This is a genomic window from Canibacter oris (genome assembly GCF_014197205.1).
Classification (GTDB): Bacteria; Actinomycetota; Actinomycetes; order Actinomycetales; family Microbacteriaceae; genus Canibacter; species Canibacter oris.
Map to the genome: position 1 here is coordinate 1 of NZ_JACIFD010000004.1, position 56,555 is coordinate 56,555.

Genomic DNA, 56,555 nt, shown 5'->3' on the forward strand with positions numbered 1-56,555 from the left:
TCAGCAGCGCCCCGCCGCGATGGTGGCCGCTGTGCTCGCAGCCCTGGTGTGTTTCTTCATGGTTTTCTCCTTTTGTAATCTGCCCTGAGGAGGCGGAAAACTTGGTTTTGCGGCGGCTGATCCGCACAAAAGCTGGAATCGTGAAGCGCAAATAGAGCGCCCAAGCCAGCACTGCGAGCCAGCTCATCTGCGGCACAAACCCGATTGTGCCCTGCAGCAGTGCGGCTAGCGGAGTGCCCGGAGCAATCACGTGTTCGACATTAAATGCCCAACCAAACGGGAACGCTGCGCCCCAGAAAGGGCCCTCGAAGCCGGTCAGCACATCGCCGGTGCGGAAATTTGTCGGGGTAATCGGGTGTCCCGAGAATGGGCCCGGCAAGATTGCTGCTTCTTGCAGGTCGTGGATGCCGTACGCCAGCACGCCGGCGCTCACCAGTAGCAGGAAAGCGCCAGTCCAGGTAAAGAACGCCCGGAGGTTTGCCCGCACCGCGCCGCGGTTAATTAAAATCCCAAAGCCGGTGGCGACGATGATGCCCGCGACCGCGGCGCCGAGCGCGACGGCGGAGTTGATCCACCCCCACAGCAAAATAGTGGTTTCAAGGCCCTCTCTGGCAACTGTCACAAAAGCCAGCCAGAAAATTGCGGTGCCGCTGCCCAGCAGTAGCGCGCGATTCATGCCCTGCTCCAGTTCTGCGCGCAGTCGGGAGCCGGTTTTGAGCATCCAGAAAACCATCCAGGTGATCATTGCGACCGCCAACAGTGACATGGTGCCGCCGATTAGTTCTTGCTGAAAAAAGGTGAGTTGGGTGCGCCCGAAAGTGAAAAAAGCGCCGGCGGCAAGCGATGCCAGAACCGCAGCTGCTACGCCGTACCAGATTTTGCGTTTCACATCGTGGCGCTGCAGTTTCGTGGCGTAGGCGAGCAAAATGCCAATCACCAGGGCGGCTTCCAGGCCTTCCCGGAAGCCAATTAAAAATCCAGCTAGCGTCATCGAAGTTAAACCGTTCTTGTATTTTACCTAATCAGCAGGACTTGGTTGCCTGATAAGAGTATCATCAGATGAATTATATCGGCTAGCATCTCGCAAAACTTTATGAAGTTGCGTCAGTCGCGGCTGTGATTTGTTGCACGTCTCTAATTTGAAGGCGCTAGGCTAGTAGATATGAACCTTGTAATTGACCCAAAATACAATCCTGTTCCATCCCTGACGCAGTCACCGGAGATTGCAGTTGCCGCAACCGCGGCAGCAACCGGCGCAGTTGCGGTCTGGGTAACTAGCGAGGGTGAGCTCCCGCAGACGGTAGAGCTCAGCCGTGAAGAACTAAAACTTGCCGGTTTTACCGGCGCGAAAGGTCAAACCTACGTGCTGCCTGGCGAGCCAGTAACCGTGCTCGTGGGTATCGGCAAAGGCGTTAAAAACGCTGCCGAGGCGCGCAACGCGGTTGCCGCTTTTGTGCGTGCGGCAAACAAAGAGGCCGAGATTAGCTTCGAGCTGGAAACCCTGCACCGCGGTGACACCTGCGCCCGTGGTGCGGCACGCGCCGCGGTAGAGGGCGCACTGCTCGCGCGCTACGCATACGAAGAGCTGAAAACTGAGCGGAAGCTCGTGCCACTCACCAAAATCACCGTGGTGGCAACCGCAGACACCGAGCTGGCGCAGGAGGGCATCGCCCAGGGAGTGGCGCTGTCGCGTGCTGCGCGCCTGTCTCGCGACCTCGCTAACACCCCACCACGCCACCTCACCGCGACAAAACTCGCAGAGGTTGTTGCCGAGGTTGGCCCACAGTTTGGGTTGGAAGTAGAAGTCTTTGACCTCGCTAAGATTCAGGAACTGCGCCTAGAGGGCATGCTGGGTGTAAACGCCGGCAGCGTTGAAGAACCACGGGTTATTAAACTCAGCTACAAGCCGGAAAATGCGCGAGCGCATGTTGGCTTGGTTGGTAAAGGCATCATGTATGACTCCGGCGGTATTAGCCTGAAGCCATCTGATCCATCACACTGCATCATGAAGATGGACATGATGGGCGCCGTTTCACTGTTTGGCGCGATGACCGCGCTGGCTGATCTCAAGGTGGATGTTGCGGTTACCGGTTTCATGATGTGCACCGACAATATGCCATCCGGCAGTGCCACCAAGCTCGGTGATGTGCTGACTTACCGCAACGGCAAAACCGCCGAGGTCAAAAACACTGACGCTGAGGGTCGCCTGGTGCTGGCTGACGGTCTGGTGCTGGCAACCGAACTGGAGCCGCGCCCAGATGCGCTGGTAGATATCGCAACTTTGACCGGTGCCGCTTTGATGGCATTCGGCACCGAAACCACTGCGGTTATGGGTAATAATCAGGATGTGGTGGATCAGCTCATCGCAGCTGGTGCTAAAGCAGACGATGTGGCATGGCAGATGCCGCTCGACCTGCGGCTGAAAGAAACCATGAAATCAAACGTGGCTGATTTCGCAAACATTGGTGCCCGTGAGGGCGGTGCAATCACCGCGGCGCTGTTCCTCAACGAGTTCGTTGACGGCACCCCATGGGGTCACCTCGATATTGCCGGCACCATGGAGGCTACCTCCGATAAGCTGTGGCGTTCAGCCGGCGCAACCGGTGTGGGTGCACGCACCCTGGCGCACTTCCTGGCCGCCTTTAATCAGCCAAGCGGTGACATTATCGGCACCGAACTAGACTAAGTTTCGAGATGCAAAAACAGCGGGCGTGGTCAAATGGCCACGCCCGCTGTTGCTTTTGCTTTGGTGTTTGTGGCGCGTACTCCCCAGTGCCAGCGGGGAACTCTGGCACAGTTGAAGTATGACTTTCGAAGCAGAATTTCCGCACCGTTCGACGGGTGACACCACCCATGCACAGCAACTGTCTACAGCTTTAGCGTCACAAGCAGCCTATGTGGAGGCAATCGCGCAGTACGTGACGGAGTCGCCTACCTCGCACCACGCGGTGGCTGCGGCAGCGCGGCTGCTCGCAGAGCAGGGTTTTCAGTATCACGCCGAAACCACGGCGTGGCCACAGCTCGCGGCGGGCGCGACCGGTTATACGGTGCGAGACGGCGCGTTTATCGCCTGGAAAGTGGGCGGTGAGCACGGCGCAGCAGCGCCGCAGCCGGGATTTGCGGTGCGGATCTTTGGGGCGCACACTGACTCTCCCGGCTTTATGGTGAAGCCGGTTGCCGCCGGCGGCGCGCACGGTTGGCAGCAGCTGAACGTGGAGGTTTACGGCGGCCCGCTGCTAAACAGCTGGCTTGATCGCGATCTCGCTATCGCGGGCAAGGTGCAGCTGCGCGATGGCTCCTCGCGGCTGTTGTGCACAGCTGCTGTGGCGCGGATCCCGCAGCTTGCGATCCACCTCGAAAGCCGCGATAAAACCGCGCTTGAGTTAGACCGGCAGCAGCACACGCAACCGGTTTTAAGCCTTAACGGCCCCGCCGCAGAGCAGTTGATTGCGGAGGCCGCGGGCGTTTCAGCTCAGGACATCTGCGGCTGGGAGCTGCAGCTTGCTGACACGCAGCGCCCAGAGCTGATCGGTGCCCAGCAGGATTTGTTTGCGAGCGGCCGCATGGATAACCTCAGCAGTGTGTTTGCGGGGCTTGCGGGGCTTGCGGCGGCCACTGTGCCGGCGGGACAGGTTGCGGTGTTGGTCGCTAATGACCATGAAGAAGTGGGGTCACTGACCTACTCTGGCGCGATGGGTACCTTCCTGAACGATGTTTTGCTGCGCCTGAATGCGGGGGTTGGTGGATCAGCCACCGACTTACTGCTGACCAAAGCGCATGGCTGGATGATGTCGGCTGATGCCGGCCACGGAGTGCACCCGAACTATCCGGAGAAGCACGACCCGGTGGTGCGGCCGCAGCTGGGCAGTGGGCCAATGCGGAAGGTGAATGCAAACCAGCACTACGCGACCGACGCGGTCGGCGGCTATATTTGGGACAGTGCGCTGCGTGCCGCAGGGGTGCAGGGGCAGGTTTTTGTGTCGAAGAATACGACTCCGTGCGGCACCACAATTGGGCCGATTAGCACCGCGGCGGTGGGGATCCGCACTCTCGATGTGGGGGTGCCGCTATTGTCGATGCACTCCGCTCGGGAGCTGGCGCACGCTGCGGATTTGCACGCACTCGGGAAGCTCGCAGCTGCATTCTTCACGCTGTAAGGGCCGTTTGGATATGATTTATTATGTAGCTAGGTACTGTTAGGTCGGGGAGGGCAGATGAGTAACAGCGGTCAGGTAGAGCCTATTTTCGCAACTGAAATGTTGGTGCCGCAGGTGCAGCGGATCGGCAACCGTGACATTGAGGTGACCTATTTAGGTACGAACACCTTCGGAGAGTCCACTTGGATTCTATGGAATGCGCAGGAACCTACCCTGATTGGGATGCTGCGACAGGCAGACGGGAAGTTCACCTTTGAGCAGCGCACAAGCGTCGGTGCGATGCAGCACAGCGATTTGACCCGGGAAAAAGTGCAGCTGATGCTCGGTTCGTAGCCTTTTAGGGTGGCACAGTCGGAGAATTAGACACGCCGGTAAAACCTTGATTTTATGCGGTTTTTCGGGGATTCTGTGGGTGTGATTTGCGCTGAGTGGGGCGAATGCCGTAATCTTATTCATGGCGAAAAGATGGCGTGAAACGCGATCCGGCCCCATCGTCTAGAGGCCTAGGACGTCGCCCTTTCACGGCGGTAACACGGGTTCGAATCCCGTTGGGGTCACCACTCGCCAAATTTATAATTGAATATGGCCCTGTGGCGCAGTTGGTTAGCGCGCCGCCCTGTCACGGCGGAGGTCGCGGGTTCAAGCCCCGTCAGGGTCGCAAGATAAGAGCCCTTCAAGTTTTGAAGGGTTTCTTCATCTGATGCGGTGCAAGCCGCACCCGAGTGGCAAAACACTCAGGCTCTGTAGCTCAGTTGGTAGAGCGTTCGACTGAAAATCGAAAGGTCACCGGATCGATGCCGGTCGGAGCCACAACAGCCCGGTTCTTAAGAGCCGGGCTTTTGCTTTGCCTGTCGCGTTTGCGTGAGCTGGAGCCGGCGCACTATTTCTGCTGTTGCAGTTGGAGCATGATTTGCGTGCTTTGCTCCTGTAGTTCGGCGCGCACCGCTTGGATTGCCGGATGACTGGCAGCACCGCGGCGGGTTGCAGTGAAGATGTGGCGGCGCGGATCGCCCGGCAGATCCACCAAGCGCATCTGGTGTGCTGCATTTACCCGCACCAGTCCCGGCAACAGTGCTACCGCGTTACCGGTTTCAATCAGTCGCACGTGTGCTTGCAGGTCGGCGGTTTCGAAGCGAATGTCGGGCTCGAAGCCCGCGATACGGCAAGCCTGCTCGGCCCAGTGGCGGCTCGCCGCGCCACGCGGCTCCATCACCCAGGGTAGTTCCGCGGCGGCGGTGATTGCGGTGACGTGCGCAAACTCTGGCGTTAGCGGCAGTGCCAGGCGGATGCGGTCTTGCAGCAGTGAAACCCGGTCGAGGCCGCTGAAGTGTGCGGCGGCATGGCCCGGATACTGCTCCGCAACCACCAGATCGAAGGCGCGGGCAGCGGTTTCTGAGAGACCGGTTTCGGGTTCGTGCTGCACCACTTCAATGCGCAGCTTTGGGTGCTGTCGCTGCAGCCGCAACAGCGCTGCGGGCACCAGCGCCAGCAGCGCGGTCTGAAACACCGCGAGGCGGAGCGAACCGGTGAGCTCTTGCTGGGTCGCGTGCAGTGCGGCCTCGGCGGCCTCGAGGTCGTGCAGCATCTGCTCGGCGGCGCGCACCAGCTGTTTGGCTGGTTCTAGGAGGGTCAGGGTGCGACCTTGTTTGCGCAGCAGCAGTACGCCGGTTTCGCGCTCCAGTTGTGCCAGTTGTTGAGAGACCGCTGAGGGACTAAGGTCTAGGGCGCTAGCAACCGCCGCGATGGTGCCGCGGCGGCTGAGTTCTGCGAGCAAGCGCAGGCGTTTGATGTCGAGCATGATCCACCACCAAAAGATTAACTAAAACTTAATGATATTAAGAATATACAGTTAATTTTCTTCTTGATAGAGTTTGAATCAGAAGCGCGTGCGGGCACCTAAAGCAGGGGGCGCATGCATCCTTGGCAGAAAGGTATCAAGTGAACGAAAAAGTTGCAGCAACAGTGCGCCCGCAAGAGCTCGGTGACGCCGCGGTTGCGCTGGTAGAAAAATGGCTACGGGAAGCCGCAGAGGTGCCAGTGGATAAAGCTGGGCAGCGGCTCGCAGGCGTGCTGCGTGACCCTCGCGGGCTTGACTTCACGGTGGGCTTTGTTGACGGCGTGGTGCGCCCCGAAGATCTGGGCGCTGCGGCAAACAAACTGCAGGAGCTGGTACCACTGACGCCGAGCTTCCTGCCCGCGCCAATGCGGGGCGCAATTGGCGTCGGTGGAGCCCTCGCGAAGCCACTGCCGCAGGTTGTTGTGCCGGCCGCACGCAAAGTACTGCGTGAGATGGTAAGCCACTTGATTATCGATGCCACCCCGCAAAAACTCGGTCGCGCCATTAGCAAGATTAAAAAGCAGGGCGTGCGGCTGAACATGAACCTGCTCGGCGAAGCGATTCTCGGTGAGGCAGAAGCAGCGAAGCGACTAGCCGGCACTCACGAACTGCTGGCGCGAGATGATGTTGACTACGTCTCAATTAAGGTTTCTGCAACCGTCGCGCCGCACAACCACTGGGCCTTTGACGAGGCAGTTGAACACATCGTGAAGCAGCTGGTGCCGCTGTACCGCACCGCCAACGCGGCAAGCCCGAAGAAATTCATTAACCTCGATATGGAAGAGTACAAAGACCTCGACCTCACCATCGCGGTTTTCACTAAACTGCTGGAGCAGCCAGAGTTCATTAACCTCGAAGCCGGCATCGTGCTGCAGGCATATCTGCCGGACGCGCTCGGAGCGATGATGCGCCTGCAGGAGTGGGCAGCCGATCGCGTCGCAAACGGTGGCGCCCCAATCAAGGTGCGCGTGGTGAAGGGCGCCAACCTGCCAATGGAAATCGTTGACGCTACAATCCACGGCTGGCCAGTAGCTACCTGGGACACCAAGCAGCAGTCAGACACCAGCTACAAAGCGGTGCTCGATTACGCTCTGCACCCGGAGCGTGTAAAGCATGTGCGGATCGGCGTGGCGGGCCACAACCTCTTCGATGTGGCGCTCGCCTGGCTGCTCGCAAAGGCCCGGGGCGCCCAGCACGGCATCGAGTTTGAGATGCTGCTCGGCATGGCTACCGGCCAAGCGGAGGTTGTAAAGCGCGAAGTTGGCAACCTGTTGCTGTACGTGCCGGTTGTGAAGCCAGCAGAGTTTGACGTGGCAATCGCATACCTGATTCGCCGTCTTGAAGAGGGTGCCAGCCAGGAAAACTTCATGAGTGCGGTGTTCGAGCTGCACAGCAACACGGAGCTGTTCAAACGCGAGAAGCAGCGCTTCTTGGCATCGCTGGCAGATCTTGAGGCAATCACCGCGGACGGTGATCCACAAAACTATCAGGTGCCAGCCGCAAAACGGCAGCAGAACCGGCAGCACTTTGACGCAGCCGGTGTGGAGCAGCGGGTTGCGGATCGCGTTGCCGCCGGGGCTCGCGGCGAGTTTGCAAATACCCCTGACACCGATCCTGATTTGCCAGGTAACCGCGCATGGGGGCGTGAAATTGCACAGCGGATGGCTGCGTCACAGCTCGGTGTCGACCTGGTAGCTGCGGCTCAAGTTGCAAAGCAGACAGAGCTGGAAGAAATCATCACCCGCGGTATTGCAGCGCAGCAGGGCTGGGAATCGCTGGGAGCTGCGGGCCGCGCCGAGGTGCTGCACCGCGCAGGCGAAATGTTAGAGCAGCGGCGTGCCGAGCTGCTGGAGGTGATGGGTTCCGAGTGTGGTAAGACCCTTGACCAGGCAGATCCGGAAATTTCTGAAGCGATTGACTTTGCGCACTACTACGCGATGCTGGGGCAGCAGCTGGAGCAGGTTGTTGGCGCTAAGCCAGCACCACAAAAGCTGATTGCGGTGATCCCGCCATGGAACTTCCCGGTTGCGATTTCTGCTGGTGGCACTCTCGCAGCGTTAGCTTCCGGTGCGGCGGTGATTGTGAAACCAGCCACCAACGCAGCCCGCTCTGGCGCGCTGATGGTGCAAGCGCTGTGGGATGCTGGCGTGCCGCGCGAGGTGCTGCAGCTTGTGCAGTTCGCCGACCGGGAGCTCGGCTCTCAGCTGGTGGCCGATTCCCGTGTTGGGCGTGTTATTCTGACCGGCGCGTATGAGACTGCTGTGGCTTTCCGCGGATTGCGTCGAGACCTTCCGGTGCTGGCAGAAACCAGCGGTAAAAACGCTATCATCGTGACCCCGAACGCTGACCTTGACCTGGCCGCAAAAGACGTGGCGTTGAGCGCTTTCGGGCACGCGGGGCAGAAGTGTTCTGCGGCTTCGCTGGTGATTTTGGTCGGGTCTGTTGCGAAATCCAAGCGCTTTAAAAACCAGCTGCTGGACGCGGTGAAGTCGCTGAAGGTTGGCACTCCTGACGACTTGGAAAGCCAGATGGGCACCATCATTACCGCGCCTGACGGTAAGCTGCTGCGCGGTCTAACCGAGCTTGGTGCCGGTGAAAGCTGGCTGCTCAAGCCACAGCCGCTGGGCAGCCAAAGCCCGCTAGCGCTCGACAAGAACGGCAAAAACAAGCTGTGGAGCCCGGGTGTGCGGGACGGTGTGCAGCGCGGTAGCGAGTACCACATGACCGAGTATTTCGGCCCTATTCTCGGCATTATGACCGCTGCGACCCTGGCGGAAGCAATCGACATTGTTAATGACATTGAATACGGTCTGACCAGCGGTTTGCACTCGCTTGACCGGGACGAAATCGACCTCTGGCTGCGAACTGTGCAGGCGGGTAACCTTTACGTCAATCGCGGCATTACCGGTGCTATCGTGCAACGGCAGCCTTTCGGCGGCTGGAAGAAGAGCGCTATTGGTGCCGGTTGCAAAGCTGGCGGGCCAAATTACTTGCATGGCTTGGTTGATTGGGTGGATCAGCCCGCCGCTGTTGCCGCCACTGCGGGGGGAGAAGCAGCGGCTGAGTCTGCAGGCGCAGCGCCCCTGTCTGGACGCTCAGCGAAGTTGTTTGCCGCGGCACAGCAAGCGCAGCTCGGCGCCGGAGAGCTGCAGTGGTTGGAACAGGCGCTCGCCAATGACTCCGCAGCTTGGAATGCAGAGTTCGGAGTGAACCGTGATGCTTCCCAGCTTGGCATTGAGCGCAACGTGCTGCGTTACCTCCCGAGCGACGAGGTGACTGTGCGTGCCGTGCAGAGTGCGCCGCTGCAGCATCTGGTGCGGGTGCTGGGAGCTGCGCTGCAGACCGGCTCACGCCCAACTTTGAGCGTGGATTACGTGCTGCCGCAGCCGCTGGTGACGGTGCTGCAGCAGGCCGGTGTCAAGATTGAGTTCCAAGACGCCGCAGCGTGGCGTCAGACTGTGCAGCAGCTGGCTGCGCGCGAAGGCGCTGCGGCAAGCTGGCGGATTCGGTTGGTTGCGGGGGCGGATCGCGCCACCGAACTGGATGCCATCTACGAGGCTAGCGCGGGCAAGCCAGACATTGCCGTCTATGGCGGTGAAGTGGTTTCTGCTGGTCGGGTGGAGATGCTGCCGTTCCTGCAGGAGCAGGCGGTGTCTATCACGGCACACCGCTTCGGCACTCCGAACTTCCTCAGTGAGGGGCTGCTGTAACGCGTCGCTGTAAAGCAAGGTGGAACGGTGTGCTCGGGTTGTCGGGCACACCGTTTCTGTTAGCTGCCTGCATGGCGCGTATCAGGCAATGTTTACTGTCGGTTTACTCACCCCCGTTTTGAGGGATATGAAAACCCCCAGAAAACCTCGATTTTCCGGGGGTATTGGCGGTGGCGGCGGGATTTGAACCCGCGGTGCGGGGTTACCGCACACGACTTTTCGAGAGTCGCACCTTCGGCCGCTCGGACACGCCACCGCTATTTAGCTTACGCTGGCTGCTGGCAATAATGCAATTTTGTGCGGCAGCTTGTTCCGGCAAAAACTGCATTCAGCGGATTTAAGCAAAGTTGTCACCCCTCTGCAATAAAGTCTTAGTATGGCAAAGAACAAAACCGGTTACCGCTGTCGCAAGTGCGGGTGGGAGAGCTCGCGTTGGCTCAGTAAATGCGGGCAGTGCGAGACCTTTAACGCAATGCAGGAGGTACAGCTCGCACCTGCCGGGGCTGGGGTGCGTACCACAACCGTGACGGAGCCGCAGCAGCCAGCTTTGCCAATCACCCAGGTAGCTGCCGGTCTCAGTGTTTATCTGCCCACCGGTATCGCCGAGTTAGATCGGGTTTTGGGCGGTGGCTGCGTGCCGGGAGCAGCGATTTTGTTTTCTGGTGAGCCCGGGGTCGGTAAATCGACGCTATTGCTGCAGGCTGCGGCCAGGGTAGCTGCCCTGGGAGCTAAGGTTTTGTACATCAGCGGCGAAGAGTCTCTCGGGCAAATAAAGCTGCGGGCGGATCGCACCGGCGCCGTGCAAAACACCCTGTTTCTGGCAACGGAGACTGATGTGACCGCGGTGCTGGGACACATTGCTGCGGTTGATCCTGATTTCTTGATAGTTGATTCGGTGCAGACCATTGCCAGCCCAGACATTGAGGGTGTGGTGGGCGGGCCGGCGCAGGTACGTGAGGTGGCGCAAATATTGGTGCGCGCCGCGAAGCAGCGTAACACTCCTTTAATGCTGGTCGGGCACGTCACCAAAGAGGGCAATGTGGCAGGTCCTCGCACACTGGAGCACCTGGTTGATGTTGTGTGCCATTTTGAGGGCGATAGGCAGAGCTCGCTCAGGTTTTTACGTACCTTGAAAAATCGTTTCGGCGCCACCGATGAGGTGGGCTGTTTTGAGATGGTTGCTGCGGGGATTCGCGAGGTTGCAGACCCAAGTGAGCTGTTTGTTAGCGGCGCAGCCGCTGCTGCGAGCGGCACTTGTGTGACTTTTGCTTTGGAGGGGCGGCGGGTGCTGCCGGTGGAGGTACAGGCGCTGGTGGCGGCAAGTGCAGCTCCGCAGCCGCGGCGGGTGACCAGCGGGGTTGATGCTGCACGGGTCGCGATGATTCTCGCTGTGTTAGAGCGCCGCGCAGGGTTAAAACTGCATGATAAAGACGTTTATGTGTCTACCGTCGGCGGCATTAAACTGCAGGAGCCGGGGGCTGATTTAGCGATTGCGCTGGCGATTGCGAGTGCGGCGCAAGATAAGCCACTGCCGGCGGGGGTGGCGGCTGCCGCTGAGCTTAGCCTTTCCGGGGAGGTGCGTCCGGTGATTTCCAACGAGCAGCGCGCAAAGGAAGCGAAGCGGCTGGGTTATACAAAGTATCTTGATAGCGCGCAGGGTACCATAGCTGCTGCGTGCGCTACGGTGCTTTAGGCTACGGCCGTTAAAAATCGCGGTAAGATGTTGAGAGTGAACATGAAAGCAGTTGATGTAGCACTTATCGGCGGCGGTATTATGAGCGCAACCCTCGGGACGCTTCTCAAAAAATTAGAGCCGCAGTGGAGAATCGAGCTGTTCGAGACGCAGGATGAAGTTGCCACCGAGAGCAGCAACGGCTGGAATAACGCCGGCACAGGGCACGCTGCGCTGTGCGAGCTGAACTACATGCCGGAGGGTGCCGATGGCAGTCTGTCTGGCGCGAAAGCTATTGATATCAACGAGCAGTACCAAATGTCACGGGAGTGGTGGGCAAGTCAGGTCGAGCAGGGCGTGCTAAAAAACCCTGAAAGCTTTATTAACTCGGTGCCGCACCTGACCTTCGTGGAAGGCGAGGAAAACGTTGATTACCTGCGCCGTCGCTACGAGATTTTGAAAGACGAGCCGCTTTTTGCGGATATGGAATACACCGAAGATCCAGCGGTTATTGCTGAGTGGGCTCCGCTGCTGATTGATCGCCGCGACAAAAACCAGGTCATCGCTGCAACCCGCTCACGCAGCGGTAACGACGTTAATTTTGGCGAGGTTACGAAGCAGCTGGTGGAACACCTGGCCGAGTCTGGTGCCGGGGTGCACTTGAATTCCCGGGTCACTGATGTGCGGCGGGTCGAAGGTGCCTGGGAGCTTACTATCACTGACCGGCAGCGGTCACAGCGGCACACAGTGAAGGCTAAGTTCGTGTTTGTTGGTGCTGGCGGCGGTGCGCTGCATCTGCTGCAAGCATCCGGGATTCCCGAGATTGCCGGCTACGGCGGTTTCCCAATCAGCGGTAAGTTCCTGCGCTGCACTAATAAAGAAGTGATTGCCCAGCATCAGGCAAAGGTTTACGGCAAAGCAAAAGTTGGTGCGCCTCCAATGTCTGTGCCGCACCTCGATACCCGTTATATTGACGGGGAGCAGGGACTGCTGTTTGGCCCTTACGCCGGTTTCAGCCCGAACTTCCTGAAGAGCGGTTCGTGGTTTGATTTGTTTAAGTCGATTCGCGCCCATAACCTGGGGCCAATGATGAAAGTCGGCTTGACACAGTGGTCGCTGGAAAAATATCTGGCGCAAGAATTGTTGGCAAGCCGCGACAAGCAGATTGAGACGCTGCGGGAATACTACCCGGCTGCAGACGCTGATGACTGGGAGATGATCACCGCCGGTCAGCGTGTGCAGATTATGAAGAAAGACCCAGAAAAAGGCGGTGTGCTGCAGTTCGGCACCGAGATCGTGTCTAGTGCAGACGGCACTATCGCCGGGCTTTTGGGTGCTTCGCCAGGAGCTTCAACCGCGGTTTATGCGATGCTTAACGTTTTGAAGACCTGCTTCAAAGAGCAGTTTGAAAACAAGTGGCGGCAAGAAATCGCAAAAGAAGTGCCGGCATATTTTGAGCCACTCAACACCTCTTTGGAAGCCGCAAATGCTTCCTACGAGCGTACCGCACAGGTTTTGGGCCTCGAAAAATAATCCGCGATAAAGGTTTACCCTGCCGTAGGCGGTTATGAGCTTGCGTAATCCCAGCGGCAGGGCGTAACATAAATAGTGGTGTGTTCCACCTTGATCACGTCACGCGTGGCGAAAAGAGCGCACTTAGGGTCCCTGCCCAGACGGGCAAACCCCCACGGCATACCTGCACCAGTGTTTAATATCAAGCACGGCAGGTCGTTGCTAGCTAAGCAACAAGCTGAAAACACATTCAGTATCGCTGTCACCGTGCAGCACTAATAAGGAGAACAAGTTGCCTACAATTCAGCAGCTGGTTCGCAAAGGCCGCAAGTCTAAGGTCGCAAAGACCAAGGCACCTGCGCTGAAAGCGAATCCTCAGCAGCGTGGTGTGTGCACCCGTGTGTACACCACAACCCCAAAGAAGCCTAACTCAGCTATGCGTAAGGTAGCCCGTGTGAAGCTTTCTAACGGCACCGAGGTCACCGCCTACATTCCAGGCGAGGGCCACAACCTGCAGGAGCACTCAATGGTGCTCGTGCGTGGTGGTCGTGTGAAAGACTTGCCAGGTGTACGTTACCGTATCGTGCGCGGTGCGCTTGATACCCAGGCTGTGAAAGGCCGTCAGCAGGCTCGTAGCCACTACGGTGCGAAGAAGGAGAAGAAGTAATGCCACGTAAAGGCCCAGCTCCGAAACGCCCAGTTGTAGCGGATCCAGTATACGGTTCACCAGTGGTGAGCCAGCTTGTAAACAAAGTTCTGCTCGACGGCAAAAAAGGTCTTGCAGAGCGTATCGTTTACGGTGCGCTTGAGAAGGTAGCGGAAAAGAGCGGTCAGGACGCAGTAGTTGTGCTGAAGAAAGCTCTTGACAACATCCGCCCAACCCTCGAGGTGCGCTCACGTCGCGTTGGCGGTAGCACCTACCAGGTGCCGGTTGAGGTTAAACCACACCGTGCTAACACTCTTGCGCTGCGTTGGTTGACCGGTTATGCAAAAGCTCGCCGCGAGCACACCATGACTGATCGTCTGACCAATGAGATCCTCGATGCTTCAAACGGTCTTGGTGCCGCTGTGAAGCGTCGTGAAGACACTCACAAGATGGCTGAGTCGAACCGCGCGTTCGCTCACTACCGCTGGTAGTCAGTTCGCGGGCAGTGATTCGTCACTGCCCGCACTGCCGGCTTTAAGTTTTAACCACTTCATACTGAGGAGATCCCTGTGGCACAAGACGTGCTCACCGACCTGAATATGGTCCGCAACATCGGCATCATGGCGCACATTGATGCTGGTAAAACCACTACCACCGAGCGCATCCTGTTTTACACAGGTGTGAACCACAAGCTTGGCGAAACCCACGACGGTGCATCAACCACCGACTGGATGGAGCAGGAAAAAGAGCGTGGTATCACCATTACCAGCGCTGCGGTTACTTGCTTCTGGAACAAGAACCAGATCAACATCATTGACACCCCAGGTCACGTTGACTTCACTGTTGAGGTGGAGCGTTCACTGCGTGTGCTCGACGGTGCCGTAGCTGTTTTTGACGGCAAAGAGGGCGTGGAGCCACAGTCTGAGACCGTGTGGCGTCAGGCTGATAAGTACGAAGTTCCACGTATCTGCTTCGTTAACAAGATGGACAAGATGGGTGCTGACTTCTACTTCACCGTAGACACCATCGTAAGCCGTCTTGGCGCTAAGCCACTCGTAATGCAGCTGCCAATCGGTGCCGAAGCTGACTTTATCGGCGTTGTTGACCTGCTGAGCATGAAAGCATTCGTATGGCCAGGCGATGCAAAGGGTGACGTAACCCTCGGCGCTGAGTACGAGGTGCAGGACATCCCTGCAGATCTGCAGGCGAAAGCCGAAGAGTACCGTGCCCAGCTGGTAGAGACCGTTGCTGAGAGCGATGAAGCGCTGCTGGAGAAGTATTTCGCTGGCGAAGAGTTGACCATTGACGAAATCAAGGGTGCAATTCGCAAACTGGTAGTGAAGAACGAAATCTTCCCAGTGTTCTGTGGTTCAGCGTTTAAGAACCGCGGCATTCAGCCAATGCTTGACGCGGTTGTTGACTTCCTGCCAAACCCGCTGGATATTGGTGCTATCAAGGCACACGATCCTGCTGACGAAGAGAAAATCATCGAGCGCAAGCCAAGCTCTGATGAGCCATTCTCAGCGCTGGCGTTCAAGGTTGCGGTGCACCCATTCTTCGGTCGCCTAACCTACGTGCGCGTGTACTCAGGTGTGGCTCCTTCAGGCGCGCAGGTAGTTAACTCAACCAAGAGTAAGAAAGAGCGTATCGGTAAAGTATTCCAGATGCACGCCAACAAGGAGAACCCTGTTGACGAGCTGCGCGCCGGTAACATCTACGCAGTTATCGGTCTGAAAGACACCACCACCGGCGACACTCTGTGCGATCCAGCGAACCCAGTTGTGCTGGAGTCAATGACCTTCCCAGAGCCAGTGATCGAGGTTGCGGTAGAGCCAAAGACCAAGGGCGACCAGGAAAAGATGTCAACCGCGATTCAGAAGCTTGCGGAGGAGGATCCAACCTTCCGCGTGAGCCTGAACGCAGAAACCGGGCAGACTGTTATCGCCGGTATGGGTGAGTTGCACCTCGACATCATCGTGGACCGGATGAAGCGCGAGTTCAAGGTGGAAGCAAACGTTGGTAAGCCACAGGTTGCTTACCGCGAAACCATCCGCCGTGCAGTAGAGAAGCACGAATACACTCACAAGAAGCAGACCGGTGGTTCTGGTCAGTTCGCGAAGGTGCAGATTGCACTTGCTCCGCTTGAGGTTGAGGGCAGCGAAATCTACGAGTTCGAGGATAAAGTTACCGGTGGTCGTGTGCCACGCGAGTACATTCCATCAGTGGACGCGGGTATTCAGGATGCAATGCAGTACGGTATCCTCGCTGGCTTCCCAGTTGTGGGTGTGAAAGCAACCCTGCTTGACGGTCAATACCACGATGTTGACTCATCTGAAATGGCCTTCAAGATTGCAGGTTCAATGGCTTTCAAAGAGGCTGCGAAACTTGCAGCACCAGTGCTGCTAGAGCCAGTTATGGCTGTAGAAGTGCGTACTCCAGAAGAGTACATGGGTGATGTAATCGGTGACTTGAACTCTCGCCGTGGCCAGATCCAGTCAATGGAGGATGCATCCGGTGTGAAGGTTGTGCGTGCAAACGTGCCACTTTCAGAAATGTTTGGGTACATTGGCGACCTGCGGTCAAAGACCAGCGGTCGTGCGGTGTTCTCGATGGTCTTTGACTCCTATGCTGAGGTGCCGAAGGCTGTGGCCGATGAGATCATTCAGAAGGCTCAGGGCGCCTAAAACGCCCGATTGGGCGTCACTGCGAAACGATTTCAAGGTGACGCCCAGCAAACTCATCTGTTTTTCTGTAAGATGAGTAGGTAACATAAAACGAAAACTAGTTGTATTTAGCGCCGCTAATCCGGTGGTTGTTGAATACACAAGACGTCCTGAGGAGGACCAAGTGGCAAAGGCCAAGTTCGAGCGGACTAAGCCGCACGTAAACATCGGTACCATCGGTCACGTTGACCACGGTAAGACCACTCTTACCGCTGCTATCTCAAAGGTTCTGGCTGACAAGTTCCCGTCAGAGACCAACGTACAGCGTGACTTCAACACCATTGACTCAGCTCCGGAGGAGCGCGAGCGCGGTATTACCATCAACATCTCACACGTTGAGTACGAGACCGAGAAGCGTCACTACGCACACGTTGACGCTCCAGGCCACGCTGACTACATCAAGAACATGATCACCGGTGCAGCTCAGATGGACGGCGCTATCCTCGTGGTAGCAGCTACCGACGGTCTGATGGCTCAGTCAAAGGAGCACATCCTCCTGGCTAAGCAGGTTGGTGTTCCATACCTGCTCGTTGCGCTGAACAAGTGCGATCAGGTAGAAGACGAAGAGATGCTTGAGCTGGTTGAAATGGAAGTTCGTGAAGAGCTTTCAAAGAACGGCTTCGACGGTGACAACGCTCCAGTTGTGCGCGTATCAGGCTACCAGGCACTGCAGGGCGACGAGAAGTGGACTGAGTCAATCCTGGAGCTGATGGCTGCAGTTGACGAGTCAATTCCTGACCCAGTACGTGACAAAGACAAGCCATTCCTGATGCCAATTGAGGATGTTTTCACCATCACCGGTCGTGGCACCGTGGTTACCGGCCGTGCTGAGCGTGGTACCCTGAAGATCAACTCTGAGGTTGAAATCGTTGGTCTGCGGGACACTCAGAAGACCACCGTAACCGGTATCGAGATGTTCCACAAGCAGCTCGATGAGGCATGGGCAGGTGAGAACTGTGGTCTGCTGCTTCGCGGCACCAAGCGTGAAGACGTTGAGCGTGGCCAGGTTGTTGTAGCTCCAGGCTCAATCACCCCACACACCAAGTTCGAGGGCACCGCTTACATCCTGAAGAAGGAAGAGGGCGGCCGCCACAACCCATTCTTCACTAACTACCGTCCGCAGTTCTACTTCCGTACCACTGACGTGACCGGTGTTATCTCTCTGCCAGAGGGCACCGAGATGGTTATGCCAGGTGACACCACCGACATGACCGTTGAGCTGATTCAGCCAATCGCGATGGAGGAGTCACTCGGCTTCGCTATCCGCGAGGGTGGCCGCACCGTTGGTGCAGGCACCGTTACCAAAATTCTTGACTAAGAGTCTTTAAAAGTTCAGGGTCCGAGTATAGCGCTCGGGCCCTGAACTTTTTTACTGAGCAGTTTTCAAGAGACTAGAATTGTTTAACTTAGGTAAGCCAAAATTGACGGTTTATTGCAGTAGCTGATACGATACTCAGGCAGGTTAGTGAGAATTTTCTCACAAAAGCAAAAGAGAGAACAAATGGAAACTAAAACCGTAAAACGCGGTTCGAAGTTGAAGACGTTTGTTACCGGTTTTGCAGCGCTAACGCTGGCATTCGGTAACGCGTTGATTGCAACTTCTGCTGCACAGGCTGCAGATATTGGCAGCCAATTGACTCAGGAACGGGCTACTATTACTGGTCCGGATCTTGCAACTCTTTCATGGGGTGACTCCTTTGGCGCTGAGAACTATGCCTGTGTTCCGGACAGTGCGCAGCCAGGTGACACCTGGACTTGGAGCATGCCAAGTCAGATTACTTGGCAACGCAATGTAACTTTGGAGCACGATAACACTCCGGTGATTGACGTGGTAATCGAAAACGGTACCGCGACTTTCACTTTGCGCCCAGAAATTGCTGGTGTGTCTAACCGATGCTTGAACTTCAGCTTTGGGGGCACGTTAAATAATGATAGTAACCTACTAGGAAGCCAGACTCTCGAAATCCGAGGTGGGCAGGGCCAATTGCTGGGTTCTAAGCAGATTACAGTGCGGAAGCCACCTTTCCACGAGCTGCCTACATACCACTGGAAGCAGCTGTGGTTCAATCGTGAGGATCAGTGTCGTCAGGATGTTAACAGCTGCTTGACCACAGCTATTACTTTGAAGGCTGGCGATCAGGGCAGAATTACTGTTACAGATATCGCGCAGCCAAACTGGAAATTTAAGTGTGACGCGTTAACCTTCACTCTCCGTGATCACAATCTTGAAACCCAGTCTGATGCTAAAGGCGTGCTTGAGAACCTGAGCTGTTCGCCAACTGCACTTAGCTTTGAAGTTAACACTGCCGGTCTTGAGGCTCACAAGAGCTACCGCATGACGATTGAAGCTAACGCTGTTGTTCCTGGTGAAACAGGTCTTGTTAACTACAGTAACGTTGCAACTGTAACCGACAAAGCAGACTCTCAGGTTATTGAGACACAGAACCAGTCTTCTTACGTTGGTGGCTACGTTACTGGTGCTAGCCTGAAAATTCGTAAGACGGACGCTGCTGGTAACGACGCTAACACTCAGGGCCAGGGAGTGGAACTGCTTAACGGCAGCACTACCCTCAATTACGCTATCGTCAATAACGGTGACCAGCCGTTGACCAACATTCAAGTGAGCGATAACGTTACCACTGGTAACGCTAAAGTGACTAACTTGAGCTGTGTTTTCCCGGATAAAAAAACCGGAGTGCAGTGGGACGGTCCGTTCCAGCCGAAGGCCAGCTTCACCTGTACAGCTGAGCTTGCAGGCGTGGTAGGACACCACTCAAATGTCGGTGTTGTAACTGGTATCGGTGCCGGCGGTGAACCAGTTCGTGCTGAAGATCCATACTGGGCAAACAACAAGAAAAAGGTAAAGGTTGGCAACCAGGTTTGGTTTGACGCAAACGGTGACGGTCTCTTCCAAGAAGGTCAGGAAGAGGGAATTGACGGAGTAACTCTGACTATTTCTCGTACCGATGGCGCGCAGGTGACTGATTACGCTGGTGGTGCTTACAACACTGCGATTCAGTCTGCAAACGGTGGTAAGTATCTGTTTGAAAACTTGCCAGCATTGCCAGACGGCGTTAAATATGAAGTAACTATTTCAAATGTCCCAGCTGAATACACGCCTACCAAGGCTGATGTAGGCGGCGTAGAGGGCATTGATAACAACTCATCAACCACCAAAGCTACTTCAACCGATTTGACCACCAACGGTGCTCAGGATCTTACCCTCGACTTCGGCTTCGTAAAGAACAAGAAGGTGTCAATCGGTAACCAGGTATGGTTCGACGCTGACAAGAACGGTCTCTTCGACAACAACGAGCAGGGCATTGAAAATGTTAAGCTCACCGTTACCCGTACCGATGGTAACCCAGTAACTAATTACAAGGGTGAAGAGCTGACTGATAATCAGCGCTCGACACGCACCACCGCTGATGGGCAGTACCTGTTCGTGGATCTTGCTGCTTTGCCTGCGGACGTAAAGTACGTGGTTACTGTCTCTGAGGTTCCTGCGCAGTACGAGCCAACCAAGGCTGATGTAGGCGGCGCTGAAGGTGTTGACAACAACTCTTCAACTGGCACTGCTACATCTATTGCTCTGACCACTAATGGTGCTCAGGATCTTACCCTGGACTTCGGCTTCATTGAGAAGCCAAAGGTGTCAATCGGTAACCAGGTATGGTTCGACGCTGATAACAATGGTCTCTTCGATAATGGAGAGAAGGGTCTTGAGAACATTAAGCTCACCGTTACTCGTAGTGACAACAACCCTGTTACTAACTTTAAGGGTGAGGAGCTGACCGAGGATCAGCGGTCTACTAAGACCAATGCGCAGGGTCAGTACATGTTTGAGAACCTTGCTGTGCTGCCTGCTGGCACCAAGTACATTGTGACTGTTTCTGAGGTTCCTGCTCAGTACGAGCCAACCAAGGCTGATGTTGGTGGTGCAGAGGGTGTTGACAACAACTCTTCAACCGGTACCGCAACCTCAACCGACTTGACCACCGATGGTGCTCAGGATCTTACCCTGGACTTCGGCTTCATTGAGAAGCCAAAGGTGTCAATCGGTAACCAGGTATGGTTCGACGCTGATAACAACGGTCTCTTCGATAATGGAGAGAAGGGTCTTGAGAACATCAAGCTCACCGTTACCCGCAGTGACAACAACCCTGTTACTAACTTTAAGGGTGAGGAGCTGACCGAGGATCAGCGGTCTACTAAGACCAATGCGCAGGGTCAGTACATGTTTGAGAACCTTGCTGTGCTGCCTGCTGGCACCAAGTACATTGTGACTGTTTCTGAGGTTCCTGCTCAGTACGAGCCAACCAAGGCTGATGTTGGTGGTGCAGAGGGTGTTGACAACAACTCTTCAACCGGTACCGCAACCTCAACCGACTTGACCACCGATGGTGCTCAGGATCTTACCCTGGACTTCGGCTTCGTGTACAAGAAGGTATCAATCGGTAACCAGGTATGGTTCGACAAAGATAACGATGGTCTTTTCAACAACAACGAAAAGGGTATCGCTAACGCTGAGTTGACTGTTACCCGTACCGACGGTCAGCCTGTTGTTGACTTCAAGGGCCAGCCTTACAACGTAAAAACCACTACTAACGCTGACGGACAGTATCTGTTTGCTGATCTCTCGGTGCTTCCAGCAGACGTTAAGTACGTAGTTACTATTGCGGATATCCCAGGCTACCTGCCAACCAAGGCTGATGTTGGTGGTGTTGAGGGTGTTGACAACAACTCTTCAACCGGTACCGCAACCTCAACCGCTTTGGTTGACAACAACGCAGCAGACCTTACCTTGGACTTCGGCTTCGTAAAGAAGAAGGTTTCTGTAGGTGACTATGTCTGGTGGGATGTTAACCGTGATGGTCAGCAGAGTGACGATGAAAAACCAGTTTCAGATGTAACAGTTAAGCTGTTTAATGAAGCAGGGGAAGAAATCGGCACTACCGAGACTGATGAGAACGGATTCTACTCATTCGTTGACCTGGAAGCTGGCGATAAGTACACAGTGAAGTTCATTGCGCCTGAAGGTGCAAGCTTCACCACTCAAGAAGAGGGCGACGAGGCAACTGACTCTAACCCAAATCTTGAGGGTGTAGCAGAGTTCACCGCTCCACTGGACGGTCAGAACAAAGCTGATAAACCAGATCTGCCAACCATCGATGCTGGTATCGTGAAGCTGAACCTAGTACTGGTTAAGAAGCTCGAAACCACTGAGCTGGTTTACCCAGGTGATGAAGTAGTGTTCACCCTGACCCCTTCAAACGAAGGTCCAGTTGATGCACTGGCTGGTTGGTCAGTAACTGACGTGCTGCCTGCAGGGCTGACCCTGGTAGACATCAGCGGTGAAGGTTACACCTGTGATAAGGAAACCGCAACCTGCATCGCAGCAGATATTCTTGCTGCCGGCGAAACCGGTAATGCGATTACTGTGAAAGCCAAGGTTGATGCGGATGTTAAAGGCAGCCTGCACAACGTAGCATACGTTGCCCCAGCCCCAGAAGAGATCGTTGAGACCAACCCACTCGGTGACAAGCCAGTTACTGGCACTAACACCGATGAGACCTCAACCGATAACGATTCACAGGCGCTGGTGAAGGTTATTGAGGTTATCGTCCCAGAGAAGCCAGGCCTGGCAAAGACCGGTGGTGACATGCCACTGGTAGGTGCCGGTGTTGCTGCTATGCTGCTTGCAGCAGGCGGTGCCCTGGTTGCTGCACGACGCAGCAAGCGGGCGTAACAGCAATAGTTGCTAACTAACTAAGAGAGGGACGTGCGTCAGCGCGTCCCTCTCTGGTATTTATACGGCATTAGCGTGAGGTGCGAAAATAATTTTCGGCAAAATATTTGGGGCCACCCGAGCTGTGTCGGATGACCCCAAATTATAAAGCGGCTTATTCGTTGCCGATTTTACTGTCGAGGTTTTCACGCACCTCAGCAACCTTATCGGCAAATTTACCACCGGTTACTTTGTTAGCAAGGTTTGCGGCGCCATCCAGCACCTTGTCTGATACGCCTTCAGCTTGTTCGCTGCGAAGCGTCTCATCAACTTTGCCCTGGTTAGCATTTAGGGCTTCCTTACCCTTTGCAATCAGACCTTCTGCCTGCTGTTTGATGTTTTCTAGTGACATTGGAGCACCTTCCTTATTTGTACGTAGTTAAAATAACTACTTTATACGTAGTTAAAATAACTACGCTTGGATAAAATTATGCCGCTGTAAAATGTGTTTAAGCTCAGAATTTTGCGCAGTTTGAGAAAGAGAGTTTCGTGTCCCTCAAAATACTTGACGATCAGTATGCGACGTTTCTGCTTAATCGTAAAGTACAATCGCGCGCAGCGTACGAATGGAGCTATTACCTTGGTAAGAAGGTATTGATTACAGGGGCTGCCGGATCAATAGGGTCCCAGCTCGCAATGCAGCTGGCCGCTGCCGGCGCACAAGTGATTTTGCTTGACAGAGATGAGAACGCTCTGCAAGAAACTATGTTGCGGTTAGAAGCTAGCTACAGAGCAGAGTTGAGAACCGCAGCGGTTCAGTCTAATAGCGATGACTATGATTGTGTACTGCGAAATCTGCACACGGTGCTGGTGGATATTCGTGACCAGAAATCGTTGGTGAAGATGTTTAGAGAGTTTCGACCACAGATAGTCTTGCATGCTGCTGCCCTGAAACATGTCAACTTGCTGCAGCAATTTCCCGCAGAGGCTTGGCAGACAAATGTAATTGGAACTTACAATGTGTTGCGGGCCGCGATGCTGGTGGGGGTGGAAACGTTAGTTAACATTTCTACAGACAAAGCCGCAGCTCCAGTTAGTGTGCTGGGTAAAACCAAATTAATAGCTGAGCGGCTGGTAGCATGGGCGGCAAGCCGGAGCGAACATAAATATTTGTCGGTGCGTTTCGGGAATGTTTTGGGATCGCGTGGTTCACTGCTACCAACGTTGGAGCACCGGATTGCGTTGGGTTTGCCTTTGGTTTTGCGTGATCCGCATGCGACTAGATATTTTATGACAGTTTCAGAAGCCTGCGGTTTAGTGCTTGATTCTGTGCTGTTGGATATTGCGGGGAAGACCGCAGTTTTAGATATGGGGGAGCCTGTGCGCATTGCAGATCTGGTGCATCGCGTTACGCTATGGCATGGCATAAACCCGAAAATCATAACAACTGAATTATATGCAGGGGAGAAACTCCATGAACAGGTAGTCGGGCAAGCGGAAAAGCTGTATCCTACTTCCTGCCCTAAAATTTTTTATACGATTGTGGATCCGCTGGCGCCAAAAATGTTAGGCCAGTACCGTAGTGACCTGCTAAACTAGGGGAGAAGTGATCCACAATTGCGACACGCCCGGGTTGCATAAATAGGGCAAATTGTGGGAAACTGTATTAGTTCAGTACTTCTGTGTGCAGGCGTGTCTGCCTAGACACCTGAATCACTGCAATGCAGGTGCAGCTTAGGCTGCCGGTTGCAGCGAACGATGCCGGTTAAACCGGTGCCACTACGGTGGCGTTGACAGAAACAACCTTCGGGTTCCGTGAGGATTCTGGCGGTTGCAGTTACGTCCAATGCCCGGCTAAAAGCCGCGGTACGACGCGAAAGAAAGAGAGAGTCATATGGCGGGACAAAAAATCCGCATTCGACTAAAGTCGTATGACCACGAGGTCATCGACAGCTCAGCGCGCAAGATTGTAGACACAGTTACCCGCGCTGGTGCAACTGTAATTGGCCCTGTGCCGCTTCCAACCGAGAAGAACGTGATCGCAGTTATCCGTTCTCCTCACAAGTACAAGGACAGCCGCGAGCACTTCGAGAAGCGCACACACAAGCGTCTTATCGACATCGTGGATCCAACCCCAAAGGCAGTTGATTCGCTGATGCGTCTCGACCTGCCAGCCGACGTCAACATCGAGATCAAGCTTTAAGAGGAATCATGTCTGCAGCAAACAAGACTGTTAAGGGTCTGCTGGGCACGAAGCTTGGCATGACTCAGGTATGGGACGAAAACGGCGCAGTAGTGCCAGTAACCGTTATTGAGGTATCTCCTAACGTTGTTACCCAGATTCGTACCCCAGAAGTAGATGGCTACAGCGCTGTGCAGATCGCAGCCGGCCAAATCGATCCACGTAAGGTAACCAAGCCACTGGCTGGTCACTTTGAGAAGGCAGGCGTTACCCCGCGTCGTCACCTCACTGAGGTTCGCACCGCTAACGCCGCTGAGTACGCACTCGGTCAGGAACTCACCGCAGCTGAAACCTTCGCTGCTGGCGAGAAGATCGACGTTGTGGGCACCTCAAAGGGCAAAGGCTTCGCAGGTACCATGAAACGCCACAACTTCAAGGGTGTGGCAGCATCACACGGTCAGCACCGTAACCACCGTAAGCCAGGTTCTATCGGTGGCGCATCATTCCCAGGTCGTGTTTTCAAGGGTCAGCGCATGGCTGGCCGGATGGGCGGCGAGCGTGTTACTGTACAGAACCTCACCGTTCACGCAGTAGACGCTGAGAAGGGTCTGATTCTGGTGAAGGGTGCTGTCCCAGGCGCTCGTGGCCGTCTCGTATTCGTTCGTAACGCAGTGAAGGGGGCCTAACACATGGCAACCGTAACTAAGCTTGACGTGCTTGACGCAACAGGCAAGAAGGCTGGCTCTGTAGAGCTGCCAGAAGCCCTGTTCAACGTTGAAACTAACGTTCCGCTGATTCACCAGGTTGTGACCGCGCAGCTCGCAGCAGCGCGCCAGGGCACCCACAAGGCGAAGAACCGTGGCGAGGTTTCAGGCTCAGGCGTAAAGCCATTTAAGCAGAAGGGCACCGGTCGTTCACGTCAGGGCTCTATCCGTCAGCCTGAGCACCGCGGTGGTGGCGTAGTGCACGGTCCAGTGCCACGCGATTACTCACAGCGCACTCCTAAGAAGATGATTGCTGCTGCTATCACCGGTCTGCTCTCAGACCGTGCTCGCGGTGGCCGTCTGCACGTGCTGGAGAACCTTGGTGCAACCGACAAGCCATCAACCAAAGCCGCTCGCAAGGCTCTGGAAGCTGTGACCGTTGGTCGCCGCGTGCTCGTTGTAGCAACCCGTGAAGATGCAGCAACCATGCTTTCAGTACGTAACCTTCCAGGTGTACACGTGCTGGCAGCAGACCAGTTGAACGCTTACGACATCGTAGTTAGCGATGACCTGGTGTTCACCAAGGCTGCGTTTGACGGCTTTGTTGCAGCGCGCGCTGAGAAGGAGGCATCAAACTAATGAGTTTGAACAAGAATCCGCATGACGTAATCATTCGTCCAGTAGTTTCTGAGAAGAGCTACGGTCTGATTGACGGCAACGGTCAGTACACCTTCGAGGTGGAGCCGACTGCAAACAAAACTGAGATCAAGCTCGCAGTTGAGTCAATCTTCGACGTGAAGGTGGCAAAGGTTAACACCCTTACCCGTAAGGGCAAGACCCGCCGCACTCGCTTCGGATACGGCAAGCGCAAGGACACCAAGCGCGCTATCGTGACTCTGAAGAGCGGTTCAATCGACATCTTCTCGGCTGCGGTATAGGTCGGAAGCGAAGAGGAAACACATTATGGCTATTCGTAAGTACAAGCCCACGACCCCGGGTCGTCGCGGTTCGAGCGTTGCCGATTTCGCTGAGATCACTCGCTCAACTCCTGAAAAGTCTCTGCTGCGTCCGCTGCCTAAGACCGGTGGCCGTAACAACCAGGGACGTATCACCACTCGCCACATTGGCGGTGGCCACAAGCGTCAGTACCGTGTGATTGACTTCCGTCGTCACGACAAAGACGGTGTTAACGCTAAGGTAGCTCACATCGAGTACGACCCAAACCGTACCGCACGCATTGCGCTGCTGCACTACGTTGATGGCACCAAGCGTTACATCATCGCTCCAAACAAACTGAAGCAGGGCGATATCGTAGAGGCTGGTCCAAACGCAGACATCAAGCCAGGTAACAACCTGCCGCTGCGCAACATCCCAACCGGTACCGTTGTTCACGCTATCGAGCTGCGTCCAGGTGGCGGTGCGAAACTCGCACGTTCAGCTGGCTCATCAGTTCGTTTGGTTGCAAAAGACGGCCCATATGCACAGCTGCGTTTGCCTTCAGGTGAAATCCGTAACGTTGATGTACGCTGCCGCGCAACCGTTGGTGAAGTCGGCAACGCTGAGCAGTCAAACATTAACTGGGGTAAAGCTGGCCGCATGCGCTGGAAGGGCGTTCGCCCAACCGTGCGTGGTGTAGTAATGAACCCAGTTGACCACCCACACGGTGGTGGTGAAGGCCGTACCTCAGGTGGTCGTCACCCTGTTAGCCCATGGGGTCAGAAGGAAGGCCGCACTCGTCGTCCTAACAAAGAAAGCGACAAGTTCATTGTGCGCCGCCGTCCAACTGGCAAGAAGCGTTAATCGGTAGGTAGGAGAACAAAAGATGCCTCGTAGTCTAAAGAAAGGCCCTTTCGTTGACAATCACCTGCTCGATAAGGTGATTGCTCAGAACGAAGCGGGTTCAAACAACGTAATTAAGACCTGGTCACGTCGTTCAATGATTGTTCCAGCAATGCTCGGTCACACAATCGCTGTGCATGACGGTCGCAAGCACATTCCAGTGTTTGTTACCGAAACCATGGTTGGTCACAAGCTTGGTGAGTTCGCACCAACTCGTACCTTCCGCGGTCACGTAAAAGACGATAAGAAGGGTCGTCGCCGCTAACGCGGGGACGTGAAGGAGGAATAACTATGGTGGAGTCGATCGCACGCGTGCGTCATATCCGCATTACGCCTCAGAAGGCCCGTCGCGTCGTGAACCTTGTTCGTGGCAAGAACGCACAGGAAGCGCTTGCTATTCTCAAGTTCGCACCGCAGGCTGCAGCTGAGCCTGTTTACAAGCTTGTTGCATCAGCTATTGCTAATGCGCGAGTTAAAGCAGACAACGAAAACCTGCGTCTGAACGAGGATGAGCTGGTTGTAGCTCAGGCTTTCGTAGACGAGGGCGCAACGCTGAAGCGTTTCCGTCCACGTGCGCAGGGCCGTGCATTCCGCATCAACAAGCGCACTAGCCATATCACTGTGGTACTTGCTACCCCAGAGGCTATCGCTGCTAAGAAGGGAGCCAAATAAATGGGCCAGAAAATCCATCCTTACGGCTTCCGTCTGGGTGTAACCACTGACCACGTGTCACGCTGGTTCGCAGACTCAACTAAGCCGGGTCAGCGCTACGCTGATTATCTTGCGGAAGACGCAAAGATCCGCAAGTTCCTGACCAAGACCCTGGATCGTGCAGGCGTGAGCCGTATCAACATCGAGCGCACCCGCGATCGTGTTCGTGTGGATATCCACTCAGCTCGCCCAGGCATCGTAATTGGTCGCCGTGGTGCTGAGGCTGAGCGTGTTCGTGCACAGCTTGAGAAGCTCACCGGCAAGCAGATCCAGCTGAACATCCTCGAGGTTAAGAATCCAGAGGCTGATGCGCAGCTGGTAGCTCAGGGCATTGCGGAACAGCTGACCGCACGTGTGGCATTCCGCCGCGCGATGCGTAAGGGTCTGCAGGGCGCACAGCGCGCTGGTGCAAAGGGTATTCGTATCCAGGTTTCAGGCCGTCTTGGCGGCGCTGAAATGAGCCGTTCAGAGTTCTACCGTGAGGGTCGCGTGCCACTGCACACCCTGCGTGCGAACATTGATTACGGCTTCTATGAAGCAAAAACTACCTTCGGTATCATCGGTGTGAAGGTATGGATCTACAAGGGTGACATCACCAACAAGGAGCTCGCACGCGAAGAGGCTGCTAAGAAGCCAGCTCGCGGTGAGCGTGGTGAGCGCCGTCGCGGCCCACGTCGTGAGTCTGCGAAGAACGCTGCGCCTGCCGCAGCAGGAGCGGAGAACTAAGCATGCTGATTCCCCGTCGAGTAAAGTATCGTAAGCAGCACCACCCGAAGCGTTCGGGCGCTGCCAAGGGCGGCACTAAGGTACACTTCGGTGAGCTGGGTATCCAGGCACTGACCCCTGCCTACGTGACCAACCGCCAGATTGAGTCTGCGCGTATCGCAATGACCCGTCACATCAAGCGTGGTGGTAAGGTGTGGATCAACATCTACCCAGACCAGCCGCTGACCAAGAAGCCTGCTGAAACCCGTATGGGTTCTGGTAAGGGTTCACCTGAGTGGTGGGTAGCTAACGTAAAGCCAGGCCGTGTGCTGTTTGAGGTTGCAGGCGTTGACGAGCAGCTTGCACGTGAGGCGCTGACTCGCGCAATCCACAAGCTGCCTCTGAAAGCTCGCATTATCAAACGTGAGGAGGGCGACGCGTAATGGCTATCGGGAGCAAAGACCTCGGTATCAAGGAGCTTGACACATTTGCTGACGAGCGTCTGGTAGAGGAACTCAAGAAAGCTAAGGCTGAGCTATTCAACCTGCGCTTCCAGTCGGCGACTGGACAGCTCGCTAACAACGGGCGCGTGCGTCAGGTAAAGCGCGATATCGCACGTATTTACACCGTGCTGAACGAGCGTCAGCTCGGTATCCGTGTAGCTCCAGCTGCTGCACCAAAGAAAACCAAGAAGAAGCAGGCGGACGCCGCCGCTGAGACGAAGGAGGCCTAAACATGGCTGAAACCGTACAGGAACAGCGCCCGTACCGGAAGTCACTTCGCGGTTATGTGGTCAGCGACAAAATGGACAAGACCATTGTGGTTGAGGTAGAGGACCGGAAGAAGCACCCGCTCTACGGTAAGGTTATGCGCACCACCAAAAAGGTGAAGGCACATGACGCAGAGAACGTAGCAGGCATTGGCGACTACGTGCTCATTCACGAAACTCGTCCACTCAGCGCCACCAAAAACTGGCGTCTGGTTGAAATCCTCGAGAAGGCTAAGTAAGTCTTTCCAGGCTTACTGTTAAGGAGTAACAAGTGATTCAGCAGGAATCCCGACTGAAGGTTGCCGATAACACCGGCGCCAAAGAGTTGCTCACCATCCGCGTGCTCGGGGGATCAAGCCGCCGCTACGCAGGACTTGGCGATACCATCGTTGCGACTGTTAAAGACGCAATCCCAGGTGGCAACGTCAAGAAGGGTGAGGTTGTAAAAGCTGTTGTGGTGCGTGCCAAGAAGGCTACTCGCCGCGCAGACGGTTCATACATCAGCTTCGACGAGAACGCTGCCGTGATTTTGAAGAACGACGGGGAGCCACGTGGCACCCGTATCTTCGGCCCGGTAGGTCGTGAGCTTCGTGACAAGAAGTTCATGAAGATCGTTTCGCTGGCACCGGAGGTGATTTAGTCCATGGCTAACAAAATCCGCAAGGGTGACCTGGTAGAGGTTATCACCGGCGCAACTCAGGAGCGCGGCGGCGACCGCGGTAAGCAGGGTCGTGTGCTCGAGGTTTTGACCGAAACTGATCGTGTCATTGTTGAGGGTGTAAACCTGGTAACTAAGCACAATCGTGTAGGTCAGTCAGAGCGCGGCAGCAAAGAGGGTGGTATTGAGCACGTAGAGGCTCCAATTCACATCTCAAACGTTGCCGTAGTTGATCCAGAAACTAAGAAGCCAACCCGTGTTGGTTTCCGCGAAGAGGTAGTGAAGAAGGGCGGAGTAGAAAAAACCGTCCGTGTACGCTACGCTAAGAAGTCTGGAAAGGACATCCCGAATGAGCACTGATACTGCTGCGCCAGCTGGCAAAATCCAGCCGCGCCTGAAGCAGAAGTACCGCGAAGAGATCGCCCCAGCACTGACCGAAAAGTTCGGCTACGCTAACCCACATCAGGTTCCTGGTTTGGTGAAGGTAGTTGTAAACACCGGTGTTGGTGACGCTGCTCGCGATGGTAAAGTAATCGAAGGCGCTGTCAACGATTTGACTCTGATCACCGGTCAGAAGCCAAAAGTTAACCGTGCACGCAAGTCAATCGCGCAGTTCAAGTTGCGTGAAGGGCAGGCAATTGGCGCACACGTGACTCTACGTGGTGACCGTGCATGGGAATTCTTGGATCGTCTTATCAACCTGGCATTGCCACGTATCCGCGACTTCCGCGGGCTTAATGGCAACCAGTTCGATGGCAATGGTAACTACACTTTCGGTCTCACCGAACAGAGCGTGTTCCATGAAATCGATCAGGATAAGATTGATCGCGTGCGTGGTTTCGACATCACTGTTGTAACTACCGCGAAAACAGATGAAGAGGGTCGCGAACTCCTGAAGGCGTTCGGCTTCCCATTCAAAGCTGACGCGTAATTTAATAACATAACTGTTTGAGCTGGGGCCGGCTTTAGGAGACTAAAGCCGGTGCCAGCGTCAGCGCGTTTAAGGTAGTATGTTATCTTGGACGATCCAGTTCAAACACAACCACCAAGGTCGCCGGTCCTGTAAGGCTAGGCGAAACCAGGCGAGAAAGAGAAACAAATATGACTATGACAGATCCGGTCGCAGATATGCTGACCAGACTGCGTAACGCCAATGCGGCGCATCACGAGTCAGTTTCGCTGCCAGGCTCAAAACTTAAAGAGGGCATTGCTGCGATTCTGAAGCGTGAGGGTTACATTGCTGATTGGAAAGTTGAAGACGCACGCGTTGGAACTACCATCACCATGACCCTGAAGTACGGTCCAAACCGTGAAAGCTCAATTGAGGGCATCAAGCGTGTATCAAAGCCAGGTCTTCGGGTTTATGCACGTTCGACAGAGCTGCCAAAGGTGCTTGGCGGCCTCGGTATCGCTATCCTGTCCACTTCCTCAGGTCTGTTGACCGACCGTGAGGCTGAGCAGAAGGGCGTAGGCGGCGAAGTGCTGGCCTATGTGTGGTAATTCCGAATGTCACGTATTGGAAAGCTTCCTATTGCCGTACCGGGCAGCGTCACTGTTAATATTGACGGCCAGCAGGTAGCGGTTAAAGGTCCTAAGGGCGAGTTGTCACTCACCGTTGCAGAGCCAATTCGCGTAGCTCTGGAAGACGGTCAGATTCTTGTGACCCGTCCAAACGATGAGCGAGATTCACGTGCGCTGCACGGTTTGACTCGCACGCTCATCGCAAATAACATCATCGGTGTAACCGAAGGTTATTCAAAATCTCTGGAAATTGTTGGCACTGGTTACCGTGTGCAGCAGAAGGGCAGCGATATTGAGCTGGCGCTTGGCTTCTCACACCCAGTATTCTTTGCTGCTCCTGAGGGTGTTACCATCACCGTTGAAGGCGCAACAAAGATCCACGTTAGCGGCATCGACAAGCAGGCCGTTGGCGAGGTTGCTGCAAATATCCGTAAGCTGAAGAAACCAGAGCCATACAAGGGCAAGGGTATTCGTTACGCTGGCGAGGTTGTTCGCCGCAAGGCAGGAAAGGCTGGTAAGTAACCCATGGCTGCATCAGTTAAGCGCGCAGCGGGTCGCTCAGCGGCACGTGTCCGCCGCCACACCCGTCTGCGGAAGAAGATTGTAGGTAGTGTAGAGCGTCCACGTCTCTCAGTTACCCGCACCAACCGTCACGTATTCGTGCAGATTATTGACGACACCAAGGGTCACACCTTGGCATCAGCGTCAACTATGGAAGCGGATTTTAGCTCTTTCGAAGGTGACAAGTCTGCAAAGGCTCGTAAAGTTGGCGAGCTCATCGCAGCTCGTGCAAAGAGCGCCGGCGTTGAAGCGGTTGTTTTCGACCGCGGTGGTAGCAAGTACGCAGGTCGTGTTGCTGCCGTTGCTGAGGGCGCTCGAGAGGCAGGGCTGAGCCTGTGAGCGAAGAAACAAAGGAGCAGCAAGTGTCTGCAGAGGTACAGTCAACTGAGAACACTGCACAGCAGGAGACCCGCACCGAGTCACGCGAGGGTCGCGGTCGTGGCGGCCGCGCGCAGCGTGGTGAGCGTCAGAGTCGCGATCGTGCAGAAAGCCAGTTCCTGGAGCGCGTAGTTACCATCAACCGCGTATCAAAGGTTGTTAAGGGTGGTCGCCGCTTCAGCTTCACCGCGCTAGTGGTGGTTGGTGACGGCAACGGCACTGTCGGCGTTGGCTACGGAAAGGCTAAAGAGGTTCCTCTGGCTATTTCTAAGGGCGTTGAAGAGGCGAAGAAAAACTTCTTCCGTGTGCCGCGCGTTGCAAAAACCATTCCACACCCAGTGCAGGGCGAGAAGGCAGCCGGCGTAGTATTGCTGCGTCCAGCTGCTGCTGGTACTGGTGTTATCGCCGGTGGTCCAGTGCGTGCCGTGCTTGAGTGCGCTGGTATCCACGATGTGCTGAGCAAGTCACTTGGTTCATCAAACACCTTGAACATTGTGCACGCTACTGTTGCCGCGCTGAAGCAGCTCGAAGAGCCACGCTCAGTTGCTGCTCGTCGTGGCCTCGACTTCGATCAGGTAGCTCCTGCTCGAATCGTGCGTGCCGAGGCTGAAGCTGCAGCTGCTGCTGCGGCTGCTAAGAAGGCAGGTGCGTAACGATGGCTAAAGCGCTGAAAATTACGCAAGTAAAATCAAAAATTAGTGAGAAGCAGAACCAGCGTGACACCCTGCGCAGCCTCGGCTTGCGCAAGATCGGTCAGTCGGTTGTGCGTGAAGACAATGCGCAAAACCGTGGCTACGTGCTAGCGGTGCGCCACCTAGTAAAGGTTGAGGAGGTGGACGCGTGAGCGAGAAAACCGAAGAGCGTTCACAGATTCTAAAGGCTCACCACCTGCGTCCAGCACCGGGTGCTAAAAAAGCAAAAACCCGTGTTGGTCGTGGTGAAGCTTCTAAGGGTAAGACCGCTGGTCGCGGTACCAAGGGTACCAAGGCACGTTACCAGGTAAAAGCTGGTTTCGAGGGTGGTCAGATGCCGCTGCACATGCGGACCCCGAAGCTGCGTGGCTTTAAGAACCCATTCCGCACTGAGTACCAGGTTGTTAACGTGAGCAAGCTTGCTGAGCTGTACCCACAGGGTGGCGAAGTAACTGTAGCGGATCTGGTAGCTAAGGGCGCGGTTCGCAAGAACCAGCCTGTGAAGGTCCTTGGCAACGGCGATTTGTCAGTGAAACTGACCGTTGCTGTTGACAAGGTATCAACCTCAGCTGCTGAGAAGATTGCTGCTGCTGGCGGCGAGGTTAAGTAATTAACCCCACCCTGTCAGCTGTTAGCTGATTGCGTTTAAACGCCAAAATGCCCGGAGGCACAAGTCTTCCGGGCATTTTGCTGTGTGAAAAGCCCAGCACGCGTGCATCACGGGCGACATTTTGGTGGTGCCGGGTTGTAATTGATTTGCGTTACCGTGTAGGCTGGATTAGTTAAATCTGTGCATTTTGCACACCCCAAAAGTTTCGGAGGACAATTTGTTCAGCGCGATTGGTCGGATCTTCCGCACGCAAGACCTGCGACGTAAAATCCTGTTTACGCTTGCAATCATGGCAGTGTTCCGTCTGGGCTCGTTTGTGCCAGCACCATTTGTAAACTTCAACAACGTGCAAGCGTGTCTCGCGTCTGTGCAAAACGCATCTGGGCTTTACCAGATGATCAACATGTTCTCCGGTGGTGCGCTGTTGCAGCTGTCCATCTTTGCGCTGGGTATCATGCCATACATCACCGCATCGATTATCACTCAGCTGCTGCGCGTGGTAATTCCACACTTTGAGACGCTGCACAAAGAGGGGCAAGCTGGCCAGTCTAAGCTGACCCAGTACACTCGCTACCTCACCCTGGGCCTCGCAGTGCTGCAAGCAACCACCCTGATTGTAACCGCCCGCAGCGGCCTACTGTTCGGTGCAATCGGCAACGTGGCTTGTGAAAACATTGTGAACCCAAGCTGGTGGGCGATGCTGCTGCAGATTGTGACCATGACCGCCGGCACCTGCCTTGTGATGTGGTTCGGGGAGCTCATCACCGAGCGCGGCATCGGGAACGGCATGTCCTTGCTGATTTTCACTTCTATCGCGGCCGGCTTCCCAGGCTCACTGTGGGCGATCCAGCAGACCCAGGGGTGGGAGACCTTCCTTTTCGTAACCCTCATCGGTCTGCTCGTAATGCTCGCAGTGGTGTTCGTGGAGCAGTCGCAGCGCCGTGTGCCAGTGCAGTACGCTAAGCGCGTGGTTGGCCGCCGCACCTACGGTGGCACCAGCACCTACATTCCGATCAAGGTAAACATGGCCGGGGTGATTCCGGTAATCTTTGCGTCATCAATCCTGTTTATTCCGATGCTGATTACCCAGTTCAACACTCCAGCCCCGGGCGAGACCGCGCCTGATTGGGTGGTGTGGATCCAGAACAACCTGGTTTCAGGTGATCGTCCGGTGTACATGGCAGTGTTCTTCCTGCTGGTTATCGCCTTTGCGTTCTTCTACGTTGGCATCACGTTTAACCCAGACGAGGTTGCCGATAATATGAAACGCTATGGCGGATTCATCCCAGGCTTCCGTGCGGGACGTGAGACCGCAGATTTCCTGCGTTACGTTATTAACCGCATCACTGCCGCGGGCTCCCTATACTTGGGTATTATTGCGTTGCTGCCACTAATCGCCCTAGCGCTGTTTAACGCTAACCAGAACTTCCCGTTCGGCGGAGCCTCGATTCTGATTATCGTTGGTGTAGGTTTGGAAACCGTGAAGCAGATTGATGCGCAGCTGCAGCAGCGTCACTATGAAGGACTACTGAAAAAATAATGACCGCACGTCTACTGATTATTGGAGCCCCGGGCGCAGGTAAAGGCACCCAGGCAACTATGCTGGCGGAGCGCTACGCCGTGCCAGCAATTTCCACCGGCGACATTTTTCGCGCCAACATTAAAGAACAGACCGAGCTCGGCAAGCAAGTACAGGCAATTATTGAGCGCGGCGAACTGGTGCCCGATGAGGTCACCAGTGCCATCGTAGCTGACCGCCTGAACCAGGAAGATGCTGCTGCGGGATTCTTGCTCGATGGCTACCCACGCACCGTGGAGCAGGTTGCAGACCTCGATAGCTACCTGACGGCGCAGGGGCAGCAGCTTGATGCGGTGGTGCTGCTGGAGGCCGATACCGAGGCTGTTATTGCGCGCTTGCTCAAGCGTGCTGCTGAGCAGGGACGCGCGGATGACACCGAAGAGACTATTCGTCACCGCCAAAACGTTTACGCTGCGCAGACCGCGCCACTGGTGGAGCTGTTTGCTGCACGTGATTTGCTGGTAACTGTTGATGGTATGGGCACCGTTGCTGAGGTTGCGGAGCGTATCGCCACTGCGTTGCAAGCGAAAATCGGTCGCTAGGGGAGAGTATGCGTTCGATCCGCAAATCAATCTATAAGTCGCCGGCGCAACTGCGGCTGATGGTGGAGCCCAACCGCATCACCTATGAAGCGTTGCAGGCTGCTAAGGCTGCTGCTGTTGCTGGCGCAACTTTGCTTGAGGTGGATCGCGCAGCCGAGGCGAAAATCCGGGAACTGGGTGCGGAGCCAAACTTTATGCTCGAACCGGGCTACCGTCACACCACCTGCACCAGCGTTAATGATGCTGTTGTGCACGCGATTCCAACCGACTATGTGCTGCAGCCGGGCGACATTATTTCGATTGACTGCGGTGCTATCCTCAAAGGCTGGAACGGCGATTCTGCGGTAACCGTGGTGATTCCTGACGACAATAACCCGGAGCTCGTGGCTGAGCGTGAAGCGCTTAGTCACCACACGGAGCAGGCAATGTGGGCTGGCATTGCCGCGCTGGCAAACGCCAAAGAAATTAACGAGGTCGGTGTTGCGGTCGAGGACTATATTAAGAGCAACACCACATACTCCATCGTGCAGGACTATATTGGGCACGGTATTGGCCGTTCTATGCATGAACTACCGCAGGTTTTCAACTATGCGGTGGCAGGGCGCAGCGCCCAGGTGAAGCCGGGTCTGGTTGTCGCAATTGAGCCGATTATTGCCGCCGGGCGCAACGCCACAAAGGTGGATCAGCAAGACGGCTGGACGGTCTACATGGCTGATGGTAAAGACAGCTGCCAGTGGGAGCACACTGTTGCGGTGCATAAAGACGGTATCTGGGTGCTGACCGCCCCGGATGGCGGTGCCGCGGGGCTGGCGCCGTACGGTATTGTGCCGCAGCCAATCGCGTAACTAGGGCGGGGTGATCCACCCCCCATGAAGGTGCGCTTTGAAAAGTTGAAAACTCAACTAGACAAAGCGCACTTTTAGTTATATGATTGTTTTTTGGTGCTTTGCGCCTATTTTATGCTTGCTAAAAGCAGGAATGGTGCTTTGCATTCGCATGAGTAGAACTTACTTGAATCGATAGTGAGGATATGGCCAAAAAAGAAGGCGTAATTGAGGTGGAGGGCCGCGTGATTGAGGCGCTCCGCAATGCCCAGTTTCGTGTTGAGCTGACCAACGGGCACACCGTGCTCGCGACCATTTCAGGCAAAATGCGCAAGAACTATATTCGTATTCTGCCGGAAGATCGCGTTGTTGTGGAGCTGACACCCTACGATTTGACTCGCGGTCGAATCAGCTATCGCTACAAATAAGTCTACGAAGTAACGGTTTGCGGCATCCCGCATTCACGAAGACAGCGAAACATTAAGGAACATCATGAAGGTAAAGCCAAGCGTTAAGAAGATTTGCGACAAGTGCAAGGTTATTCGTCGCCACGGCCGCGTCATGGTTATTTGCGAAAACCCACGTCACAAGCAGCGTCAGGGCTAATTGCGGCGCGGCTACCGCGTTTAATAACTAAATAAACAACCCAAGCGTATCGAAGCACCCGGCAAGCCCGGGGAACACCTTGAGACGGGGGCTCAGGCACCCGATACGCTCCACACCTCCGACTAAACCCAAGGAGAAGCCACCATGGCACGTCTCGCTGGAGTCGACATCCCGCGTGAAAAGCGGGTAGAAGTTGCTCTTACTTACATCTACGGCGTGGGTCGCACCCGCGCTCTGAAAACCCTTAAAGAAACCGGTATCGACGGTAACATCCGCGTGAAAGATCTCAACGACGATCAGCTCGTTGCTTTGCGTGACTACATTGAAGGCAACTTCAAGGTAGAGGGTGACCTGCGTCGTGAGGTTGCAGCAGATATCCGCCGCAAGGTTGAGATCGGAAGCTACCAGGGTCTGCGTCACCGCCGCGGTCTGCCAGTGCACGGCCAGCGCACCAAGACCAACGCCCGTACTCGCAAGGGTCCAAAGAAGACCGTTGCTGGTAAGAAGAAGTAACCCACAATCGTTTTTAGCTTTCAGGAGAATCTGTAATGGCTGCACCAAAAGCCGCGGCGCGTAAACCACGCCGCAAAGACAAGAAGAACGTTGTTGTGGGTCAGGCTCACATCAAGTCAACGTTCAACAACACCATCGTTTCAATCACTGACACCACCGGTGCTGTGATCAGCTCTGTTTCTTCAGGTGCTGTTGGCTTTAAGGGTTCACGTAAGTCAACCCCGTTCGCAGCTCAGCTTGCCGCTGAGTCAGCTGCGAAGAAAGCCCAGGAGCATGGCCTGAAGAAGGTTGACATTTTCGTAAAGGGCCCAGGCTCAGGCCGCGAAACAGCGATTCGTTCGCTGCAGGCAGCTGGTCTTGAGGTTGGTTCAATCACCGATGTGACTCCGCAGACTCACAACGGTTGCCGCCCACCGAAGCGTCGTCGCGTCTAACGTGAGCATACAGCGCACTTTGCGCTGTGTCCCTATTAAACATTCCCTGTAACCGCATGAGTCAAATTGTGGACTCTTAGCGAAAGGAAACAAATCGTGCTCATCGCACAGCGACCAACACTCACAGAAGAAACAATTTCTGAGTTCCGTTCGCGTTTTGTTATCGAACCACTTGAGCCAGGTTTCGGCTACACCCTCGGTAACTCACTGCGTCGCACCCTGCTGTCATCTATTCCTGGCGCTGCTGTTACCAGTGTGCGCTTTGAGGGTGTGGCACACGAGTTCACTACTATTCCACACGTAACCGAAGATGTGACCGAGATTATTCTCAACATCAAAGGTCTGGTGGTTTCTAGCGAACACGACGAGCCAGTAACCGCTTACCTGCGCAAATCAGGTGCCGGTGAGGTTACCGCTGCAGATATTTCAGTTCCTGCGGGTGTGGAGATCCACAACCCAGATCTGGTCATTGCAACTCTGAGTGAAGACGCAGATTTCGAGCTCGATATTACTATCGAGCGCGGTCGTGGTTATGTTTCAGCAAACCAGAACCGTAACGAAGATGCAGAAGTTGGCCGGATTCCGGTTGACTCCATCTACTCTCCAGTGCTGAAGGTTACCTATAAGGTTGAAGCTACCCGTGCGGGCGAGCGCACCGACTTCGATCGCCTGATCGTTGATGTAGAAACCAAACCAGCGATCAGCCCACGCGACGCTATCGCGTCTGCTGGTTCAACCCTGGTAGAGCTGTTCGGTCTGGCGCGGGAACTGAACACCGCGGCAGAAGGCGTGGAAATTGGGCAGGCACCTGTTGAGGTTGCTGCTGAGGGCGAGCTTTCAATTCCGATTGAGGATCTCGACCTGTCAGTGCGCAGCTACAACTGCCTGAAGCGTGAAGGCATCAACACCGTTAGCGAGCTCGTTGCTCTGTCTGAGACACAGTTGATGAACATCCGCAACTTTGGCCAGAAATCAGTTTTCGAGGTGCGCGACAAGCTCACCGAGATGGGTCTTTCACTGAAAGACGCAGTGCCTGGTTTCGACGGCGCCAATTACTACAGCTACGAAGAAGACAACTAAGCGAGCAACAGCTCGAATATAAACGGAGAACAAAATGCCTAAGCCAACTAAGGGTGCACGTCTAGGCGGTGGCCCAACCCACGAGCGCATGATGCTCAACCAGATGGCTGCCCAGCTCTTTGAGCACAAACGCATCCAGACCACTGAAACCCGCGCAAAGCGTCTGCAGCCTGTTGCAGAACGCCTGATTACCTTCGCAAAGCGCGGCGATCTTGCAGCGCGCCGTCGCGTGATGCGCCAGATCCTTGACAAGTCAGTAGTGCACGAGCTCTTCACCGAGATCGCACCGCTGGTAGCAGAGCGCGAGGGTGGCTATACCCGCGTTATTAAGACTGGCTTCCGCAAGGGTGACAACGCGCCAATGGCAGTGATTGAGCTGGTGCTTGAGCCAGTTGTAAAGAAGCAGCGTGCTGCAAAGCCAGCAGCTGAGGAAACCGCTCCAGCAGCTACTGAAGCTGCTGCTGAGGAGACCGCAGCTGAAGAAACTGCTGCGGCTGAAGCAACTGAAGCTGCTGAGGAGACCGCTGCAGCGGAAGCTCCAGAAGCCACCGAAGAAGCAGCTGCGTAACTAGCACTCAAAACGCAATATGAAAGCCCCGGAAATTTCCGGGGCTTTCGTGTTTAATGCCGTATGTTTGGAGTTTAGACTTTTGGTTTGCTTTTACTGCGGCGCGCACACCGTGCCGCGCGGGCACTCGCAGCGGTACCTACGGAATAGCTCAACCAGCATCCAAGACAGCGCGAGCCCTAACCCTGTGACCGATACTATGAGCCAAATCGCTGTGGTGTCAGGATTAACTGCGTGGGTTTCTGTTGCCTCATCGTAGCCGATAAGGGAAACCATGAGTGCTGCCCCGGTGGAAAGGATAAAAAGGCAATTAACTATGATTGAGAGATAGTAGCGCATAGTACCTCCTGTAACTTTTTATGTTTCTCTACATATCGTTGCGGCTCTGAGGTAAATGTTCTTTCTGCTGGTAAAGCTAAAACTTAACAAAATTATATATATATATATATTCTTCGGTACAACAACTGTTTGTTTAATGGTAAAAATAAAGCACTCAAAAGATTCAGTTGAATTACCGCGCCAGCGTTACTGTGGTAACTTCACGGCGATGCCGTAGTAATCTACCAAATTTATATTGAGAAAAGAGGGTATCATGCTAAGTTTCAAAAATCGCAAGACTGCCTCTGAGGTCTTAACTACCGCAGGAATTACACTCACCACGGCAGGTTTGCTTGCAATATACCTGGTGTGGTTGGTGAATTTTTCTCGATATATGTATATTGAAGATTTGCAGTTGGGTTTCAATGACGAGATGATGCGTCTAATAACACAGTATTCACCAGCTGACAAAGCGATTTTTCTGGCGGGAGCGATAATTGCCTTACTGGGTATAGTTGCTGTAATCGCCGCGCGCATTAGCGCTCGAAAAAAGTAACGGGGCCCGAAGGCCCCGTCTCATTTGGTGAATCTACCTGCATAACAGAAATCTTCTTGTTAATGTCAGGGCTCATTTCCCATATTTAATATGACAATAGATTAGCATAAAAATAAAACTTTTGTGAAAATTATTGCATAATGTCTTGTCGGAAAGATTGGGAGGCTTCAATGCAGCAGTTTCGATACCGTTTGGGCCTTGATTTAGGAACTAATTCTCTTGGGTGGGCGATGATCCTCCTTGACGAAGATAATAAGCCTTGTAAAGTTCTACGCTTAGGGGTGCGGCTATTTGACACAGGGCGGGAACCTAAAGCTGGCTCGTCATTAGCTGTAAATCGCAGAGGCGCGCGTCAGATGCGCCGTCGTTTAGACCGTGTAAAGAAACGCCGTTACCGTTTCCTGAAAGAGCTTATCAGAGCGGGGTTGCTGCCGGAAAACGAACAAGATCGTAAAGAGCTGCTATCGCTTAACCCCCTGCGGTTGCGCGCTGAAGCGGTGACCAAAGAGCTGTCTGCATACGAGGTTGGCCGCGCGCTTTTCCATCTGCAACAACGCCGCGGGTTTAAGAGTGGCCGCAAGATTGCTATTAAAGACGTTGAAAACGAAGAAGGCAAGATTAAAAGCGCTATATCAGAGACTCGTAGCATGCTTGACGGTCGCACCATCGGTCAAGAACTTTGGCGACGTGTGCAAAACGGTGAACCCGCTAGGGCACGGCTCGTAGGAGAAGGCCAAACAGCTAGCTACACTTACTATATAGAACGCGATATGATTGCCGAGGAGTTCGATCGAATCTGGGAATATCAGCGGCAGTTCAATCCTGAAAAATTCACTGCAGAATCAGCCGAACGCCTACGTGATGTTCTGCTTTTCCAGCGTGATTTGTTGCCTGCCGTGCCCGGTAAATGTTTTTACCATCCGCAGGAAGACCGATTACCTTTGGCAACTAACACGGCGCAGGAATTTCGCCTTTACCAAGAGGTAAATAATTTACGACTCTTAGATAAGCGCACGTTGGAGACGCGCCCGCTAACTTTAGAGGAACGCGACCGGCTGATTGCTATTTTGCAAATACAAACCGAGGTGTCCTTTTCGGCAATGCGCAGGGAGATTTTGGGTAAAGAATCGCGCGCTTTTGTTTTCACGGTTGAACAACTGGGGCGCCGCACGAAATTGCTCGGAAACACAACTGCCGCAGCACTTGCTGCCGACACTGCGTTCGGTGAAAGATGGTGGAATTTTACTGCCGAAGAAAAAGATTATGTGGCAGAGCTAATTGCGCGAGAACGCAAAGAACGGGTAGCGATACAAAAGTTGAGCGGCGAATTTGGGGTTTCTGAGCTTGTCGCACATACTCTGCTTGTGAATGGGCTCGAAGAGGAATTTTTGCGGATCGGTAAAACCGCAGCAACGAAAATCCTAGCGGCTCTAAAAACTGGGTGGAACGCAGCCGCAGATGCTCCTTTAACCTATGATAAAGCCGTTGCCATAGCTGGTTATGGGTCGCATACAGTGGGCGGTGCCGCAGGGGTAATTTTTGACATGCTCCCTTACTACGGTGAAGTTTTGCCACTGCACACGGCGCCGCGGCCAAAATCACAGGTTCCTGATGAACGACAATACGGTAAAATCGCAAACCCGACCGTGCATCTCGGCTTGAACCAGATCCGCAAAGTTGTGAACGCGATTATCGAGCGCTATGGCACGCCTGAACAGATAGTTGTTGAAGTAGGGCGAGAGCTGAAAAATGGGGAATATGTAAAAACCCAAATTAAAGCAGAGCAGGATAAAAATGCGAAGGCTAATCAAGAACTTAATGACGAGCTAGAAGCCTTTGGTGTAAAAGTTAATGCGGAAAATCGCACACGCTTGCGGCTATATCGTGAACTCGCCGGTAAAGAGGACCACAAAACGGCAACCATTAGGTGCGTATATTCCGGCAAAGTAATTAGCTATGCAAAACTGTTCTCTAACGAATATCAGGTAGACCACGTGCTACCGTTTTCGCGAACGCTGAATAACAGTTTTGCTAATAAGGTGCTTGTTCATAATAGCGCAAACCGCTATAAGGGTAATAAAACTCCGTTTGAGGCGTTTGGCAGCTCCCAAGACGAATATGACTGGGATAAAATTCTTGACCTGATTAAGGTGCTTCCTGGTAATAAACAACGGCTGTTTGCCCCCGATGTGCAGGTCGAACCGCAGGGATTTTTGGAGAGGCAGTTGGGTGATACGCAATATCTTTCACGTGTTGCAGTACAGTATCTACAGAGTCTCGATGGCGTTGATGTGTGGAGTGTAAGGGGTGCGCTAACCTCGATGCTACGTCGCGAATGGGGGTTAAACTCATTAATTAGCTTTAACAATCAGAAAAATCGTGAGGATCATCGCCACCACGCAATTGATGCCGCTGTTGTTGCGCTTACAGATCGAAGCACTCTGCAGCAGGCAAGCCGTGCCGCGCAGAGAGCTGAAACGCAGCAGTCGCAACGTGTAATGCTTGAGTTTCCAAATCCGTGGCAGGGTTTCCGTGCAGAAATGCAAGAAAAAGTAAACAGCATAGTGGTTTCAATCAAACCTGACCACGGTGTTGCTGGAAAGCTGCACAATGACACCGCTTACGGTATCGAACGTTTGGGTGAGGGAGGAAAGCCGAGTGTTGTGCGGCACCGGGTTCCGTTAACAACTTTGAAAGCAGCGGATTTAGGAACTCTTAAGCCTGAATTTGGTAGCTTACCGATTATTGATGTTGATTCTGCTTTCTATGCGCAGATTGCTGATGCGATCGAGGGATATGCAGATAAAGAAGAGTGGAAACGAAATCTTTCGGCTCTGGCCCAAAAAACCGGACGGCGTTATGTACGAAAGCGAGAAGTGCTCAGCGTTATACCGATTTTTGAGCGGGGTAGTGAGAATGATCCGCAACGAAAGCCGTATAAGGGTTTGAAGGGCGATGCAAACTACTGTATGGAAATTTTTGCGGATTCTAAGGGGAACTGGAAGAGCGAGATTATTTCGCGCTTCACCGCAAACACGGCAGAGTACAAGAGTTATCTTGCGGGGGCTGAAGCGCAGCGCGTTACTTTTTCGGGTAAACCACTTGTAATGCGTTTACTGATTAATGATTGTGTTGTGCTCGGTGATAGTCCCACCGTTTATAAGGTGCAGAAAGTGTCAGGGGCAGCGATAACTCTATGCCCAGTGCACGAGGGCAACGCCGATGCGCGCAACCGAGACAAGCAAGACCCTTTCTCCTTTGTTACCAAAACTGCTAATTCTTTGCGCACAAGCGGCGGGCGAAAGGTTCTTGTGACCGAACTGGGAACTGTTTTAGATCCGGGGCCGCTTGAATAGAGGACTCCAATGTTTGGGCGGATTATTGAGATAACTGAGACAGGCCGCACTCTGAGATTAAACCTCGGTTCGGTTGAAATATTTGATTCCAATGGCGCTAAGCTCGCACGTATTGCATTGGATGAAATTGCAGGGATTATCTGCTACCCGCACGGATCTTTAGTTACGGCAGCACTAATGGCTGAACTGGCGCGCAGAAACATTCCACTTGTCGTTAGCGGTAACGACTTTTCTCCTGTTGGTGTGCTAACCGCACTTGACGGTAATTTCGAGCAAGCGAAACGCATTGAGGCGCAAATAAATTCTTCTGCGCCTCGCAAAAAGCAGCTTTGGGCCGATGTTGTACGTCAGAAAATCGCGATGCAAGCTTTGGCTTTAGAGATTGCGGGAAGCCCTAATCTGACAGTTGCTAATTTGCGTACCCAGGTGCGCTCCGGGGATTCACAAAACTGTGAGGCGCAAGCGGCACGATTATATTTCACAACTTTCTTCGGTAATGATTTTCGGAGAGATAGAGATTTGCCGGGGATAAATGCACTACTCAATTATGGGTATGCGGTTTTGCGTGCAAGCACAGCGCGTGCTTTGGTTGCAGCTGGTTTGCACCCTAGTATTGGTATTTTTCATCGGAATGCTTATAACGGTATGCGTTTAGCGGATGACATTATGGAGCCGTTTCGGCCGCTTGTTGATTTGCGGGTACGGGCGTTGACTGTGGATGGCGTGGCAGCGGTTACGCCTGAGACCAAAAGGGCACTTGTGGATGTACTCTCAACTGATGTGCCGCACATCAGGGGAATCACTCCGGTGAGTGTTGCTGTGCAGTATGCGGCAACTTCTCTTGCAAAGTGTTTTCTCGGAGACGCTAAGAAAATAGAGTTTCCTGTGGCGAGCATGCAAGATCTTTATTTTGATTTTATGTCTTTACCTCGTTGGTGGCAGAATGTCTGAGCTGAGTGGTTATCGAATTATGTGGATGCTAGTTATGTTTGACTTACCGACTTTAACCCGAAAGCAGAGAAAAGCTGCAACGGAATTTCGGACTGCGCTTTTGAAGTCTGGTTTTCAGATGGCCCAGTTGAGTGTGTACATGAAGTATTGTCGTGATAAGGCAGAAGTGGATAGACTCACTATTTGGTTGACTCAGATTGTGCCGTCAGATGGCAAGCTTGACATAATTATGATTACTGATAAACAGTATGAAAATATTGTGACGTTGTATGGTGAGCGTAAGATTGCGCGTGAAAATCCGCCAAGCCTGACACTGTTTTGACTGTATTAGGAAGAAATTGATAACACTCTTTCCTTGAATTTCCTTGATTTTTTGCGGAAAAATCAAGGAAAGAGTCTATCAGATTGGGAAATGAGCCCTGGCCACAACGGCAGCATAGGTGCCTTTCTTCCATTCAGAGTCTATCAGATTGGGAAATGAGCCCTGGCCACAACTGCAGCGGAATCACGGCGCACACGCCGCCTAGTCTATCAGATTGGGAAATGAGCCCTGGCCACAACATAGACATCGGGCGAATTTCGAGAAGAGACAGTCTATCAGATTGGGAAATGAGCCCTGGCCACAACACTAATGCTGAGCTTGATGAGTGGCGCATAAGTCTATCAGATTGGGAAATGAGCCCTGGCCACAACTAAGGGCTTTCTTTGAAACCTGCAATAATGAGTCTATCAGATTGGGAAATGAGCCCTGGCCACAACCTGTGGCACACCGCTGTGACAACAGAGTGAAGTCTATCAGATTGGGAAATGAGCCCTGGCCACAACCACGCCAATCGCAACCAGTACACCTGGCAGAGTCTATCAGATTGGGAAATGAGCCCTGGCCACAACCCAACGTGCTCAGGGTGGTGAGCCGGTAAGAGTCTATCAGATTGGGAAATGAGCCCTGGCCACAACCAACGAGCACCGCGCATGGCAGCACGCACTAGTCTATCAGATTGGGAAATGAGCCCTGGCCACAACTTTACGTTCGACATGCCGCGACGCGTCAACAGTCTATCAGATTGGGAAATGAGCCCTGGCCACAACTAAAGAGTTTATGGCAGCATTGATTAACCAAGTCTATCAGATTGGGAAATGAGCCCTGGCCACAACCGGTCACCTTTTGCATCATTAAACTAACAGAGTCTATCAGATTGGGAAATGAGCCCTGGCCACAACCACGGTGACGGCGTGTATGTGCCTTTTGTCAGTCTATCAGATTGGGAAATGAGCCCTGGCCACAACCATCACTGAGACTGGGTTTTCTCCTGGCTTAGTCTATCAGATTGGGAAATGAGCCCTGGCCACAACTTACGCGCCAAACCCAAAATGTGCGCCACCAGTCTATCAGATTGGGAAATGAGCCCTGGCCACAACCTTCTGCTGCATGCTTGTCCACTCCTTGCAAGTCTATCAGATTGGGAAATGAGCCCTGGCGACAACCGAAACACTGTACAGAATAAATGCATGGCGAGTAGATTAACGCTCGTTTTTTGGCGCTTTTTCAGCTGGTTAGCTTGAGGGTTTTGTTGGGTTGGGGATAGTTGGTGATGAACATTTATCGCAAAACTCACCTTGAAGAATATGTTAACAAAGCTGCTTTATCTTGTAGTCAGCGGATAAATTGTTTTTCTTTGTTCTGAATAACTCGCTTGATTAATAATTTCAGCATTTGCTGCGGCGGCTGCGTGGTGAAAATATAGACTCCACAGACACTGTGATCGGTGATTTTATTTCTGCGAACTTTGCTAGATAAAGTGCCCTAGTTAGGTGCTTAAGACACGTCAACTGTGAAGTAAGAAAGATATTTCATACGAGTGCATTAGGATATGTTGAGAAATGCGCTAATGATAAAGGTAAGGGTCGAAAAAAATGAAGCTTCTAAAGGGCGGTGCAGCGTTAGTCGCCCTGTTAATGTTGGCGAGCTGCAGCAATACAGGCCTGGGTCTAAATGTCTCCGATGTAAGCGGCTCAGCCAGTGACGGTCCACATGCAGCAGCCGATCGTGTCATTGATGCTACTGAGATTAGCGCCGGTCAAAACGGTACAAAGATTGTGCGCCTAGACCTTGGTAACAGCGAAATCGGCGAGTATGCAGTGCCTGTTAGGGGCACACTGGTGCTCCCGACCTCGACGTCAGCGGCAGAAGCTGCTCCAGCAGAATCGGGCGGTGCAGCTGCGAAGCAACCGCTGATTATCGTTAACCATCTGCGGGCACCGGGATGCAGCGACGACACCTTTGCCTACCCCTGTACGAACAGCACAGAGCGGCGTTTTGACATCGGTATGACATACCTTGGTGAACACCTGGCAGAGCAGGGATATGCTGTGCTGATCCCTGATTTATCTCCGGTGTGGGTTGGCGCCGACGTCGCATCGCCCTACGACCAGACTAAGCTCTGGCAACAGGTAGTATCGCGTTTTGTAGCCGAGTTTGAAAATCAAAATAGCGCAGCGTTGCAGGGGATAGACACCTCGCAGCTTGACACCTCCCAGCTGGGATTGGTGCTGCACTCGCGCTCAGGCATCTTGGTGAATCCAGCTGTTGAACTATTTGGTGCTGCTCGGATTAAAGGGGTGCTTGCCTACGGCGCAGCATACGATACTTTTGATGCAGAAATGTTGAGCCCGGCACCGGCTGATGTGCCTTACCTCGCGGTTAGCGGTGACCTAGACGCTGACGTTGGAGCAAGTGCGAATTTGTGGCTGGGGGCGCATTTGGGGCTGCCGCGATCCACCCCTGCGATTGCAGCGACTGTTCCGGGGCTTGGGCACATGTATGTCAATAGGGTGCTGTCAGATGCTGGGCTCGATGACCGCATCGGTTGCGAAGAACTCGACTGTCCTGATGCCGCGGAACACGAACGTTTTCTGCGCGAGGTTGCGGCAGACTGGTTTGGGTGGGCGTTTTATGGCGCAGATACGAGCATCCCGGTTACTGCGGGAGAATTTGACGGTGCGGCAGAACTGGCAGAACTGGCAGGATTGCCGGCGCGCTGGCTAGCTGCGAGTCCGGCTGCTTCGTCAGAGCAGCGCGTGACCCTCGACGCAGCAGCTTTTAAAGCTTTTGATGGGGGATCGGCAACCCTGTGCGTGCACCCGGATCCGATGCAACCAGGCCAGCCTGATAACGCCTGCCCAGAGCCAACTAAAGGGGTGACAGAAGTTGCTCCGGTGACACCGGTTAACGTGCTGCAGCGGGCGCGGGCGGAAACCACGGTGACCGAGGTGCGAACAGTGGCTGTGCACGTGGCTCCGCACGGTAGTTCTGAGCTTGAGGCGGATGCCACAGCGTTGTTAATGACACTGCGTTTTGCCGACGGTACAACTTGGGAGCAGCAGCTTACTCCGGCGCATCCGGTGCTGCGTAATCGTGCCACAGCGACCGATAACGGCCAGTATCTGCTGGGCACCGTCAGGCTTGTAGTGCCCGCTGAGTACGCAGGGAAAGCCGTGACCGCGGTGGAATTGCGGGCCCCGGCAGCGCCGGTAGAGTTGCGCGCGGTGGATCTGCTGCGCTGAGTTTGCTGTGCCGGCAGAGGTTGCTGCCGGTGAGCAATGCAGCAGCAGTGTTTGCTGCTGCGGTTTAGAAATTGTATGCCGAGTGCTCAGCCTGCTGTAGCTCGCGCAGATATTCGCGCAGATGGGGCAGTGCAAAAGTCACTTTGCCGCTGCCAGCCGTGAGGATCATCTCCGCGTCTATTAAGCGTTTACGGTAGTTGTTGGTGTACTGCGGTGACTGCCCTAAGCGATTAGCGATATCGCTGATTTTAGAGGGGCCATTATCGTGCGCCATCGCCTGCAGAAAAGCCCTGTCGACGTCGGAGAGATCTGCCAAAGAGGGCTCATGCACAAGTTTGTTGAGACGGCGCTTTGCGGTTGCCACCGCGGTTTCAGCGAGCTGCATAGTCACATGTTTGGCATTTGCTGTACGGAACGCCTGGGACCCGATGAGCTGAATCATAAAGGGATAACCACCGCACTCGGCTGCAGCGTACTGTAGCGCCTGTGAATCCCAGACGATGCCAGCTTCCTGCATCGGTTGCTGCAGTCCTGCCATTACCTCTTGTTGGGGGATCGGCTCTAGCTCGATAAGGTTGGCGCGGCGCAGAAAGGTTACCGGGTTTTTGCCTCGGTCTGCGGCTAGCAGTGGTTTGATTGCGGAAGGGATGCCTGCCATTACAACCGCGATTTCGCGGTCTTCACGCACTAAATGCTGGGTGATGGCGCCGAGCTCAATCACCTCATTGTTGCGGCGGTGATGCAGCTCGTCTAGTGTAATCAACACGCCTGAGGGTTCGAGATTAAACTGTTCTGCCTTGACGGTTTGGAGCTGTAGTAGATCTGTAAGGGCATCGCGCAGATCGTAGGTATCGCGAATATTGGGGTTGGTGTCCCAGGTTAAGTAGAGCCCGAGCGAGAAAAACTCGATGCCGAAGGATGTCAGTGTTTTACCGCCCAGCTCCTTTTCTTCGCGTTGCAGTTCACGCACCACTCGGCGCTTTAATCGCTCAGTGAAGCCACTGGTTGCGGTCTCGGTGAAAACTAGCCAGCCACGTTGTTGCGCTGACAGCGCAAAGCGGTCTAACATCACGGTTTTACCGCTGCCGCGCGCCCCTACAATCAGTGACACGCGCTCGTGTGATCCGGGACCGGAGTCCAGAGCTAATTCAAAATCAGCTACCTCCTGCTGGCGCCCTACGAGGAGTGGCGGGGTGGCGCCGAGGGTGGCGGTGAAAGGATTCTTGCTGCTGCCCATTGTTGTTTAACCTTGTTTATTTTATTTACATGATGTGTTTTGTAAATGTTACCGCTGCGTGCTGGAAATTTGTTTATTTAGCCTTATTTATTTTATTTAAGTAGGTAATTTGTGCGCCTTAAAACGTAATAATTTGGTAAGAAAATCACCCCTAGAGCGGTAACATGTGTCAGACATCCTAGAACTATGAACAAAAAAACAACAGCAATTGTGTCCCTGCTCGTAGCTTCAACTTTCGCTCTCACCGGTTGTTCCGGAGGAGACAAAATGGAAGCGGACAAGGCAATGAGCGGTGACAGCATGATGACTGAAAGTAAAACCGACTCCATGCAGCACGATGCCATGAGCGGCGACGCGATGGAGCACGATGCTATGATGGGCACCTCGTTTATCACCTACAAAGAATACTCAGAGTCAATGAGTAAATACGATGGTAGCAAGGTGGTGCTGTTCTTTGCTGGAGAAGATGCAACCAGCACCGCGATTGAAAAAGAGTTCACGGACGATATGGCCAAAGTGCCTGAAGGCTACACAGTGGTGCGCGTGAAGCATACCGCGCATATGGATGTGGCGCAGCAGTATGCAGTCACCACAACACCTACCTTCGTTGAACTAGATAACACCGGGAAAGCCAAAGCAAGCTGGCAGCCGAAAACCGCCGCTGACCTGGTGATGGATGCTATGAGTAACTAATTCCAAGGAGCAATGAACAATTAAATCATGCTAGTAACAATAGTACTTTCACTCTTTGCCGGGGTGATTTCGGTACTAGCGCCGTGCGTCCTGCCTTTTCTCCCAGTTATTGTGGGAGGAAGTCTGGGCGCACGCTCGCGTCTTAGGCCGTACCTCATCTCTCTCGGACTCGTAGTATCGCTACTGCTTTTCACGCTGCTGTTAAAAGTGTCGAGCCTAGCAATCGGCATTGACCCGCGATTTTGGCAAATCGCCTCCGGGGTGCTGGTGATTATTCTTGGCATCTTCATGCTCTTCCCAGATTTGTGGACCAAAATTTCCATTGCGCTGCGGCTGAACGCGGGCTCTCACAAGCTGCTAAACCGGGCCCAAAACAGTGGCAACGGTGCAGTGTCTGCGGTGCTCACAGGTGCGGCTTTGGGGCCGGTGTTTAGCTCCTGTAGCCCGGTGTATGCGTGGGTTATCGCCACCATTTTGCCGGTGCAGCCGTTCGAGGGTTTCCTTTACATCAGTGCTTACTGCATCGGTATGGCCGGTGCCCTATTGGTGATTTCGCTGGCGGGACGGAAGCTAATTAGCAAACTAGGGTGGGCGAGTAATCCAAAGGGCTGGTTCCAACGAATTATTGCGATTCTGTTTATTGCCGTTGGTGTCTTTGTGGCAACAGGGCTCGATAAAAAAGTGCAGGCATGGACGGTGGATCACCTGCCACTTATCTCTGACATCGAGCATCAGCTAATTCCCGATGGCGGCGGGCAGTCGGCATCCGGTTCACAGCAAAATCCCGGTACTGGCCCGGATGCTCCAGAATTTCGGGGGATTGCAGAGTGGATTAACAGTGATCCGCTAACCCTTGAGAGTCTGCGCGGCAAGGTGGTGCTGGTTGATTTCTGGACATACTCGTGCATTAACTGCATCCGCACCCAGCCATACCTCAATGCCTGGTACGACCGGTACCACGATCAAGGTTTTGAAATTATCGGAGTGCATGCCCCGGAATTTGCCTTTGAGAAGGATCCGAGCAACGTGCAACGAGCTGTCACAGATGCTGCAATTAAATACCCGGTTGCGCTCGACAACGATTTTAAAACCTGGGCCGCCTACAAAAACCGCTATTGGCCAGCAAAGTACCTGATTGATCAGAACGGCAAAGTTGTGTGGACACACTTCGGGGAAGGTGATTACGATGAAGCCGAAGCGCAAATTCGCCAACTGCTTGGTGACACCGGTGAAAAATCTGCAGCCGTTACCGGAGCAGCCACTGCCAGCCCCCATCAGTCGCCAGAAACCTATCTCGGCACAAACCGCGCTCGCGGCTTTGTTGGCAAGCCTTTGCTGCGTGACGGGGTTACTTATTACACTACAGGCGCCGTCACCGATACCAACACCTGGTCGCTGCAGGGGCAGTGGCAGGTCGATGGGGAGTCAGTTACCGCAGTCGCAGCAGGTGCCAGCCTCACCTATAAATTTGCCGGCAAGGAAATGTTTTTGGTGATGAGTGGCCCAGCCGGCGCTACCGTGGAAGTAACGGTTAATGGCGAAAAACATCACCTCGGAGTAGATGCCCCAAATGGCACCGCGCAAGTGGAGGAGGCAAGGCTCTATAAACTCGTGAAGTTTGATGAGTTGCAAAGCGGTGCAGAGGTGAAACTCACCTTTAGTGAAGGTGTTAAAGCAAATGCTTTCACTTTTGGATGACGGGTATACTCAGACCGTGAGTAAAATCCTAGTAGTTGACGATGACGCCACCGTGCGTGGCGTTGTCGTCGACTATCTTAAAGCTGATGGGCATGAGGTAGAACAAGCAGAAAACGGGCCAGACGCCTTGCTTATAGCCAATAAAAAACGTGACTTTGATTTAATCATTTTAGACCTCATGTTGCCTGGGTTAGACGGACTAGAGGTATTTCGCCGGCTTAAAAGCTCGCAACCTGAGTTGCAAATCATCATGCTGACAGCAAAAGTTGCCGAAGCAGATAGGATTTTGGGTCTGGAACTGGGAGCCGACGACTATCTCACTAAGCCGTTCAGTCCGCGAGAACTTGTGTTGCGTGTAAAAGCAGTGCTACGTCGGTTAGTGGCCACATCAAATCATTCCGCACACGATGTGGTTCGTGACGGTGATTTAGTGATTGATCTGGATAGCCGTAAAGCAACTCTCGCAAATCGGGAATTGAATTTAACGCTGCGGGAATTTGATTTGTTGGTACATCTGATGACCAACCCCAATATAGTGATGAGCCGCACAGAGTTGATGGGAGCTGTATGGGGTTGGGATTACGGAGATTCCACAACCGTAACTGTGCATGTGCGCAGACTACGCGGCAAGATAGAGCGTGATCCTTCACAGCCGACCAGGCTGGTTACGGTGTGGGGTCGTGGTTACCGGTGGGAGCCGACCTCGTGAGCATGTCAGTGCAATCTGTCTTTTTAACCCTTACCGTGACCGCGGTGGTGGGTATTTTGTGTGCGCTATTAACCCTGCGAGTGGCTCGGGTTTCAATGCGGTGGACAATGTTTTTGGCGCCGTTGTCAGTGGTGTTGTCAATCGCCGCCGGGCTCTACGCCGGTGTGCGAGAAATGCTGATTGATGAGCGTGTGCCGCTAATGATGTTACTAATTACTGCCCCGGTTGCTTTAGCCATCGGAGCTTTTGTTTCTGCTCGCGCACAACAGCAGGTGACACAGGCGCAAGAGCGTGCAGAGGCTGAACGTCGGGCTCGTGAAATAGAAGCCGGGAGAAGAGAGCTGATTACCTGGGTGTCGCATGATCTACGCACACCGTTAGCGGGTATCCGTGCAATGGGAGAAGCGTTAGAAGACGGAATCGTGGCGGATCCGCAACACTACTATCGGGCGATAGTTGCGGAAGCAAATCGTACTTCAGACATGGTTAACGACCTGATGGAATTAGCGGGGTTGCACAGTGGCACAGCTCGTCTAGCCACAGAGCCGGTTGTGCTCGGGGATATCGTCTCCGACCTCATTAACCAGTTAACCTCTCTTGCAGCGCAACGCCAGGTAACGCTCGCTGGCGGATCCACAACCCAGATGGAAATTAACGGTGACGCTAAACTTCTCACACGTGCTTTGCAAAACGTGATAGCAAACGCCATTACCTATACTGTTCCAGGGAGCACGGTGACGGCAGAGGTGTATGCGCTACCGGCTAGCAGTGCCGGCGCTGCTACGCACAGTGCAGTTCCAGCAACTGTTTGTGTAGCGGTGACGGATAGCTGCGGTGGGGTTAGCGCGGATACATTAGTGCGGGCTTTTGAAGCAGGGTGGCGGGGAGATGCTGCGCGCACTCCCGGAGCGCAAGCTGGCACCGGCTTGGGACTGGCAATCACTCGCGCAATCGTGCAGTCACACGGCGGCAAGGTTACACTGCATAATGTTGGTGCAGGCTGTCGGGTGGTGTGCGAAATTCCGGTTGGTGCAAAACCCTGACAAGATCAATCTGTGCTTAATTTTCGGGGTCACGCTTCCCTCGGCCGTGGTGCGGTGGTAAATTGATAGGATGTGGCTGACAAGCATCCTGTGATTACACAGCGCCGCACCTTGACGGTGCTCGCAATAACTCAAATTTTCGGCACCATCGGCCTTGGAGTCGCTCCTTCAATCGGGGTTTTGCTCGCGAGCATCGTAACAGACAACGAGGCCTTTGCTGGCATCGCTCGCACCGCATCCACCTTCGGCGCGGCGCTCTTCGGTATTCCGCTTGCTACTTTCGCGAGCCGTTTTGGGCGTCGCCCGGCGCTCAGCGTTGGTTGGTTTAGCGCGGCAATCGGGGCGTTGATTCTCGCTGGAGCAGCCCACTTAAGCTCATTACCATTGCTGGTATGTGGGCTCACCCTAATTGGTGCGGGCAACGCCGCTGGTATGCAAACCCGCTTTGCTGCTACTGATCGTGCACCTGCTGGCAGCAGCGGCAAAGCTCTTGCGCTCATCGTATGGATTGGCACTATTGGCTCGGTTTTAGGCCCGAACCTCGGGGTTCCCGGACGCTATCTGGGTGAACTATTCGGGCTTAACCTGTATGCCGCGGCATTTGCGCTCGCTGCGCTGATGCTCGCCGTTGCCGGAACTCTGATTTTCACCCTGTTGCGGCCGGATCCCCTGCAGCAGGTTTTAGCGCAGCAGCGGGGTGGTGGATCCACCACCGCCACCACCGGTCAGCCACCTCGCGGGTACGCCGCCAAGCTAGCAGCAATCTGGCAGCTCGTCGGCAGCAACCGCAATGCACGATACGCAACCGTGACTCTAGTAGGAGCCCATATTGTGATGGTTGCGATTATGACAATGACCCCGGTGCACCTGCAGCATCACGGCGGCAGCATCGAGTTGATTGGTATCACTATCAGCTTGCACGTGCTGGGCATGTACGGGCTATCGCCGCTCGCCGGTTACCTCGGAGATAAAATCGGGGCGCGGCCAACAATCCTGTTTGGCACGTTCCTACTTGCCGCCGCAATTGCGCTGTGTTTCGGGTTTGCTGACAGTCACTCTTTGATGATCCTTGCTTTGACTTTGCTCGGATTCGGGTGGTCGTTTGTGTTTGTGCCGGCGTCGGCGCTGTACGCGGTGTCATTGCCCGCGGCGCAGCGTGCCACCGCACAGGGCGGGCTTGATGCCGTGGCGAATCTGTGTGCGGCGCTCGCGGCACTGAGCTCCGGTTTGGTGATGTACGTTACAAGCTTTCCGAGTTTGGCGCTGCTGTGTGGTGTGTTTCTGGTGCCGTTACTGCTGCTGCGGCCGCAGCCGGCAGCAGGATAGCTGGGTGCTTCGCGAGGCGCCAGTCGCAGCCGCGCTGGCTGCGCGGTTTACATCGAGGCTGCCTCGCCGGTCAGCATAAACAGTGCCATCTTTGCTGGCGAATCTGCAATCACCGCGTGCGGGAGGCTCGGCGCAAAATGCACCACCCCGCCGGGTACAAGAGTAACCGTGCGGTCGGCAGCGGTGACCGTCAGCTCACCCTGCAGCGCCTGAATCAGAACCGGGTGCGGCGCAGCGTGCTCTGGCAGCCCCTGGCCCGTGTCAAACGCGAAAACCATAACTCGCACGCCCGCGGCAATAAAAGCCTGCTGCACCTGCTTTGCGCCTGGTTCGATGGTGACAAGCTGCGCCAAATCAGCGACGTTACTCATTGCTGCTGGATCAATCATGACCTGGCTCCTTTCTGTTCTTGTGCGGCGGATGCTGGCACCCGGGCCACAATCGCAACCCCCGCCAAATCTTTGCGGTGCTGCTTAAATACACGCCGCATCTCCAAGATGCGGGAGCGTAAGTCGCGGTCTCTTGCGACGTTGCGCAAAATTCGCAGCACGCCCAGCACACCCTCATCTGCTAGGTTACGTCGTGGCTGCAACAGCGCCATGGGTGCAGTGGCGTAGCCCTCCACCTCAAACCCCGCCTGTGTCAGCAAATCACACCACTCGCGCACGGTTAGAGGGCGAGCATTAACGCGGATCACGCGGGCCAGTGTTTGGCGCAGTGCGGTGGCGCGATCCGCCGCAATCTCATCTGGCACTAGCGCTAACTCGTGAATCGCATAGCGGCCACCGGGGCGCAGCAGGCGAAATGCCTCGGTCACAATTTCCTGTTTAGCTTTGTCGCCCTGCATGGTCAGCATCGCTTCGCCAATAACCACATCGGCGCTGGCGCTTGGAAACCCGCTTGCTTCAGCGGCGGCCTGCAGTACTGTGCCGCCAGCGGGCGCTACAGCCCTGGCCACTCGGGCGGCTGCCTCGGGATCTTTTTCGATGCCGCGATAAGATTTTGGATGAGCGGCTATGATTAGCGCCGCGGTGCGCCCCAAGCCTGGTGCGAACTCGACAACATCGGCAGCCGTGATGTGGGCGCGCTGCAACAGCTGTTGGGTGAGCTTTAAACCGCCGGGACGCAACACGCGTTTACCGGCGCGTGCCAGCACCCAGTGGCCGGCCGCGGTTGAGGTGGGTCGATCTGCTTGTGGGAGGGGAGTCTCGGTCATGCTCCCAGTCTAAAGACGCTGCGGAGATGTTGTCCATAGGATTTTGCTGGGAGTGACTTTTCCGGCTGCGGAATTGTGTAGTAACTGCGGGTGTGCTAGATTAATTGATGGTGCGCTTTTGCGCGCCCGAATGTGAGCCCTCCAAGGGTGCCAGCGCGTACGCGAAGCACCTGGAGCGGGATCCACGAACATCTCCATTTCGACAGAAAGCAGCACTTAAGTGACTCGCACATACACACCAAAAGCAGCTGACCAGCAGCATGACTGGCTAGTAATCGACGCAACCGACGTAGTGCTCGGTCGCCTCGCAGCTCAGGCAGCAGCTCTGCTCCGCGGCAAGCACAAGACCACCTTTGCTCCACATATGGACATGGGCGATTACGTTATCATCATCAACGCCGACAAGGTTGTTCTGACCAACGGCAAA

58 protein-coding genes, 4 tRNA genes and 1 CRISPR repeat array (1 of these 63 running past the window's edge) are annotated in these 56,555 nt (G+C 54.4%); of the genes, 55 read left to right on the forward strand and 7 right to left on the reverse strand.

Going from position 1 to position 56,555, the window contains the following annotated elements:
- A partial coding sequence (gene efeU, locus F5897_RS02230; RefSeq protein ID WP_183304330.1) for an iron uptake transporter permease EfeU occupies positions 1–991 on the reverse strand: 991 nt, incomplete at its 3' end.
- Positions 992–1,162: 171 nt separating this feature from the next.
- Here efeU and F5897_RS02235 point away from each other — a divergent pair.
- The 6 genes from F5897_RS02235 to F5897_RS02260 all read left to right on the forward strand — a co-directional run bounded on the left by F5897_RS02235 (position 1,163) and on the right by F5897_RS02260 (position 4,967).
- Positions 1,163–2,686: a leucyl aminopeptidase family protein gene (locus F5897_RS02235; RefSeq protein WP_183304331.1), complete on the forward strand. Its 1,524-nt coding sequence runs from the start codon at positions 1,163–1,165 to the stop codon at positions 2,684–2,686.
- Positions 2,687–2,804: 118 nt separating this feature from the next.
- Entirely contained in the window at positions 2,805–4,157 is a 1,353-nt protein-coding gene (locus tag F5897_RS02240; protein WP_183304332.1) for a M18 family aminopeptidase, read from the forward strand.
- Positions 4,158–4,214: 57 nt separating this feature from the next.
- Positions 4,215–4,490 (forward strand): hypothetical protein, encoded by a 276-nt coding sequence (locus F5897_RS02245; protein ID WP_124825104.1) that lies wholly within the window; start codon positions 4,215–4,217, stop codon positions 4,488–4,490.
- Positions 4,491–4,641: 151 nt separating this feature from the next.
- Positions 4,642–4,717 (forward strand) — tRNA-Glu (locus F5897_RS02250).
- A 24-nt stretch (positions 4,718–4,741) separates the two neighbouring features.
- A tRNA-Asp gene (locus F5897_RS02255) sits at positions 4,742–4,815 on the forward strand.
- A gap of 79 nt (positions 4,816–4,894) precedes the next feature.
- Positions 4,895–4,967 (forward strand) — tRNA-Phe (locus F5897_RS02260).
- Positions 4,968–5,037: 70 nt separating this feature from the next.
- Here the strand turns inward: F5897_RS02260 and F5897_RS02265 are convergent.
- On the reverse strand, positions 5,038–5,955 hold the full coding sequence (locus F5897_RS02265; protein WP_183304333.1) for a LysR family transcriptional regulator: 918 nt from the start codon (positions 5,953–5,955) through the stop codon (positions 5,038–5,040).
- 140 nt (positions 5,956–6,095) lie between these two features.
- On the opposite strand from F5897_RS02265, the gene F5897_RS02270 reads away from it, so the two are divergent.
- Complete coding sequence (locus F5897_RS02270; protein ID WP_183304334.1) at positions 6,096–9,704, forward strand: proline dehydrogenase family protein; 3,609 nt, start codon at positions 6,096–6,098, stop codon at positions 9,702–9,704.
- A gap of 165 nt (positions 9,705–9,869) precedes the next feature.
- Here the strand turns inward: F5897_RS02270 and F5897_RS02275 are convergent.
- A tRNA-Ser gene (locus tag F5897_RS02275) sits at positions 9,870–9,960 on the reverse strand.
- Positions 9,961–10,080: 120 nt separating this feature from the next.
- Between F5897_RS02275 and radA the strand changes: the two genes are divergently transcribed.
- From radA to F5897_RS02310, 7 genes are all read left to right on the forward strand, one after another.
- Positions 10,081–11,397: a DNA repair protein RadA gene (radA, locus tag F5897_RS02280; RefSeq protein WP_124825101.1), complete on the forward strand. Its 1,317-nt coding sequence runs from the start codon at positions 10,081–10,083 to the stop codon at positions 11,395–11,397.
- A 27-nt stretch (positions 11,398–11,424) separates the two neighbouring features.
- Positions 11,425–12,909: a malate dehydrogenase (quinone) gene (mqo, locus tag F5897_RS02285; protein WP_221221255.1), complete on the forward strand. Its 1,485-nt coding sequence runs from the start codon at positions 11,425–11,427 to the stop codon at positions 12,907–12,909.
- A 271-nt stretch (positions 12,910–13,180) separates the two neighbouring features.
- The gene (rpsL, locus tag F5897_RS02290; protein ID WP_124825099.1) at positions 13,181–13,555 is read left to right on the forward strand and encodes a 30S ribosomal protein S12; all 375 of its coding nucleotides are present in this window, start codon (positions 13,181–13,183) and stop codon (positions 13,553–13,555) included.
- On the forward strand, positions 13,555–14,025 hold the full coding sequence (rpsG, locus tag F5897_RS02295; RefSeq protein WP_124825098.1) for a 30S ribosomal protein S7: 471 nt from the start codon (positions 13,555–13,557) through the stop codon (positions 14,023–14,025). Before rpsL ends, rpsG begins: the two co-directional genes overlap by 1 nt.
- A 78-nt stretch (positions 14,026–14,103) precedes the next feature.
- Positions 14,104–16,218, forward strand: coding sequence for an elongation factor G (fusA, locus tag F5897_RS02300; protein WP_124825097.1), 2,115 nt, complete (start codon positions 14,104–14,106; stop codon positions 16,216–16,218).
- Positions 16,219–16,381: 163 nt separating this feature from the next.
- Positions 16,382–17,575 carry an elongation factor Tu gene (tuf, locus tag F5897_RS02305; RefSeq protein WP_124825096.1) on the forward strand — a complete coding sequence of 398 codons (1,194 nt, stop codon included), beginning with the start codon at positions 16,382–16,384 and terminating at the stop codon, positions 17,573–17,575.
- 183 nt (positions 17,576–17,758) lie between these two features.
- The gene (locus F5897_RS02310; protein ID WP_183304336.1) at positions 17,759–22,006 is read left to right on the forward strand and encodes an SdrD B-like domain-containing protein; all 4,248 of its coding nucleotides are present in this window, start codon (positions 17,759–17,761) and stop codon (positions 22,004–22,006) included.
- A 154-nt stretch (positions 22,007–22,160) separates the two neighbouring features.
- Here the strand turns inward: F5897_RS02310 and F5897_RS02315 are convergent, their stop codons facing one another.
- The gene (locus F5897_RS02315; RefSeq protein ID WP_124824548.1) at positions 22,161–22,397 is read right to left on the reverse strand and encodes an Rv0909 family putative TA system antitoxin; all 237 of its coding nucleotides are present in this window, start codon (positions 22,395–22,397) and stop codon (positions 22,161–22,163) included.
- Between the two features lie 137 nt (positions 22,398–22,534).
- Here F5897_RS02315 and F5897_RS02320 point away from each other — a divergent pair, with 137 nt between their 5' ends.
- The 35 genes from F5897_RS02320 (at position 22,535) to F5897_RS02490 (ending at position 48,206) form a co-directional block, all read left to right on the forward strand.
- On the forward strand, positions 22,535–23,584 hold the full coding sequence (locus F5897_RS02320) for an SDR family NAD(P)-dependent oxidoreductase (protein ID WP_183304337.1): 1,050 nt from the start codon (positions 22,535–22,537) through the stop codon (positions 23,582–23,584).
- Positions 23,585–23,879: 295 nt separating this feature from the next.
- Entirely contained in the window at positions 23,880–24,188 is a 309-nt protein-coding gene (gene rpsJ / locus F5897_RS02325) for a 30S ribosomal protein S10 (RefSeq protein ID WP_010156393.1), read from the forward strand.
- An 8-nt stretch (positions 24,189–24,196) separates the two neighbouring features.
- The gene (gene rplC, locus F5897_RS02330) at positions 24,197–24,853 is read left to right on the forward strand and encodes a 50S ribosomal protein L3 (RefSeq protein WP_124824546.1); all 657 of its coding nucleotides are present in this window, start codon (positions 24,197–24,199) and stop codon (positions 24,851–24,853) included.
- A 3-nt stretch (positions 24,854–24,856) separates the two neighbouring features.
- A complete protein-coding gene (gene rplD, locus F5897_RS02335; RefSeq protein WP_124824545.1) occupies positions 24,857–25,510 on the forward strand; it encodes a 50S ribosomal protein L4 in 654 nt (217 codons plus the stop codon).
- Positions 25,510–25,809 carry a 50S ribosomal protein L23 gene (gene rplW / locus F5897_RS02340; RefSeq protein WP_124824544.1) on the forward strand — a complete coding sequence of 100 codons (300 nt, stop codon included), beginning with the start codon at positions 25,510–25,512 and terminating at the stop codon, positions 25,807–25,809. Before rplD ends, rplW begins: the two co-directional genes overlap by 1 nt.
- Positions 25,810–25,834: 25 nt before the next feature.
- Positions 25,835–26,671, forward strand: coding sequence for a 50S ribosomal protein L2 (gene rplB / locus F5897_RS02345; RefSeq protein ID WP_183304338.1), 837 nt, complete (start codon positions 25,835–25,837; stop codon positions 26,669–26,671).
- A 22-nt stretch (positions 26,672–26,693) separates the two neighbouring features.
- A complete protein-coding gene (gene rpsS / locus F5897_RS02350; RefSeq protein ID WP_124824542.1) occupies positions 26,694–26,975 on the forward strand; it encodes a 30S ribosomal protein S19 in 282 nt (93 codons plus the stop codon).
- Between the two features lie 26 nt (positions 26,976–27,001).
- Entirely contained in the window at positions 27,002–27,382 is a 381-nt protein-coding gene (gene rplV, locus F5897_RS02355) for a 50S ribosomal protein L22 (RefSeq protein ID WP_124824541.1), read from the forward strand.
- A complete protein-coding gene (gene rpsC / locus F5897_RS02360; RefSeq protein ID WP_124824540.1) occupies positions 27,383–28,147 on the forward strand; it encodes a 30S ribosomal protein S3 in 765 nt (254 codons plus the stop codon).
- A 2-nt stretch (positions 28,148–28,149) separates the two neighbouring features.
- Positions 28,150–28,569 (forward strand): 50S ribosomal protein L16, encoded by a 420-nt coding sequence (rplP, locus tag F5897_RS02365; protein WP_124824539.1) that lies wholly within the window; start codon positions 28,150–28,152, stop codon positions 28,567–28,569.
- Positions 28,569–28,859, forward strand: a complete 291-nt coding sequence (gene rpmC, locus F5897_RS02370) for a 50S ribosomal protein L29 (RefSeq protein WP_183304339.1) — start codon at positions 28,569–28,571, stop codon at positions 28,857–28,859. The genes rplP and rpmC overlap by 1 nt, the downstream gene beginning before the upstream one ends.
- Before the next feature lie 2 nt (positions 28,860–28,861).
- Positions 28,862–29,134, forward strand: coding sequence for a 30S ribosomal protein S17 (rpsQ, locus tag F5897_RS02375; protein WP_124824537.1), 273 nt, complete (start codon positions 28,862–28,864; stop codon positions 29,132–29,134).
- 32 nt (positions 29,135–29,166) lie between these two features.
- The gene (rplN, locus tag F5897_RS02380) at positions 29,167–29,535 is read left to right on the forward strand and encodes a 50S ribosomal protein L14 (protein WP_124824536.1); all 369 of its coding nucleotides are present in this window, start codon (positions 29,167–29,169) and stop codon (positions 29,533–29,535) included.
- A 3-nt stretch (positions 29,536–29,538) separates the two neighbouring features.
- A complete protein-coding gene (gene rplX, locus F5897_RS02385) occupies positions 29,539–29,913 on the forward strand; it encodes a 50S ribosomal protein L24 (protein WP_124824535.1) in 375 nt (124 codons plus the stop codon).
- Entirely contained in the window at positions 29,903–30,484 is a 582-nt protein-coding gene (gene rplE / locus F5897_RS02390) for a 50S ribosomal protein L5 (RefSeq protein WP_124824534.1), read from the forward strand. The genes rplX and rplE overlap by 11 nt, the downstream gene beginning before the upstream one ends.
- Positions 30,485–30,654: 170 nt before the next feature.
- Positions 30,655–31,053 (forward strand): 30S ribosomal protein S8, encoded by a 399-nt coding sequence (rpsH, locus tag F5897_RS02395; RefSeq protein WP_124824533.1) that lies wholly within the window; start codon positions 30,655–30,657, stop codon positions 31,051–31,053.
- Between the two features lie 6 nt (positions 31,054–31,059).
- Positions 31,060–31,596 carry a 50S ribosomal protein L6 gene (rplF, locus tag F5897_RS02400; RefSeq protein ID WP_124824532.1) on the forward strand — a complete coding sequence of 179 codons (537 nt, stop codon included), beginning with the start codon at positions 31,060–31,062 and terminating at the stop codon, positions 31,594–31,596.
- A 3-nt stretch (positions 31,597–31,599) separates the two neighbouring features.
- A complete protein-coding gene (gene rplR / locus F5897_RS02405; protein ID WP_124824531.1) occupies positions 31,600–31,974 on the forward strand; it encodes a 50S ribosomal protein L18 in 375 nt (124 codons plus the stop codon).
- A gap of 23 nt (positions 31,975–31,997) precedes the next feature.
- On the forward strand, positions 31,998–32,666 hold the full coding sequence (gene rpsE, locus F5897_RS02410; protein ID WP_233574331.1) for a 30S ribosomal protein S5: 669 nt from the start codon (positions 31,998–32,000) through the stop codon (positions 32,664–32,666).
- Positions 32,667–32,668: 2 nt separating this feature from the next.
- Positions 32,669–32,857, forward strand: a complete 189-nt coding sequence (gene rpmD / locus F5897_RS02415; protein ID WP_124824529.1) for a 50S ribosomal protein L30 — start codon at positions 32,669–32,671, stop codon at positions 32,855–32,857.
- Positions 32,854–33,315, forward strand: a complete 462-nt coding sequence (gene rplO / locus F5897_RS02420) for a 50S ribosomal protein L15 (RefSeq protein WP_124824528.1) — start codon at positions 32,854–32,856, stop codon at positions 33,313–33,315. Before rpmD ends, rplO begins: the two co-directional genes overlap by 4 nt.
- Positions 33,316–33,532: 217 nt before the next feature.
- A complete protein-coding gene (secY, locus tag F5897_RS02425) occupies positions 33,533–34,855 on the forward strand; it encodes a preprotein translocase subunit SecY (protein ID WP_124824527.1) in 1,323 nt (440 codons plus the stop codon).
- Positions 34,855–35,436, forward strand: a complete 582-nt coding sequence (locus F5897_RS02430; protein ID WP_124824526.1) for an adenylate kinase — start codon at positions 34,855–34,857, stop codon at positions 35,434–35,436. Before secY ends, F5897_RS02430 begins: the two co-directional genes overlap by 1 nt.
- 8 nt (positions 35,437–35,444) lie before the next feature.
- Positions 35,445–36,281: a type I methionyl aminopeptidase gene (gene map / locus F5897_RS02435; protein WP_124824525.1), complete on the forward strand. Its 837-nt coding sequence runs from the start codon at positions 35,445–35,447 to the stop codon at positions 36,279–36,281.
- A 185-nt stretch (positions 36,282–36,466) separates the two neighbouring features.
- Positions 36,467–36,688 carry a translation initiation factor IF-1 gene (infA, locus tag F5897_RS02440; protein WP_124824524.1) on the forward strand — a complete coding sequence of 74 codons (222 nt, stop codon included), beginning with the start codon at positions 36,467–36,469 and terminating at the stop codon, positions 36,686–36,688.
- A 64-nt stretch (positions 36,689–36,752) separates the two neighbouring features.
- The gene (rpmJ, locus tag F5897_RS02445; protein WP_009199219.1) at positions 36,753–36,866 is read left to right on the forward strand and encodes a 50S ribosomal protein L36; all 114 of its coding nucleotides are present in this window, start codon (positions 36,753–36,755) and stop codon (positions 36,864–36,866) included.
- 144 nt (positions 36,867–37,010) lie between these two features.
- Complete coding sequence (gene rpsM, locus F5897_RS02450; protein ID WP_124824523.1) at positions 37,011–37,379, forward strand: 30S ribosomal protein S13; 369 nt, start codon at positions 37,011–37,013, stop codon at positions 37,377–37,379.
- 35 nt (positions 37,380–37,414) lie between these two features.
- A complete protein-coding gene (rpsK, locus tag F5897_RS02455) occupies positions 37,415–37,813 on the forward strand; it encodes a 30S ribosomal protein S11 (protein ID WP_124824522.1) in 399 nt (132 codons plus the stop codon).
- 96 nt (positions 37,814–37,909) lie between these two features.
- On the forward strand, positions 37,910–38,893 hold the full coding sequence (locus F5897_RS02460) for a DNA-directed RNA polymerase subunit alpha (RefSeq protein WP_183304340.1): 984 nt from the start codon (positions 37,910–37,912) through the stop codon (positions 38,891–38,893).
- Between the two features lie 34 nt (positions 38,894–38,927).
- A complete protein-coding gene (gene rplQ / locus F5897_RS02465; protein ID WP_124824520.1) occupies positions 38,928–39,461 on the forward strand; it encodes a 50S ribosomal protein L17 in 534 nt (177 codons plus the stop codon).
- Positions 39,462–40,053: 592 nt separating this feature from the next.
- Positions 40,054–40,335 carry a hypothetical protein gene (locus F5897_RS02470; RefSeq protein WP_183304341.1) on the forward strand — a complete coding sequence of 94 codons (282 nt, stop codon included), beginning with the start codon at positions 40,054–40,056 and terminating at the stop codon, positions 40,333–40,335.
- Between the two features lie 140 nt (positions 40,336–40,475).
- Complete coding sequence (cas9, locus tag F5897_RS02475; protein ID WP_183304342.1) at positions 40,476–43,691, forward strand: type II CRISPR RNA-guided endonuclease Cas9; 3,216 nt, start codon at positions 40,476–40,478, stop codon at positions 43,689–43,691.
- Between the two features lie 9 nt (positions 43,692–43,700).
- On the forward strand, positions 43,701–44,642 hold the full coding sequence (cas1, locus tag F5897_RS02480) for a type II CRISPR-associated endonuclease Cas1 (protein WP_183304343.1): 942 nt from the start codon (positions 43,701–43,703) through the stop codon (positions 44,640–44,642).
- Between the two features lie 25 nt (positions 44,643–44,667).
- Positions 44,668–44,964 (forward strand): CRISPR-associated endonuclease Cas2, encoded by a 297-nt coding sequence (gene cas2, locus F5897_RS02485; RefSeq protein WP_281375774.1) that lies wholly within the window; start codon positions 44,668–44,670, stop codon positions 44,962–44,964.
- Between the two features lie 72 nt (positions 44,965–45,036).
- Positions 45,037–46,127: a CRISPR direct-repeat array (repeat unit 36 nt; unit sequence AGTCTATCAGATTGGGAAATGAGCCCTGGCCACAAC).
- 429 nt (positions 46,128–46,556) lie between these two features.
- A complete protein-coding gene (locus F5897_RS02490; protein WP_183304344.1) occupies positions 46,557–48,206 on the forward strand; it encodes an alpha/beta hydrolase in 1,650 nt (549 codons plus the stop codon).
- Between the two features lie 64 nt (positions 48,207–48,270).
- On the opposite strand, the gene F5897_RS02495 is transcribed toward F5897_RS02490, so the two are convergent.
- Positions 48,271–49,443, reverse strand: coding sequence for an AAA family ATPase (locus F5897_RS02495; RefSeq protein WP_183304345.1), 1,173 nt, complete (start codon positions 49,441–49,443; stop codon positions 48,271–48,273).
- Positions 49,444–49,710: 267 nt separating this feature from the next.
- Between F5897_RS02495 and F5897_RS02500 the strand changes: the two genes are divergently transcribed.
- The 5 genes from F5897_RS02500 (at position 49,711) to F5897_RS02520 (ending at position 54,912) form a co-directional block, all read left to right on the forward strand.
- A complete protein-coding gene (locus tag F5897_RS02500; RefSeq protein WP_183304346.1) occupies positions 49,711–50,136 on the forward strand; it encodes a thioredoxin domain-containing protein in 426 nt (141 codons plus the stop codon).
- A 27-nt stretch (positions 50,137–50,163) separates the two neighbouring features.
- Positions 50,164–51,834 carry a cytochrome c biogenesis protein DipZ gene (locus F5897_RS02505; protein WP_183304347.1) on the forward strand — a complete coding sequence of 557 codons (1,671 nt, stop codon included), beginning with the start codon at positions 50,164–50,166 and terminating at the stop codon, positions 51,832–51,834.
- A gap of 16 nt (positions 51,835–51,850) precedes the next feature.
- Positions 51,851–52,543 (forward strand): response regulator transcription factor, encoded by a 693-nt coding sequence (locus F5897_RS02510; RefSeq protein ID WP_343048753.1) that lies wholly within the window; start codon positions 51,851–51,853, stop codon positions 52,541–52,543.
- A gap of 2 nt (positions 52,544–52,545) precedes the next feature.
- The gene (locus F5897_RS02515; protein WP_183304349.1) at positions 52,546–53,586 is read left to right on the forward strand and encodes a sensor histidine kinase; all 1,041 of its coding nucleotides are present in this window, start codon (positions 52,546–52,548) and stop codon (positions 53,584–53,586) included.
- A 72-nt stretch (positions 53,587–53,658) separates the two neighbouring features.
- The gene (locus F5897_RS02520) at positions 53,659–54,912 is read left to right on the forward strand and encodes an MFS transporter (protein ID WP_183304350.1); all 1,254 of its coding nucleotides are present in this window, start codon (positions 53,659–53,661) and stop codon (positions 54,910–54,912) included.
- 47 nt (positions 54,913–54,959) lie between these two features.
- Here F5897_RS02520 and F5897_RS02525 read toward each other — a convergent pair whose 3' ends face one another.
- Positions 54,960–55,301 (reverse strand): cupin domain-containing protein, encoded by a 342-nt coding sequence (locus F5897_RS02525; RefSeq protein ID WP_183304351.1) that lies wholly within the window; start codon positions 55,299–55,301, stop codon positions 54,960–54,962.
- Positions 55,298–56,128, reverse strand: a complete 831-nt coding sequence (locus F5897_RS02530) for a methyltransferase domain-containing protein (protein WP_183304352.1) — start codon at positions 56,126–56,128, stop codon at positions 55,298–55,300. Before F5897_RS02530 ends, F5897_RS02525 begins: the two co-directional genes overlap by 4 nt.
- A 220-nt stretch (positions 56,129–56,348) precedes the next feature.
- Between F5897_RS02530 and rplM the strand changes: the two genes are divergently transcribed.
- Positions 56,349–56,555 carry the 5' portion of a 50S ribosomal protein L13 gene (gene rplM, locus F5897_RS02535; protein WP_124824509.1) on the forward strand. It continues 240 nt past the right edge of the window, so 207 of the gene's 447 nt are visible here — the first part of the coding sequence; the start codon lies at positions 56,349–56,351; its stop codon lies beyond the right edge, outside the window.

Excerpts from the sequence above, each read along its gene's own strand:
- F5897_RS02235 (WP_183304331.1), top strand. The coding sequence starts at position 1,163 with ATGAACCTTGTAATTGACCCAAAATACAATCCTGTTCCATCCCTGACG.
- F5897_RS02240 (WP_183304332.1), top strand. The coding sequence starts at position 2,805 with ATGACTTTCGAAGCAGAATTTCCGCACCGTTCGACGGGTGACACCACC.
- F5897_RS02245 (WP_124825104.1), top strand. The coding sequence starts at position 4,215 with ATGAGTAACAGCGGTCAGGTAGAGCCTATTTTCGCAACTGAAATGTTG.
- F5897_RS02265 (WP_183304333.1), bottom strand. The coding sequence starts at position 5,955 with ATGCTCGACATCAAACGCCTGCGCTTGCTCGCAGAACTCAGCCGCCGC.
- radA (WP_124825101.1), top strand. The coding sequence starts at position 10,081 with ATGGCAAAGAACAAAACCGGTTACCGCTGTCGCAAGTGCGGGTGGGAG.
- mqo (WP_221221255.1), top strand. The coding sequence starts at position 11,425 with ATGTTGAGAGTGAACATGAAAGCAGTTGATGTAGCACTTATCGGCGGC.
- rpsG (WP_124825098.1), top strand. The coding sequence starts at position 13,555 with ATGCCACGTAAAGGCCCAGCTCCGAAACGCCCAGTTGTAGCGGATCCA.
- F5897_RS02310 (WP_183304336.1), top strand. The coding sequence starts at position 17,759 with ATGGAAACTAAAACCGTAAAACGCGGTTCGAAGTTGAAGACGTTTGTT.
- F5897_RS02315 (WP_124824548.1), bottom strand. The coding sequence starts at position 22,397 with ATGTCACTAGAAAACATCAAACAGCAGGCAGAAGGTCTGATTGCAAAG.
- rpsJ (WP_010156393.1), top strand. The coding sequence starts at position 23,880 with ATGGCGGGACAAAAAATCCGCATTCGACTAAAGTCGTATGACCACGAG.
- rplC (WP_124824546.1), top strand. The coding sequence starts at position 24,197 with ATGTCTGCAGCAAACAAGACTGTTAAGGGTCTGCTGGGCACGAAGCTT.
- rplD (WP_124824545.1), top strand. The coding sequence starts at position 24,857 with ATGGCAACCGTAACTAAGCTTGACGTGCTTGACGCAACAGGCAAGAAG.
- rplW (WP_124824544.1), top strand. The coding sequence starts at position 25,510 with ATGAGTTTGAACAAGAATCCGCATGACGTAATCATTCGTCCAGTAGTT.
- rplB (WP_183304338.1), top strand. The coding sequence starts at position 25,835 with ATGGCTATTCGTAAGTACAAGCCCACGACCCCGGGTCGTCGCGGTTCG.
- rpsS (WP_124824542.1), top strand. The coding sequence starts at position 26,694 with ATGCCTCGTAGTCTAAAGAAAGGCCCTTTCGTTGACAATCACCTGCTC.
- rplV (WP_124824541.1), top strand. The coding sequence starts at position 27,002 with ATGGTGGAGTCGATCGCACGCGTGCGTCATATCCGCATTACGCCTCAG.
- rpsC (WP_124824540.1), top strand. The coding sequence starts at position 27,383 with ATGGGCCAGAAAATCCATCCTTACGGCTTCCGTCTGGGTGTAACCACT.
- rplP (WP_124824539.1), top strand. The coding sequence starts at position 28,150 with ATGCTGATTCCCCGTCGAGTAAAGTATCGTAAGCAGCACCACCCGAAG.
- rpmC (WP_183304339.1), top strand. The coding sequence starts at position 28,569 with ATGGCTATCGGGAGCAAAGACCTCGGTATCAAGGAGCTTGACACATTT.
- rpsQ (WP_124824537.1), top strand. The coding sequence starts at position 28,862 with ATGGCTGAAACCGTACAGGAACAGCGCCCGTACCGGAAGTCACTTCGC.
- rplX (WP_124824535.1), top strand. The coding sequence starts at position 29,539 with ATGGCTAACAAAATCCGCAAGGGTGACCTGGTAGAGGTTATCACCGGC.
- rplE (WP_124824534.1), top strand. The coding sequence starts at position 29,903 with ATGAGCACTGATACTGCTGCGCCAGCTGGCAAAATCCAGCCGCGCCTG.
- rpsH (WP_124824533.1), top strand. The coding sequence starts at position 30,655 with ATGACTATGACAGATCCGGTCGCAGATATGCTGACCAGACTGCGTAAC.
- rplF (WP_124824532.1), top strand. The coding sequence starts at position 31,060 with ATGTCACGTATTGGAAAGCTTCCTATTGCCGTACCGGGCAGCGTCACT.
- rplR (WP_124824531.1), top strand. The coding sequence starts at position 31,600 with ATGGCTGCATCAGTTAAGCGCGCAGCGGGTCGCTCAGCGGCACGTGTC.
- rpmD (WP_124824529.1), top strand. The coding sequence starts at position 32,669 with ATGGCTAAAGCGCTGAAAATTACGCAAGTAAAATCAAAAATTAGTGAG.
- F5897_RS02430 (WP_124824526.1), top strand. The coding sequence starts at position 34,855 with ATGACCGCACGTCTACTGATTATTGGAGCCCCGGGCGCAGGTAAAGGC.
- map (WP_124824525.1), top strand. The coding sequence starts at position 35,445 with ATGCGTTCGATCCGCAAATCAATCTATAAGTCGCCGGCGCAACTGCGG.
- infA (WP_124824524.1), top strand. The coding sequence starts at position 36,467 with ATGGCCAAAAAAGAAGGCGTAATTGAGGTGGAGGGCCGCGTGATTGAG.
- rpmJ (WP_009199219.1), top strand. The coding sequence starts at position 36,753 with ATGAAGGTAAAGCCAAGCGTTAAGAAGATTTGCGACAAGTGCAAGGTT.
- rpsM (WP_124824523.1), top strand. The coding sequence starts at position 37,011 with ATGGCACGTCTCGCTGGAGTCGACATCCCGCGTGAAAAGCGGGTAGAA.
- rpsK (WP_124824522.1), top strand. The coding sequence starts at position 37,415 with ATGGCTGCACCAAAAGCCGCGGCGCGTAAACCACGCCGCAAAGACAAG.
- rplQ (WP_124824520.1), top strand. The coding sequence starts at position 38,928 with ATGCCTAAGCCAACTAAGGGTGCACGTCTAGGCGGTGGCCCAACCCAC.
- F5897_RS02470 (WP_183304341.1), top strand. The coding sequence starts at position 40,054 with ATGCTAAGTTTCAAAAATCGCAAGACTGCCTCTGAGGTCTTAACTACC.
- cas9 (WP_183304342.1), top strand. The coding sequence starts at position 40,476 with ATGTCTTGTCGGAAAGATTGGGAGGCTTCAATGCAGCAGTTTCGATAC.
- cas1 (WP_183304343.1), top strand. The coding sequence starts at position 43,701 with ATGTTTGGGCGGATTATTGAGATAACTGAGACAGGCCGCACTCTGAGA.
- cas2 (WP_281375774.1), top strand. The coding sequence starts at position 44,668 with ATGCTAGTTATGTTTGACTTACCGACTTTAACCCGAAAGCAGAGAAAA.
- F5897_RS02490 (WP_183304344.1), top strand. The coding sequence starts at position 46,557 with ATGAAGCTTCTAAAGGGCGGTGCAGCGTTAGTCGCCCTGTTAATGTTG.
- F5897_RS02495 (WP_183304345.1), bottom strand. The coding sequence starts at position 49,443 with ATGGGCAGCAGCAAGAATCCTTTCACCGCCACCCTCGGCGCCACCCCG.
- F5897_RS02500 (WP_183304346.1), top strand. The coding sequence starts at position 49,711 with ATGGAAGCGGACAAGGCAATGAGCGGTGACAGCATGATGACTGAAAGT.
- F5897_RS02505 (WP_183304347.1), top strand. The coding sequence starts at position 50,164 with ATGCTAGTAACAATAGTACTTTCACTCTTTGCCGGGGTGATTTCGGTA.
- F5897_RS02515 (WP_183304349.1), top strand. The coding sequence starts at position 52,546 with ATGTCAGTGCAATCTGTCTTTTTAACCCTTACCGTGACCGCGGTGGTG.
- F5897_RS02525 (WP_183304351.1), bottom strand. The coding sequence starts at position 55,301 with ATGATTGATCCAGCAGCAATGAGTAACGTCGCTGATTTGGCGCAGCTT.
- F5897_RS02530 (WP_183304352.1), bottom strand. The coding sequence starts at position 56,128 with ATGACCGAGACTCCCCTCCCACAAGCAGATCGACCCACCTCAACCGCG.